Source organism: Methylobacterium sp. WL8 (genome assembly GCF_008040045.1).
Taxonomy (GTDB): domain Bacteria; phylum Pseudomonadota; class Alphaproteobacteria; order Rhizobiales; family Beijerinckiaceae; genus Methylobacterium; species Methylobacterium cerastii.
In genome coordinates this window covers 1-54304 of record NZ_VRVF01000001.1, presented here as the reverse complement: position 1 = coordinate 54304, position 54304 = coordinate 1, and the positions used below count along the sequence as shown (strand labels likewise).

The 54304-nt window shown below is 71.2% G+C and carries 57 protein-coding genes (1 of these 57 cut by a window edge); 27 read left to right on the top strand and 30 right to left on the bottom strand.

Going from position 1 to position 54304, the window contains the following annotated elements; genetic code table 11:
- The 5 genes in view from cobN to cobJ are tightly spaced (each overlapping or abutting the next) and all read left to right on the top strand, a layout consistent with a single transcriptional unit that may run on beyond the window.
- Positions 1-2057: the 3' portion of a cobaltochelatase subunit CobN gene (gene cobN, locus FV234_RS00275; RefSeq protein ID WP_147827774.1), read on the top strand. The gene continues 1324 nt to the left of window position 1, outside the view; the window shows 2057 of its 3381 coding nt (coding positions 1325-3381); its start codon lies off the left edge, out of view; the stop codon is at positions 2055-2057.
- Positions 2054-3388 carry a hypothetical protein gene (locus tag FV234_RS00270; RefSeq protein ID WP_147761377.1) on the top strand — a complete coding sequence of 445 codons (1335 nt, stop codon included), beginning with the start codon at positions 2054-2056 and terminating at the stop codon, positions 3386-3388. The genes cobN and FV234_RS00270 overlap by 4 nt, the downstream gene beginning before the upstream one ends.
- Complete coding sequence (locus tag FV234_RS00265) at positions 3385-4017, top strand: precorrin-8X methylmutase (protein WP_147761378.1); 633 nt, start codon at positions 3385-3387, stop codon at positions 4015-4017. The genes FV234_RS00270 and FV234_RS00265 overlap by 4 nt, the downstream gene beginning before the upstream one ends.
- Complete coding sequence (locus tag FV234_RS00260) at positions 4017-4811, top strand: precorrin-2 C(20)-methyltransferase (protein ID WP_147761379.1); 795 nt, start codon at positions 4017-4019, stop codon at positions 4809-4811. The genes FV234_RS00265 and FV234_RS00260 overlap by 1 nt, the downstream gene beginning before the upstream one ends.
- Positions 4808-5581: a precorrin-3B C(17)-methyltransferase gene (cobJ, locus tag FV234_RS00255; RefSeq protein WP_147761380.1), complete on the top strand. Its 774-nt coding sequence runs from the start codon at positions 4808-4810 to the stop codon at positions 5579-5581. The genes FV234_RS00260 and cobJ overlap by 4 nt, the downstream gene beginning before the upstream one ends.
- Here the strand turns inward: cobJ and FV234_RS00250 are convergent.
- Complete coding sequence (locus FV234_RS00250; protein WP_147761381.1) at positions 5557-6321, bottom strand: cobalt-precorrin-6A reductase; 765 nt, start codon at positions 6319-6321, stop codon at positions 5557-5559. The two genes, cobJ and FV234_RS00250, sit on opposite strands and share 25 nt — an antisense overlap.
- On the opposite strand from FV234_RS00250, the gene cbiE reads away from it, so the two are divergent.
- From cbiE to FV234_RS00230, 4 genes are read left to right on the top strand one after another with little or no spacing between them, the layout of a single operon-like run.
- The gene (gene cbiE / locus FV234_RS00245; RefSeq protein WP_147761382.1) at positions 6320-7564 is read left to right on the top strand and encodes a precorrin-6y C5,15-methyltransferase (decarboxylating) subunit CbiE; all 1245 of its coding nucleotides are present in this window, start codon (positions 6320-6322) and stop codon (positions 7562-7564) included. The genes FV234_RS00250 and cbiE overlap by 2 nt on opposite strands.
- Entirely contained in the window at positions 7543-8013 is a 471-nt protein-coding gene (locus FV234_RS00240; RefSeq protein ID WP_147827773.1) for a cobalamin biosynthesis protein, read from the top strand. Before cbiE ends, FV234_RS00240 begins: the two co-directional genes overlap by 22 nt.
- Complete coding sequence (cobM, locus tag FV234_RS00235) at positions 8010-8804, top strand: precorrin-4 C(11)-methyltransferase (RefSeq protein WP_147761384.1); 795 nt, start codon at positions 8010-8012, stop codon at positions 8802-8804. The genes FV234_RS00240 and cobM overlap by 4 nt, the downstream gene beginning before the upstream one ends.
- The gene (locus tag FV234_RS00230; RefSeq protein WP_147761385.1) at positions 8801-10117 is read left to right on the top strand and encodes a cobyrinate a,c-diamide synthase; all 1317 of its coding nucleotides are present in this window, start codon (positions 8801-8803) and stop codon (positions 10115-10117) included. The genes cobM and FV234_RS00230 overlap by 4 nt, the downstream gene beginning before the upstream one ends.
- A gap of 58 nt (positions 10118-10175) precedes the next feature.
- Here FV234_RS00230 and FV234_RS00225 read toward each other — a convergent pair whose 3' ends face one another.
- Positions 10176-10589, bottom strand: coding sequence for a helix-turn-helix transcriptional regulator (locus FV234_RS00225; RefSeq protein WP_147761386.1), 414 nt, complete (start codon positions 10587-10589; stop codon positions 10176-10178).
- A gap of 407 nt (positions 10590-10996) precedes the next feature.
- On the opposite strand from FV234_RS00225, the gene FV234_RS00220 reads away from it, so the two are divergent.
- Together FV234_RS00220 and FV234_RS00215 are read left to right on the top strand one after the other, a co-directional pair.
- Positions 10997-11335 carry an antibiotic biosynthesis monooxygenase gene (locus tag FV234_RS00220; protein ID WP_147752914.1) on the top strand — a complete coding sequence of 113 codons (339 nt, stop codon included), beginning with the start codon at positions 10997-10999 and terminating at the stop codon, positions 11333-11335.
- 609 nt (positions 11336-11944) lie between these two features.
- Positions 11945-13450: an exopolysaccharide biosynthesis polyprenyl glycosylphosphotransferase gene (locus FV234_RS00215; RefSeq protein WP_147761387.1), complete on the top strand. Its 1506-nt coding sequence runs from the start codon at positions 11945-11947 to the stop codon at positions 13448-13450.
- 219 nt (positions 13451-13669) lie between these two features.
- Here the strand turns inward: FV234_RS00215 and FV234_RS00210 are convergent, their stop codons facing one another.
- Positions 13670-14170 carry a Fur family transcriptional regulator gene (locus FV234_RS00210; protein ID WP_147752916.1) on the bottom strand — a complete coding sequence of 167 codons (501 nt, stop codon included), beginning with the start codon at positions 14168-14170 and terminating at the stop codon, positions 13670-13672.
- A 149-nt stretch (positions 14171-14319) separates the two neighbouring features.
- Here FV234_RS00210 and FV234_RS26885 point away from each other — a divergent pair, with 149 nt between their 5' ends.
- The 3 genes from FV234_RS26885 to FV234_RS00200 are packed head-to-tail and all read left to right on the top strand — an operon-like array spanning position 14320 to position 16186.
- Positions 14320-14454 (top strand): hypothetical protein, encoded by a 135-nt coding sequence (locus FV234_RS26885; protein WP_281406013.1) that lies wholly within the window; start codon positions 14320-14322, stop codon positions 14452-14454.
- Positions 14451-15326: an ABC transporter ATP-binding protein gene (locus FV234_RS00205; RefSeq protein ID WP_147813970.1), complete on the top strand. Its 876-nt coding sequence runs from the start codon at positions 14451-14453 to the stop codon at positions 15324-15326. Before FV234_RS26885 ends, FV234_RS00205 begins: the two co-directional genes overlap by 4 nt.
- Positions 15327-15361: 35 nt before the next feature.
- Positions 15362-16186 (top strand): metal ABC transporter permease, encoded by an 825-nt coding sequence (locus FV234_RS00200; protein ID WP_147761457.1) that lies wholly within the window; start codon positions 15362-15364, stop codon positions 16184-16186.
- A 31-nt stretch (positions 16187-16217) separates the two neighbouring features.
- Here FV234_RS00200 and FV234_RS00195 read toward each other — a convergent pair whose 3' ends face one another.
- Together FV234_RS00195 and FV234_RS26445 are read right to left on the bottom strand one after the other, a co-directional pair.
- Positions 16218-16820: an exopolysaccharide biosynthesis protein gene (locus tag FV234_RS00195; protein WP_147752932.1), complete on the bottom strand. Its 603-nt coding sequence runs from the start codon at positions 16818-16820 to the stop codon at positions 16218-16220.
- Between the two features lie 126 nt (positions 16821-16946).
- Positions 16947-17168 carry a hypothetical protein gene (locus FV234_RS26445; protein WP_187277278.1) on the bottom strand — a complete coding sequence of 74 codons (222 nt, stop codon included), beginning with the start codon at positions 17166-17168 and terminating at the stop codon, positions 16947-16949.
- Between the two features lie 29 nt (positions 17169-17197).
- On the opposite strand from FV234_RS26445, the gene bcsS reads away from it, so the two are divergent.
- The gene (gene bcsS, locus FV234_RS00190; protein WP_238270770.1) at positions 17198-17902 is read left to right on the top strand and encodes a cellulose biosynthesis protein BcsS; all 705 of its coding nucleotides are present in this window, start codon (positions 17198-17200) and stop codon (positions 17900-17902) included.
- Positions 17903-17909: 7 nt separating this feature from the next.
- On the opposite strand, the gene FV234_RS00185 is transcribed toward bcsS, so the two are convergent.
- Together FV234_RS00185 and FV234_RS00180 are read right to left on the bottom strand one after the other, a co-directional pair.
- Positions 17910-19544, bottom strand: coding sequence for a cryptochrome/photolyase family protein (locus FV234_RS00185; protein WP_147827772.1), 1635 nt, complete (start codon positions 19542-19544; stop codon positions 17910-17912).
- A gap of 5 nt (positions 19545-19549) precedes the next feature.
- On the bottom strand, positions 19550-20284 hold the full coding sequence (locus tag FV234_RS00180) for an SDR family oxidoreductase (protein WP_147761391.1): 735 nt from the start codon (positions 20282-20284) through the stop codon (positions 19550-19552).
- 192 nt (positions 20285-20476) lie between these two features.
- Between FV234_RS00180 and FV234_RS00175 the strand changes: the two genes are divergently transcribed.
- Both FV234_RS00175 and FV234_RS00170 read left to right on the top strand, forming a co-directional pair.
- Complete coding sequence (locus FV234_RS00175) at positions 20477-21343, top strand: formyltransferase family protein (protein ID WP_147761392.1); 867 nt, start codon at positions 20477-20479, stop codon at positions 21341-21343.
- A 74-nt stretch (positions 21344-21417) separates the two neighbouring features.
- A complete protein-coding gene (locus tag FV234_RS00170) occupies positions 21418-21558 on the top strand; it encodes a DUF2256 domain-containing protein (RefSeq protein WP_147761458.1) in 141 nt (46 codons plus the stop codon).
- 67 nt (positions 21559-21625) lie between these two features.
- Here FV234_RS00170 and FV234_RS00165 read toward each other — a convergent pair whose 3' ends face one another.
- From FV234_RS00165 to FV234_RS00130, 8 genes are all read right to left on the bottom strand, one after another.
- Positions 21626-22216 (bottom strand): nucleotidyltransferase family protein, encoded by a 591-nt coding sequence (locus FV234_RS00165; protein WP_147761393.1) that lies wholly within the window; start codon positions 22214-22216, stop codon positions 21626-21628.
- On the bottom strand, positions 22209-23234 hold the full coding sequence (locus FV234_RS00160; RefSeq protein WP_147761394.1) for a molybdopterin-binding protein: 1026 nt from the start codon (positions 23232-23234) through the stop codon (positions 22209-22211). The genes FV234_RS00165 and FV234_RS00160 overlap by 8 nt, the downstream gene beginning before the upstream one ends.
- Positions 23231-23932, bottom strand: a complete 702-nt coding sequence (locus tag FV234_RS00155) for an XdhC family protein (RefSeq protein WP_147761395.1) — start codon at positions 23930-23932, stop codon at positions 23231-23233. Before FV234_RS00155 ends, FV234_RS00160 begins: the two co-directional genes overlap by 4 nt.
- Positions 23933-23934: 2 nt before the next feature.
- Positions 23935-24258 carry an XdhC family protein gene (locus FV234_RS00150; RefSeq protein ID WP_147761396.1) on the bottom strand — a complete coding sequence of 108 codons (324 nt, stop codon included), beginning with the start codon at positions 24256-24258 and terminating at the stop codon, positions 23935-23937.
- Positions 24259-24401: 143 nt separating this feature from the next.
- On the bottom strand, positions 24402-25268 hold the full coding sequence (locus FV234_RS00145; RefSeq protein WP_147827771.1) for an NAD(P)-dependent oxidoreductase: 867 nt from the start codon (positions 25266-25268) through the stop codon (positions 24402-24404).
- 68 nt (positions 25269-25336) lie between these two features.
- A complete protein-coding gene (locus tag FV234_RS00140) occupies positions 25337-26722 on the bottom strand; it encodes an ATP-binding protein (protein WP_147761398.1) in 1386 nt (461 codons plus the stop codon).
- 7 nt (positions 26723-26729) lie between these two features.
- The gene (locus FV234_RS00135; RefSeq protein ID WP_147761399.1) at positions 26730-27449 is read right to left on the bottom strand and encodes a response regulator; all 720 of its coding nucleotides are present in this window, start codon (positions 27447-27449) and stop codon (positions 26730-26732) included.
- 195 nt (positions 27450-27644) lie between these two features.
- Complete coding sequence (locus tag FV234_RS00130; RefSeq protein ID WP_147761400.1) at positions 27645-28583, bottom strand: glyoxylate/hydroxypyruvate reductase A; 939 nt, start codon at positions 28581-28583, stop codon at positions 27645-27647.
- Positions 28584-28739: 156 nt separating this feature from the next.
- Between FV234_RS00130 and FV234_RS00125 the strand changes: the two genes are divergently transcribed.
- Together FV234_RS00125 and FV234_RS00120 are read left to right on the top strand one after the other, a co-directional pair.
- Positions 28740-29135: a VOC family protein gene (locus tag FV234_RS00125; protein ID WP_147752930.1), complete on the top strand. Its 396-nt coding sequence runs from the start codon at positions 28740-28742 to the stop codon at positions 29133-29135.
- Between the two features lie 46 nt (positions 29136-29181).
- Positions 29182-29769 carry a histidine phosphatase family protein gene (locus tag FV234_RS00120; protein WP_147761401.1) on the top strand — a complete coding sequence of 196 codons (588 nt, stop codon included), beginning with the start codon at positions 29182-29184 and terminating at the stop codon, positions 29767-29769.
- Positions 29770-29782: 13 nt separating this feature from the next.
- Here the strand turns inward: FV234_RS00120 and FV234_RS00115 are convergent, their stop codons facing one another.
- The 3 genes from FV234_RS00115 to FV234_RS00105 form a co-directional block, all read right to left on the bottom strand.
- A complete protein-coding gene (locus FV234_RS00115) occupies positions 29783-30496 on the bottom strand; it encodes a hypothetical protein (RefSeq protein WP_147761402.1) in 714 nt (237 codons plus the stop codon).
- A gap of 76 nt (positions 30497-30572) precedes the next feature.
- On the bottom strand, positions 30573-31574 hold the full coding sequence (locus FV234_RS00110; protein ID WP_147761403.1) for a nickel transporter: 1002 nt from the start codon (positions 31572-31574) through the stop codon (positions 30573-30575).
- Positions 31565-32233, bottom strand: a complete 669-nt coding sequence (locus FV234_RS00105) for a DUF1007 family protein (protein WP_147752792.1) — start codon at positions 32231-32233, stop codon at positions 31565-31567. The genes FV234_RS00110 and FV234_RS00105 overlap by 10 nt, the downstream gene beginning before the upstream one ends.
- Positions 32234-32539: 306 nt before the next feature.
- Here FV234_RS00105 and FV234_RS00100 point away from each other — a divergent pair, with 306 nt between their 5' ends.
- The 3 genes from FV234_RS00100 (at position 32540) to FV234_RS00090 (ending at position 36771) form a co-directional block, all read left to right on the top strand.
- Entirely contained in the window at positions 32540-34897 is a 2358-nt protein-coding gene (locus tag FV234_RS00100; protein WP_147752791.1) for an Orn/Lys/Arg decarboxylase N-terminal domain-containing protein, read from the top strand.
- Positions 34897-35538, top strand: coding sequence for a GNAT family N-acetyltransferase (locus tag FV234_RS00095; RefSeq protein ID WP_147752790.1), 642 nt, complete (start codon positions 34897-34899; stop codon positions 35536-35538). The genes FV234_RS00100 and FV234_RS00095 overlap by 1 nt, the downstream gene beginning before the upstream one ends.
- A 114-nt stretch (positions 35539-35652) precedes the next feature.
- On the top strand, positions 35653-36771 hold the full coding sequence (locus tag FV234_RS00090; protein ID WP_147761404.1) for an alkene reductase: 1119 nt from the start codon (positions 35653-35655) through the stop codon (positions 36769-36771).
- Positions 36772-36822: 51 nt separating this feature from the next.
- Here FV234_RS00090 and FV234_RS00085 read toward each other — a convergent pair whose 3' ends face one another.
- The 10 genes from FV234_RS00085 to FV234_RS00040 all read right to left on the bottom strand — a co-directional run bounded on the left by FV234_RS00085 (position 36823) and on the right by FV234_RS00040 (position 46194).
- Entirely contained in the window at positions 36823-37551 is a 729-nt protein-coding gene (locus FV234_RS00085) for an amino acid ABC transporter ATP-binding protein (RefSeq protein ID WP_147752796.1), read from the bottom strand.
- Between the two features lie 187 nt (positions 37552-37738).
- The gene (locus FV234_RS00080) at positions 37739-38431 is read right to left on the bottom strand and encodes an ABC transporter permease subunit (protein WP_147752788.1); all 693 of its coding nucleotides are present in this window, start codon (positions 38429-38431) and stop codon (positions 37739-37741) included.
- Positions 38431-39153, bottom strand: a complete 723-nt coding sequence (locus FV234_RS00075; RefSeq protein WP_147752787.1) for an amino acid ABC transporter permease — start codon at positions 39151-39153, stop codon at positions 38431-38433. Before FV234_RS00075 ends, FV234_RS00080 begins: the two co-directional genes overlap by 1 nt.
- Positions 39154-39235: 82 nt before the next feature.
- On the bottom strand, positions 39236-40132 hold the full coding sequence (locus FV234_RS00070; RefSeq protein WP_147752795.1) for an amino acid ABC transporter substrate-binding protein: 897 nt from the start codon (positions 40130-40132) through the stop codon (positions 39236-39238).
- 495 nt (positions 40133-40627) lie between these two features.
- Complete coding sequence (locus FV234_RS00065; RefSeq protein WP_147752786.1) at positions 40628-41749, bottom strand: branched-chain amino acid ABC transporter substrate-binding protein; 1122 nt, start codon at positions 41747-41749, stop codon at positions 40628-40630.
- Between the two features lie 88 nt (positions 41750-41837).
- Positions 41838-42203, bottom strand: coding sequence for a DUF6867 family protein (locus tag FV234_RS00060; protein WP_147752785.1), 366 nt, complete (start codon positions 42201-42203; stop codon positions 41838-41840).
- Positions 42204-42207: 4 nt separating this feature from the next.
- Positions 42208-43014 carry an ABC transporter ATP-binding protein gene (locus FV234_RS00055; RefSeq protein ID WP_147761405.1) on the bottom strand — a complete coding sequence of 269 codons (807 nt, stop codon included), beginning with the start codon at positions 43012-43014 and terminating at the stop codon, positions 42208-42210.
- Positions 43011-43889 carry an ABC transporter ATP-binding protein gene (locus FV234_RS00050; RefSeq protein ID WP_147761406.1) on the bottom strand — a complete coding sequence of 293 codons (879 nt, stop codon included), beginning with the start codon at positions 43887-43889 and terminating at the stop codon, positions 43011-43013. The genes FV234_RS00055 and FV234_RS00050 overlap by 4 nt, the downstream gene beginning before the upstream one ends.
- Positions 43889-45277, bottom strand: coding sequence for a high-affinity branched-chain amino acid ABC transporter permease LivM (livM, locus tag FV234_RS00045; protein ID WP_147761407.1), 1389 nt, complete (start codon positions 45275-45277; stop codon positions 43889-43891). Before livM ends, FV234_RS00050 begins: the two co-directional genes overlap by 1 nt.
- On the bottom strand, positions 45277-46194 hold the full coding sequence (locus FV234_RS00040; protein ID WP_147752781.1) for a branched-chain amino acid ABC transporter permease LivH: 918 nt from the start codon (positions 46192-46194) through the stop codon (positions 45277-45279). Before FV234_RS00040 ends, livM begins: the two co-directional genes overlap by 1 nt.
- A 326-nt stretch (positions 46195-46520) precedes the next feature.
- Here FV234_RS00040 and FV234_RS00035 point away from each other — a divergent pair, with 326 nt between their 5' ends.
- Together FV234_RS00035 and FV234_RS00030 are read left to right on the top strand one after the other, a co-directional pair.
- Positions 46521-47798: a dicarboxylate/amino acid:cation symporter gene (locus FV234_RS00035; RefSeq protein ID WP_147752780.1), complete on the top strand. Its 1278-nt coding sequence runs from the start codon at positions 46521-46523 to the stop codon at positions 47796-47798.
- A 47-nt stretch (positions 47799-47845) separates the two neighbouring features.
- Positions 47846-48772 (top strand): amino acid ABC transporter substrate-binding protein, encoded by a 927-nt coding sequence (locus FV234_RS00030; RefSeq protein WP_147827770.1) that lies wholly within the window; start codon positions 47846-47848, stop codon positions 48770-48772.
- A gap of 316 nt (positions 48773-49088) precedes the next feature.
- Here the strand turns inward: FV234_RS00030 and FV234_RS00025 are convergent, their stop codons facing one another.
- Positions 49089-50108, bottom strand: a complete 1020-nt coding sequence (locus FV234_RS00025; protein WP_147761409.1) for a gamma carbonic anhydrase family protein — start codon at positions 50106-50108, stop codon at positions 49089-49091.
- A gap of 149 nt (positions 50109-50257) precedes the next feature.
- Here FV234_RS00025 and FV234_RS00020 point away from each other — a divergent pair, with 149 nt between their 5' ends.
- Together FV234_RS00020 and FV234_RS00015 are read left to right on the top strand one after the other, a co-directional pair.
- Positions 50258-50791 carry a molybdenum cofactor biosynthesis protein MoaE gene (locus FV234_RS00020; RefSeq protein ID WP_147761459.1) on the top strand — a complete coding sequence of 178 codons (534 nt, stop codon included), beginning with the start codon at positions 50258-50260 and terminating at the stop codon, positions 50789-50791.
- 58 nt (positions 50792-50849) lie between these two features.
- A complete protein-coding gene (locus FV234_RS00015; protein ID WP_147761410.1) occupies positions 50850-52046 on the top strand; it encodes an AI-2E family transporter in 1197 nt (398 codons plus the stop codon).
- Positions 52047-52153: 107 nt separating this feature from the next.
- Here FV234_RS00015 and FV234_RS00010 read toward each other — a convergent pair whose 3' ends face one another.
- On the bottom strand, positions 52154-53389 hold the full coding sequence (locus FV234_RS00010; protein ID WP_147761411.1) for an amidase: 1236 nt from the start codon (positions 53387-53389) through the stop codon (positions 52154-52156).
- Positions 53390-53588: 199 nt separating this feature from the next.
- On the opposite strand from FV234_RS00010, the gene FV234_RS00005 reads away from it, so the two are divergent.
- Positions 53589-54304: extensin family protein (locus tag FV234_RS00005; RefSeq protein WP_147827824.1), on the top strand; the 716-nt coding region annotated here is incomplete at its 3' end.

Sequence of the window (54304 nt, the reverse complement as noted above, 5' to 3'; positions counted from 1 at the left end):
GTTTCGCGGTGTCGCTCGCCGACTACAGGGGTTGGCTTGCGACCCTGCCCGAGACGTCGCGCCAGGTTTTGACCGAACGCTGGGGCGCGCCGGACGCCGACCCCGCCATCCGGGACGGCTCCTTCCGATTCGGGATCGTGAGGTCCGGCCACGACACATCCCCTCCCCCCTCTGCGGGAGAAGGAGAGCTGGGCGCGGCGGGCCGCATCGCGATCTTCCTCCAGCCCGACCGGGGCCGGTCGGACGACCGCAAGGCCGGCTACCACGACCCCGACGAGCCGCCGACGCACGCCTACCTCGCGTTCCACCTCGGGCTGCGCCGCAACTTCGACGCCCTAGTTCACCTCGGCACGCACGGCACCACGGAGTGGCTGCCGGGCAAGGCCGTCGCGCTGTCGCCCGGGTGCTGGCCGGCGCGGGCCGTCGGCGCCCTGCCGGTGGTCTATCCGTTCATCGTCGACGATCCCGGCGAGGCGGCCCCGCTGAAGCGCCGGCTCGGCGGCGTCGCCCTCGGGCACCTGACGCCCGCCGTCGAGGCCGGCGGCCTCGATCCCGAGGCGGCGCGCCTGCGCGAGCTCGTGGAGGAATACAGCTCCGCGAGCGTCCTCGACCCGCGCCGCGCGGCGCTGATCGCGCGCGCCATCCTCGACGACGCCGAGGCGGCCGGCCTGCTGGGGGGCGCCGGCATCGACGCCGACACGCCCATGGCCGACGCACTCGCGGCGCTCGACGCGCATCTGTGCGACCTCGGCGAGACCGCGTTCCGGGACGGGCTCCACGTCTTCGGCCGCGCACCGGACGGCGCGCCGGACGCCGTCGCCGCAAGCGCGCGCGCGGAGCGCGCCGGCCTGCTCGCTGCCCTCGACGGCCGCTTCGTGCCGCCCGGCCCGTCCGGCTCGCCCTCGCGCGGGCGCACCGACGTGATGCCGACGGGCCGCAACCTGACCACCCTCGATCCGCGCGCGCTGCCGACCCGGGCGGCGACCCTGCTCGGCGAGAAGGCGGCGGCCGCGATCGTGCTGCGGCACCTGCAGGACGAGGGCGAATATCCCGCCCGCATCGTCATGGACCTTTGGGCCTCGCCGACCCTGCGCACCGGCGGCGAGGACGTGGCGCACGCGCTTGCACTGATGGGGGTGCGCCCGACCTGGGACCACGCCTCCACCCGCGTCACCGGCTTCGAGGTACTGCCGCTCGCCCTGCTCGACCGCCCGCGCATCGACGTGACCTGCCGTGTCTCGGGCGCGTTCCGCGACACCTTTCCCGACACCCTCGCCCTCCTCGACCGTGCCGCGCGCGCCGTCGCCGAGCGCGACGAGGAGGACGACGAGAACCCCCTCGCCGCCGCCCGCCGCCGCGGCGAGGGGCAGGCCCGGGTCTTCGGCGCGGCGCCCGGCCGCTACGGTGCCGGCGCCGCCGAGACGGCCCTCGACGGAGCCTGGGCCGACCGAAACGACCTCGGGCGCGCCTACCTCGCGGCCAGTAGCCACGCCTACGGCGACGCCGAGGGCGCGGATGCGGGCTTCGCCGCGCGGGTCGCTCAGGCCGACGCCTACTTTCACGCCTTCGACGTGGCCGAGCGCGACCTGCTCGACGGCGACGCCGCCGCCGACGCCATGGGCGGGTTCGCGGCCGCGGCGTCGCTCGCCGGCGGCACGCCGACGCTCTACAGCCTCGACGCCTCGAATCCCGAGGCGCCGAAGGCGCGCACCGCCCGCGAGGACGCCGCCCGCCTCGTCCGCGCCCGCTTGGCGAACCAGCGCTGGATCGCCGGCCAGCTTCGCCACGGCTATCGCGGCGCGCAGGAGCTGGCCCAGGGGCTCGACGCAGTGTTCGTGCTCGCCGCCGCCACCGACGCCGTGACCGACGCCGACTTCGACCGGCTCTACGGCGCCTGGATCGCCGACCTCGACACCTTCGACGCCCTGCGCGCCGCCAACCCGGCGGCGACCCGGGCGATCCTGGAGCGCTTCGACGAGGCCCGCGCCCGCGGGCTCTGGACCAGCCGCCGCAACGCGATGCCGGCCGACGAGCTGATGCCGCAGGCGGCGGAATGAGTGCGTCCCGCCGCGTCCTCCCCGAGGCCTCGAGCCGCCGCGGCTGGTGCCCGAGCCTCGCCCGCCCGATGCCGACCGGCGACGGGCTGCTCGCGCGCATCCATCCGCCGCTCGGCATCCTGACGCGGGCGCAGCTCCGTGCGGTGGCCGACGCCGCCCGCGTCTTCGGCAACGGCCATGTCGACGTCACCGCCCGCGCCAACCTGCAGCTGCGCGGCGTGAGCGAGGCCACCCGCCCCGGTCTCGTCGCGGCGTTGGACGCGGCCGGCCTCGGCGACGTGCGCGCCGACGGCGGCCCGCAGCGCCTCACCCTGACGAGCCCGCTCGCCGGGTTGGCAGGCGAGGCGATCGACGTGGCGGGCATCGCCCGCGCGATCGAGGCGCACGGGATCGCCATCGCCGGCCTACCGCCGAAGACCCTGGTGCTGATCGAGGGCGCCGGCCTCGATCCGGCGGAGATCGCGGCCGACATCCACGTGCGAGCGGTCGGACCCGGCGTGGCGGTTTTGGGCCTCGCCGAAGTGTCCGGCGTCGCGTGGGTCGGAACCTGGGACGCTGAGCGGGTCGCGCCAGCGGTCGCAGCGCTGTTGAGCAGGTTCGCCGCGAGCGGCCATCGCCGCGTCCGCGACCTTTCGGCCGACGCGCGTGCCGAGATGGTGATGGCTTTGTCGGCAAACGGCGCGACGCTCTTCCCCCCCTCATCTGGGGAGGTGAGAGGGAAAGGCGCCTTCTCCGGTGAAGCACCGCCATTCCTCCCGATCGAAGCGCCCTTCGGACGCTGCACCGTGGCGATGCTCGTCCGGCTGGCGCAGGTCGCGGACGACCTGGACGCGGACGACATCCGCGTCTCGCCGACGCGCGGCTTCGTCCTGCCGGTGCGCGGCCCGCGGTCGCAGTGTCGGTGCGATGCGGCGGCCGAACTCGCCGCCGCCGGCTTCGTCACCGCGCCCGACGACCCGCGCCGCGCGGTCGCCACCTGCCCCGGCGCGCCGGCCTGCGCCTCCGGCTCGACGCCGACGGGGGCGGATGCCGCCCGGCTCGCGGAGGCGTTCCGACCGTTCGCCGCGGCGGGGCTGACGGCGCACGTCTCCGGTTGCGCCAAGGGCTGCGCCCACCCGGGCCGCGCCGACCTGACGCTGGTCGCGCGCGCAGGGACCTACGGCGTCGTCCTCGACGGCGCGCCCGGCGATGCGCCGGCTTGGGAACTGACTTTCGACGCGGCGCTGGAGCGCGTATGGAGGGCGAAACCCGGCGCGCTGGCACAGGCGTTCGGCCCCTCTTCCCTCCGTCGGCAGCCAAGCGCCGAACAAACCATCGGGACCACGATATGAGCGCCCGCCACGAGTACCTGCGCGACGGCGGCGCGATCTACGCCCGGTCCTTCGCGATGATCCGCGCCGAGGCCGACCTTTCGCGCTGGTCGGGCACCGCCGAGCGCGTGATCGTGCGGATGATCCACGCCTGCGGCATGACCGACCTGCCGGCCGACGTCGAGATGTCCGAGACCTTCGCCGAGGCCGGCGAGGCGGCCCTGCGCGCCGGTGCGCCGGTCCTCTGCGACGTGCGGATGGTGGCCGACGGCTGCACCCGTGCGCGGATGCGGGCCGAGAACCGCGTGATCTGCACCCTCACCGACCCGCGCGTGCCGGCCATGGCCGCCGAGATGGGCACCACCCGCTCGGCCGCCGCGATGGAGCTGTGGCGCGAGCACCTGCCCGGCAGCGTCGTGGCGGTCGGCAACGCGCCGACCTCGCTGTTCCGCCTGCTCGAGCTCCTCGACGAGGGCGTCGCGCCGCCGGCGGCGGTGATCGGCATCCCCGTCGGCTTCATCGGCGCCGCCGAATCGAAGGAGGCGCTGGCGCGCGACGGGCGCGTGCCGTTCGTCGTGGTGCACGGCCGGCGCGGCGGCAGCGCGATGGCAGCCGCCGCCGTCAACGCGCTCGCCAACGAGATCGAGTGATGGACGCGGGCGAGAACCGCTTCGCGGAGGCGCCGGCCGCGCAGCCGGACCGGCCGGCGGCGGCCGTCACCGGCACGCTGTTCGGCGTCGGCATGGGCCCGGGCGACCCGGACTACCTCACCGTCCGCGCCATGCGGGTGCTGGAGCACGCGCCGGTCCTCGTCCACTTCTGCAAGAAGGGCCGCCGCGGCAACGCCCGCACCATCGCCGACGCGGTGCTGCCGCCCGAGCCCGCCCGCGAGTTCGCCCTCGCCTACCCCTACACCACCGAGTTGCACCCGGATCACCCGGATTACGTCGGGGCGCTCGCCGCCTTCTACGACGACGCGGCGGGACAGTTGGCCGACCACCTCGGCGCCGGGCGCGACGTGGCGATCCTGTCCGAGGGCGACCCATTCTTCTACGGCTCGTTCATGCACCTGTGGCGGCGCCTGAAGGACCGATTCCCGGTGGAGGTCGTGCCCGGCGTCACCGGCATGTCGGGCTGCTGGACCAAGGCCGGCACGCCGATCACCTGGGGCGACGACGTGCTGACGGTGCTGCCGGCGACCCTGCCGGCAGCCGACCTCGCCGCGCGGCTCGCCGGCACCGACGCCGCCGTGATCATGAAGCTCGGGCGCCACCTGCCGAAGGTCCGCGCCGCCCTGCGCGAGGCCGGGCTGCTCGGGCGCGCCGTCTACGTCGAGCGCGGCACCATGGCCGGCGAGCGCGTGGTGCCGCTGGCGGACAAACCTGACGACGTGGCGCCCTACTTCTCGATGGTGCTCGTGCCGGGCGAAGGCCGCAGGCCGTGAGCGCACGTGTCGCGGGAGGCGGAAGCCTCGCGGTCGTCGGCCTCGGGCCGGGCGACGCCGGGCTGCTCACCGCGCGCGCGCAGGCTGCGCTCGATGCGGCCGAGGATTTGATCGGCTACATCCCCTACGTCTCCCGCGTGCCCGATCGGCCGGGGCTGACGCGGCATGCCAGCGACAACCGTGTCGAGGTGGACCGCGCGCGCCATGCGCTGGAACTGGCGGCCTCCGGCCGGCGGGTGGCGGTGGTCTCGGGCGGCGACCCCGGCGTGTTCGCGATGGCGGCGGCGGTGTTCGAGGCGGTGGAGGCCGGCGATCCGGCATGGCGCCACCTCGCGATCACCGTCGAGCCCGGCATCACCGCGATGCTGGCGGCGGCCGCCCGCCTCGGCGCGCCGCTGGGGGGCGACTTCTGCGCGCTCTCGCTGTCGGACAACCTCAAGCCCTGGGACGTGATCACCGCCCGGCTCGAAGCCGTGCTGCGCGCCGACTTCGTGGTCTCGCTCTACAACCCGATCTCGTCGGCTCGGCCCTGGCAGCTGGGCAAGGCCCTCGGCATCGCCGCCGAGATCCGGCGGCCCGACACGCCGGTGGTGTTCGCCCGCGCCGTGACGCGCCCCGACGAGGCGATCCGCGTGATGACGCTGACCGAGGCGCGCACGGCCACCGCCGACATGGCGACGATGGTCGTCATCGGCGCCTCGACCACGCGGCTGATCCCGCGCGGGCCGGGCGAGCGGCCGTTCGTCTACACGCCGCGCAGCGTCGGATGAGGCCGGCCCGCGCCGACGAGCCGCGCCACGGCCCCGGCTGCGTCCGCCACCGTCTCGACCGCCGGCTTCCAGGGCTGGCGCACGATCACCACCGGCAGCCGAAGCTGTCGCGCCGCAGCGATCTTGCCGTAGGTCGCGGCGCCGCCGGCGTTCTTGGTCACCAGCACCGCGATGGCGGCGTCCCGCATCAACGCCGTCTCGGCGGCCTCGTCGAAGGGGCCGCGCGCGCGGATCGCCGTGAGGCGCGGCACGGGGAGCGCGTCGCCGAGCGGCTCGATCGTGCGCACGACGTATTCGTGCTGGGGCGCCGCGGCGAAGGCAGAGACCTCCATCCGGCCCACCGTGAGGAAGACGCGCCGGGGCGCCGCGCCCAGCGCCGCGACACAGTCCGCGACACTCTCGACCTCGTTCCAGAGGTCGCCCGGCGCGCGCGCCCAGGCCGGGCGGCGGATCGCCAGGAGCGGCACGCCGGCCGCCGCCGCGGCGTCAGAGGCGTTCCGGCCGATGCGCGCGGCGAACGGGTGGGTGGCGTCGACCAGCCGATCGACCGCCTCGTCGCGCAGGTAGCGGGCCAGACCCTCGGCGCCGCCGAACCCGCCGACGCGGGTCGGGACCGCCTCGACCGCCGGGTTCGCGGTGCGGCCGGCCAGCGACAGGGTGACGGCGAGGCCGGGATGGGGGAGAAGGCCGCGGACGAGGGCGCTGGCCTCCGTCGTGCCCCCGAGGATGAGGATCCGCATGGCCGCCTTGTCCGATAGGCCCGAACCGGTGTCGAGGCCCGCGCCGTGGCTCGCGATCGTCGGGATCGGCGAGGATGGCCGCGCCGGGCTCTCGCCCGCGGCCGCCGCGGCGCTCGACGGCGCCCGCGTGGTCTATGGCGGCGGCCGCCACCTCGCGCTCGCCGGCCGGCTCGATGCGGAATCGCGCGCCTGGCCGAGTCCGATCTCGGACGCCTATCCCGACATCCTGGCGCGGCGCGGGACGCCGACCTGCCTGCTCGCCACCGGCGACCCGTTCCATTACGGCATCGGCGCCGAGATCGCCCGGATCGTACCGGCCGCCGAGATCCGCGCCTTCCCGCTTCCCTCCGCCTTCAGCCTCGCCTGCGCCCGCCTCGGCTGGCCGCTCGCCGAATGCGCCTGCGTCACGCTGCACGGCCGGGCGCTCGCGCAGGTCGTCCGCCACCTGCAGCCCGGCGCGCGCCTGCTCGTCCTGTCCTGGGACGGGACGACGCCGGCCGCGGTCGCGGCGCTGATGACGGAACGCGGCTTCGGCGCCTCGCGGATCACGGTGTGCGAGGCCATGGGCGGCCCGCGCGAGCGCCTGCGTGAGAGCCCGGCGCGCGGCTTTGACCTCGGCGACATCGACGCCCTGAACACCCTGGCGATCGAGGTGGTCGGCGAGCCCGGCTGTCGCGCGGTCGGCCTCGCCGCCGGGCTCGACGACGGCTGGTTCGAGAACGACGGGCAGCTGACCAAGGCCGAGATCCGCGCCGTGACGCTCGCGGCGCTTCGTCCGCTCGCGGGGCAACTGCTCTGGGACGTCGGCGCCGGCGCCGGCTCGGTCGGTATCGAATGGATGCTGCGCCATCCCGCCATGCGGACGCTGGCGATCGAGGCCCATCCCGCGCGCGCCGAGCGCATCGCCCGCAACGCGCAGACCCTCGGCGTGCCGGGACTGGCCGTCGTCCACGGCCCGGCGCCGGACGCGCTCGCCGGGTTGCCGGCGCCGGACGCGATCTTCGTCGGCGGCGGCCTCTCGGCACCGGGCGTGCTGCCGGCGGCTTTGGCCGCCCTGCGATCCGGCGGCCGGCTCGTGGCCAACGCGGTGACGCTGGAGGGCGAGGCGGTGCTGCTCGCCGCCTTCTCCGCGCAGGGCGGGTCGCTGCGGCGGCTGTCGATCGCCCGCGCCGACCCGGTCGGCGGTCTGCACGGATGGCGGGCGGCGATGCCGGTGACGCAATGGGCCTGGACCAAGCCGTGACGGGACCCCGCCTCGTCGCCGGCATCGGCTTCCGGCACGGCGTCGCCCCCGAAGCGATCGTCGCCCTGATCCGCCGCGCCCTCGACGAGGCCGCGTGCGGGGGCGCCCTCGTCGCCATCGTCACCACCGCCGACCGCGCCGGCGAGCCGGCGATCCAAGAGGCCGCCGCCGCCTTCGGCCTCGTGCCCGCGTCGGTGGAGCCCGAAGCGCTCCTTTCGGTCGATCCGCGCGTGCCGACGCGCTCGGCCCGGATCGAGCAGTCGCGCGGCGTCGGCTCGCTGGCCGAGGCGACCGCCCTGGCGGTGGCTGGCGAGGGCGGACGCCTCGTCCTCGCCCGCATCGACGACGGGCGGGTCACCTGCGCGCTCGCGGCGATGGCGCCGACGGGCGCCGAACACCCGAATCTTGAATCCAAGCGCGCCCGAGCGGCGCAGATCGCGACCGCATGACCGTCCATTTCATTGGCGCCGGACCGGGCGCCCCCGACCTCATCACGTTGCGCGGGCGCGACCGCATCGCGGCTTGCCCGGTCTGCCTCTATGCCGGCTCGCTGGTCGCGCCGGAGATCCTCGGCTGGTGCCCGCCCGGCGCGCGGATCGTCGACACCGCCCCGCTCGACCTCGATGCGATCGTCGCCGAGATCGAGGCGGCGCATGCGCGCGGGGAGGACGTGGCCCGGCTGCATTCCGGCGACCTCTCGATCTGGAGCGCGCTCGCCGAGCAGATGCGCCGCCTCGACCGCATCGGCATCCCCTACACGGTCACGCCGGGCGTTCCGGCGTTTTCCGCCGCGGCCGCGCTCTTGAAGCGCGAGCTGACGGTGCCGGGCGTGGCGCAATCGGTCGTCCTCACCCGCACCTCCGGCCGGGCGAGCGCGATGCCGGAGCGCGAGACGCTGGCCGCCTTCGCCGCCACCGGCGCGACCCTCGCGCTGCACCTCTCGATCCACATCCTGGACAAGGTCGTCGCCGAGCTGATCCCGTTCTACGGCGCGCCCTGCCCGGCCGCCGTGGTGTTCCGCGCCTCCTGGCCGGACGAGCGGGTGATCACGGGCACGCTGGCGACGATCGCCGACCTGGTGGCGGGGTCGGGCATCGAGCGCACGGCGCTCATCCTCGTCGGGCCGGCGCTCGGCGCCGAAGACTTTCGCGAGAGCGCGCTCTACGCCGCCGACTACGACCGCCGGTTCCGGCCCGGCGGCGCGGTCGGGACGGTGGACGCCGAGGATTCGAACGCATGAGCGTGCCCGGCATCCTCGTCGCCGCGCCGCGGTCGAGCTCCGGCAAGACCACCGTGACGCTCGCGCTGATGCGGGCGCTCGCCCGGCGCGGCTTGCGCGTGCGGGGCGTGAAATGCGGGCCGGACTACATCGACCCGGCCTTCCACGCCGCCGCCACCGGCCATCCGAGCGTGAACCTCGACAGCTTCGCCATGGGGCCGGCCCTCCTCGACGCGGTCGCGGGCTTTGCCGTGCGCGATGCCGACATCGTCGTGGCGGAAGGGTCGATGGGCCTGTTCGACGGCGTCCGCGCCGGCGAGGGCCGCACGGGGGCGAACGCCGACATCGCCGCCCGCTACGGCTGGCCGGTGCTGCTGGTGCTCGACGTCTCCGGGGCGGCGCAATCGGCCGCCGCCATCGCGCTCGGCTGCTCTCTCTACGACCGGCGCGTCAAGATCGCCGGGGTGGTGCTGAACAAGGTCGCCAGCGCCCGCCATCGCCGCCTCGTCGAGGCCGGGCTGCAGCGCGTCGGCATCCCGGTGCTCGGCGCGCTGATGCGGGACGCGTCGCTGGTCCTGCCCGAGCGCCATCTCGGGCTCGTCCAGGCGCGCGAGACCGCCGACCTCGACGCCCGCCTCGACCGCCTCGGCGACCTCGCCGTCGAGGGGCTCGACTGCGACGCGATCCTGGCCGCAGCGGGCGGTGCGGTCCCCGTCGGCGCGGGCGCCCTCCCCTGCCCGCCCGGCCAGCGCATCGCGGTCGCCGCAGACGCGGCGTTCAGCTTCCTCTACCCGCATCAGGCGGCGGGCTGGCAGGCGGCAGGCGCCGAAATCGTGCCGTTCTCGCCGCTCGCCGACGAAGCGCCGGACGACGGCTGCGACGTATGCTGGCTACCCGGCGGCTATCCGGAGTTGCATGCCGGCCGCATCGCCGCAGCCACGACCTTCCGCGACGGCTTACGGACCTTCGCCGAGACGCGGCCGGTGCACGGCGAGTGCGGCGGCTACATGGTTCTGGGTGACAGCCTGGAGGACGCCGCCGGCATCCGGCATCCGATGGCGGGGTTGCTGCCGGTCGCGACCTCGTACAAGGCCCGCAAGCTCCATCTCGGATACCGCGTCGCCCACCCGATCGGCGACGGGTTGCTGGGGCCGGCCGGGCTGCGCCTCGTCGGCCACGAGTTCCACTACGCCACCGAACTCACCCCACCGCCGGCGGAGGACGAGGCGTTCTGCCGGGTCGCGGATGCGGAAGGAACCGACCTCGGCTTCGCCGGGCATCGGCGCGGCCGCGTCACCGGCACGTTCTTCCACCTGATCGCGCTGGAGGATTGACGCGGACCGCCGCGCAGGCCGCAGCGGACCGCGCCCCCGTGGTGCCCATCAGATCGCGTTACTCGGCGGCTTCGGCCTCGGCCACGTCGGCTTGCGGCTGACCGAGCTTGGCCACCGTCCGCACGATCGCGAGCACGTCGCGGCGCATCTGGTCGTTCTCGATCAGCGCGTAGGCGCGCAGCAGCTCGATCGCGCCGTGCGCGCTGAGGAAGCCGAACACGTCCTCCTTCGGGGCCGCGCCCTCGTCCTTCTCCTCGAAGAAGGCCGAGACCGGCACGTCGAGCAGCCGGGCGATCTCGCGCAGGCGCCCGGCGCCGACACGGTTCTGGCCCTTTTCGTATTTCTGCACCTGCTGGAAGGTGACGCCCACCGCCGTGCCGAGCGCCGTCTGGCTCAACCCGCGGGCCTTGCGCAGGGCGGTGATGCGGAGCCCGACGAGGCGGTCGACGTCGGTGGTCTGTTTCGGCATCATCGTCGGACACAGTCCTGTTTCGCGGCCACAACTTAGGGCGCACCGCCATCCTCGCGCGGTTCTGCCGCCGCTCGGACGATTGACACCCAGTCACGCAGGCCGCCACCTGCCTCGCGCGCGCCTGACGGTGCCCTGCCGACGCCCGGCGAGGGCGAAGGGCTACCCACCCGAGCGCTTCAACAAAAACAACTAGGACACGAATTAAACGAGAATGCAAGCTTAGATCGTTCCAGCAGGGCGGTTGTCACCGCGTTCGCGCTTACCCGCCTCATGCCCGCGCTAAAACTATAGTAAGTGAGTTCTCGACTTGCGGTCGTTGTCCGGCCGCAACCCTGGGTGGGAACTACGCAGACCGGCAGTCCGACTTCGGAACGATGGCCGGACGCCATCAAATCATGGAGATGTTGATGTTCATTGCGATGAATCGTTTCAAAGTCGTTAAGGACTCCGCTACCGATTTCGAACAGGTCTGGCTCGGGCGCGACAGCCACCTCGGCGAGATGGAGGGCTTCGTCGAGTTCCACCTGCTGCGCGGACCGGAGGCGGACGACCACATCCTCTACGCGTCGCACACGATCTGGCGTTCGAAGGCAGACTTCGAGGCCTGGACCCGCTCCGAGCAGTTCCGCAAGGCGCACGGCCGCGTGCCGACGACGAAGCCGCTCTATCTCGGACATCCGCAGTTCGAGGGCTTCGAGACCATCCAGACCGTCGGCGGAGCCGAGAACGCCGTCGCCGCCGAATGATCGCGCGGCCCCGGCCTCCGCGCACGCGGGCCGGGGCTTCGATGCAGCCAAGTCTTCGATTTAGCCGAGCCTTCGCTTGGACTGTGCCTGGCCGGTGGACGAACTCGCCCGTCGGGGCCGATGCCAAGTCTTCAAGCTCTCGAACACGGCTTTGACGGAGTCGAGCCCGCTCTCACTAGAAGCCTCACCTGCCCTCGGCGTCCGCTCTCATCCCCTTATGCACGCAAGTCTGCGCGCCCCGTCGAAGCCGCCGGGTCGTCACGCGACTTGCGGACCCGCGCGGCCGCTGACTACTGCGAAGTCATGTTTTCCAAATCATCACGACGATATGAAGCGTGAGCGCGAAACGCATTCCCCACCGAATCCGTAGGGTAACGACGATAATCAATTTCCTTTTGCGTTCTTAACTTAGGGAAATGGTCTTCTCGGTAGTTTCCTCACGTTGCGACGCGCCGGTCGGCGTCTTATGGCGAAAGAGTCTAGCGCAATGTCACGGGCGTCGTGATCACGGCCCTACGCTTGCTCCGTCGTCCAAGAGTGCTCGTTGCGACCCACGATGTGCGTCGTTTCGGGACACTGTCCGGTTCAGTTCGGAACATGGCGCGCCAGATGTTTCAAGATCGTCTGCCCGAGACCTTCCAACCGCTGCCGACCTCGGCCGAGCGGCGGCGCACGGTTTGGGCGGCCCTGCTGCCGCGCCGGAGCCGGGACGCGTTCCGCGTCGGCATCTCGGCCTCGGTGGCGGTGATCGACATGCTGTCGATCGTTCTGACCGCGATGGTGATCGAATACGGCTACTTCTACATCCTCAACGGCGAGGTGATGCCGCTGTCGTCGAGCTGGGGCCTGCAGCTCTCGGGACTCCTCGCCTTCGTCATCGTCTCGACCTCGGCCCTGCGCGAGGAATACGCGATCGAGGCGATGCTGGCGCAGAAGGCGTCGCTCCAGCGCAGCGCCGCCCTGTGGCTGGTCGCGTGGGCGGCCGCCCTGGTCGTGGGCTTCATCACCAAGACCACCAACGACGTCTCCCGCGTCGTCGCGTTGACCCTGTTCGTCTGCGGCCTGCCGGCGCTGATGCTGGCGCACGCGGCGATGATCGGCCTCGTGCGCCGCGGCGTGACGCCGGCCTCCAGCTCGGTCAGCCGCGTCCACCTCGTCGGCTTCGAGGACGACATCGCCCGCTTCTACGCCAGCAACGAAGCCGACTCCCTCGGCCTGCGCGTCGTCGGCACGAGCTACCTCCGCCGAATCGACACCCGGGCCGACGCGGCGACCCGCCACGCCCAGATGTCCGAGGACCTCGACCTCGCGGTCTCCGTAGTGCGGTTCCTGCGACCCGACGACGTCTTCATCCTGGTGCCCTGGGCCGACACCGCCGAGGTCGAGCGCTGCATCGACGCGTTCCTTCGGGTGCCGGCGGCCCTGCACCTGCGCCCGGGCTCGGTGCTCGACCGCTTCCCCGACATGCAAGTCTCCCGCGTCGGCCGGCTCTCGGGCATCAACATCGGGCGCCGCCCCCTGAGCATTGCCGAGGTTCTGCTCAAGCGCATCCTCGACGTGACGCTCGCCACCATCGCCCTCTTTGCACTGAGCCCGCTGCTCGCGGCGGTGGCGGTTGCGATCAAGCTCGACAGTCCCGGCCCGGTGTTCTTCCGGCAGAAGCGCTACGGCTTCAACCAGCAGCCCTTCGGCGTGTTCAAGTTCCGCAGCATGAAGGTGGAATCCGACGCGGTGTTCAAGCAGGCCTCGCGCAACGATTCGCGGATCACCCGGGTCGGCGCCTTCCTGCGCCGCTCCAACATCGACGAGTTGCCGCAGATCCTCAACGTGCTGAAGGGCGAGATGTCGCTCGTCGGGCCGCGGCCGCACGCGCTCGCCCACGATCGCAGCTTCGAGCGACGCATCGCGCTCTACGCGCGGCGCCACAACGTCCGCCCGGGCATCACCGGCTGGGCGCAGGTCAACGGCCTGCGCGGCGAGACGCTGACCGATCTCGACATGGAGCGCCGGGTCACCCACGACCTGCACTACATCGACAACTGGTCGATCTGGTTCGACATCCAGATCATGTTCCAGACGGTGTTTTCGCGCCGCGCCTATCGCAACGCGTTCTGAGCGTTTCCAGGGTCTGATTTTCGGCGGCGCTGACTCCTGTCAGGCGGCTGATCCTACCATCCACGTCATTTTGAGGTGCGGACGAGAAGCGGAAGCCTCGAAGGAGCCCTCTAGGGATCGTGCGCGTTCTGCAGACCTCCTTCGAGGCCGGTGACGCGGCACCTCAGGATGAGGTGGTGGGTGGGAAGGGAGCGCATCGTCCGCCGCCGGCCGTCTCCCTCAATGCGCGTCGTCGCCCTGTCGCCCATGGCAGGCGCCGCACTCGCCCTCGACTTCGAGGATGCGGCTCGCGGGGCGGAAGCCTGCCCGCTCCAGGGTGCGGCCGAGCCCGGCTTCGATCTCCGGCGACGTGGTCTCGTCGATGCCGCCGCAGCTTCGGCAGATCAGGAACACCAGCCCCTCCCCGGCGCCGTGCTCGTGCGCGCAGGAGACGAACGCGTTGCGGCTGGCGATGCGGTGGACGAGGCCGTTCTCGGTGAGGAAGTCGAGCGCGCGATAGACCGACACCGCCGCCACCCGGCGCTCGGGCCCGCTGAGGCGCTCGGCGATGTCGTAGGCCCCCATCGGCTTGCCGGTCTCGGCGACGGCCTGGAGCACGTCGTGGCGCAGCTTGGTGAAGTGCAGGCTGCGGTCGCGGCAGAGCTTCTCGGCACGCGCCATGGTCGCGGCGGCGTGGTCGGCCCCGCACGCGCCTCCCTCGTGCCCGGCGTGGTCGTGCATTCCGCTCCTTGCGTCCCAGCCTTGGCGTCCCGACCGCGATTGAACGCTGCCGGTGTTACAGTGTATCACCGGAGATTATAGGCCGCGCACCCGGTCCGGGCAACGGATCGACGCCCGGCCTTCGCGCCCCTCGATCAAGATCGCCTCCCTTGAGACCCAGATCACGCCCGCCGGCTTCCTCGTCCGCGTCGCTGTTCCACAGCGGCTTGGCGTTCCGCCTCGGCCTGGCCGCCGCGCTCGCCGGGCCGCTGTGGCTGGCGATCGCCTGGACGCTCGGCACATGAGTGCGGGCGCGCCGACCCCCGGCGACATCCGCTTGAACTGCCTGACGCTCGGCTACGACCGGCATCCGGCGGTGCATCACCTCGACGGCACCATCCGCCGCGGCGACCTGCTCGCCCTGGTCGGACCCAACGGCGCCGGGAAGTCGACCCTGCTCAAGGGGCTGATCGGCGACATCCCGAGCCTCGACGGGCAGATCCTGCGTGGCATGCCGGCGCGCACCCTCGCCTACCTGCCGCAGGCCGACGAGATCGATCGCAGCTTCCCCTTGAGTGTCCTCGATCTCGCCAGCATGGGCCTGTGGCGGCGCTCCGGCGCTTGGCGCAGCCTGCTCGGCCATCGCGGCGCCGTCCAGCGGGCGCTCGAGGCCGTCGGCCTGTCCGGCTTCGAGGCGCGCCCGATCGGGACGCTCTCTGGGGGGCAGTTCCAGCGGGCGCTGTTCGCCCGCCTGATCCTGCAGGACGCGCAGGTGATCCTCCTCGACGAACCCTTCACCGGGGTCGACGCACGCACCACCGACGACCTGATCGCGCTGATCCGCACCTGGCACGGCGAGGGCCGGACCATCGTCGCGGCCCTGCACGACCTGGCGCAGGTGCGTGCGCATTTCCCAAAAACCCTGCTGCTCGCCCGCGAGCCGGTGGCCTGGGGCGCGACCGCGTCGGTGCTGTCGCCGCAGAACCTCGCCCGCGCCACCCGCCTGTCGGAGGCCTGGGACGAGGATGCCGCGATCTGCGCCCACGACCACGCTCACGCCGCGGCGGGGCTCGACGCACCGGGAGGCGGGCACGACCACGCCCATGCCCACGAGCACGGGCATGGGCATGGACATCACCACTCGGCCTCCACCGAACAGCGCGAGACTGCGGCGTGATCGATCTCGTTGCGCCGTTCGTCGAGTTCGGCTTCATGCGCCGGGCGCTGGTCGGCTGCCTCGCCCTGTCGATCTCGGCGCCGCCGGTCGGCGTGTTCCTGATGCTGCGCCGGATGAGCTTGATGAGCGAGGCGATGAGCCACGCGATCCTGCCCGGCGCCGCGGTCGGGTTCCTCGTGGCCGGCCTGTCGCTGCCGGCGATGACGCTCGGCGGGTTGGTGGCCGGGCTCACTGTCGCGCTGCTCGCCGGCCTCGTCACACGCTCCACCGTGATCCGCGAGGATGCGAGCCTCGCCGCGTTCTACCTGATCTCGCTCGCCGCCGGCGTCCTGCTGGTGTCGCTGCGCGGATCGCAGATCGACCTGCTGCACATCCTGTTCGGCACGGTGCTAGCCCTCGACGACCCGGCGCTGCTGCTGCTCGGCGGCATCGCGACGGCGACCCTGTTCGGCCTCGCCCTGATCTACCGCCCGCTGGTGATGGAATGCGTCGACCCGCTGTTCCTGCGCACGGTGAGTCGCAGCGGCGGCCCGGTGCACTACGCCTTCCTCGGCCTGGTGGTGATGAACCTCGTCGGCGGGTTCCAGGCGCTCGGCACCCTGCTCGCGGTCGGCCTGATGCTGCTTCCGGCGATCGCAGCCCGGTTCTGGGCGCGCGACCTCGGCACGCTGATCCCGGCCTCGATGCTGATCGCGGTGCTGGCGAGCTTTTCCGGCCTCAGCCTGTCCTACCATCTCGACCTGCCGACCGGGCCGGCGATCGTGCTGGCGGCGGGTGCCCTGTATCTCGTGTCGATGCTGGCCGGCCCGCGCGGCGGTCTGCTCTACCGCCTCGTCAAGCCGAGACACCTCGAGGCGTGAACTCAAGCGATACGATTCGGAGCGTTTCGGCTCAGAGGTGGAAGAGACTAATGATCCCTGCGACGATCGCGTAAGCGAAGCCGGCGTTGAGCAGCACGCCGAGGCTTCCGATCCCCAGCCCGACCAGCACCAGGATGCCGTCGCGCTCGACCAGCCCGAGGCCGACGAGGCAGACCGCGAGGCCGAGGGGAATCTGGCCGATCACCGGCGCCGCGACGATCAGGGCGAGCGACAGTGTCAGCAGCGCGATGCCCATGCCGCGCATGCCGAGCGCCGTCTCGAACACGCTGAGCCGCGGCCGCGACCACCGCTCCAGCCGCCGCAACACCGGCACGGCGCGCTTGACCGCGCGCTCCACGTCCTTTCGGGCGACCGAGCGCCCGAGCAGCGCCTTCGGCAGCCAAGGCGAGGATTTGCCGATAGCGATCTGCACCGCGACGAGGAGCAGCAGCAGGCCGCAGACCAGCGGGATCGGCGGCGGCATCGGCAGGCAGTTCGGCAGGCCGAGCAGCACCACCAGCAGCGCGAAGGCACGATCCCGCAAGACCGCGACGATGTCGCCGACGGTCAGGCGGTCCCCCTCCTGGTTGGCGAGAACCGTGAGGACGTCGGACGTTCGGGCACCGGAATACAAAACGTGGCCGCAGGTTGCTGTCCCGGCGCGGGCTCTAGCCGAGTTCCGCACCGCCGCCAAGCGCCGCTTCCCCGCGGCCGTGCGAGCGCGTCGGACGTCGATCGTTGATAGGCTGGCAAACCCGCCTCAAAGAACATTTTCTTTCAAGTTGCTCGGCTTACGCATTTGCCGACTTGAAGTAAATTCGACGCCCATGAGGTTGATAAATCCACAACAGATCATCCCCGAAATGATGCCCGCAACGGAATCGAGAAGACGGCGGGTCACGCGACAATCATCATCGTCGCGTCGAAAGACTGAGATCTTGTTCCTGAATGAGGGGCGCGGCGTTGAGATGCCCGGCTGCATCGACGGGACGGCGGTGGATCGCTACGCGCGTGGCGGGCCTCGTGCTCGCAGTCACAGCGCCGGGATGTTCCACGGCGTGCGCGGGCGAGGTCGACACCCTCCTGTTCGGCAGCCTCGATGCGGGCGCAGCGAACTTCCTATCGGTCGGCGCCAAGGTCGCGCTCGACAGGCTCGATCGCCCGGGCTTCGCCGTGCTGGCGAGCGTCGGCGGGGGACGGCGCAACGAGACGCCCTGCGTCTGCGCATCGACGTCCGGGCCCGTGCGCCTGTCGCGCTACACCGCGCTCGGTGCGACGCTGGTCGGCTATCAATGGTTCTCCGAATGGGGCGTGGTTGCCCTCTACGCCGGCCCCGAAGGCGCCATCGAGGCCCTGATCGACGGCCGTAGCGAGGCGACGCTGCCGGTACAGTGGGGCCTGCGCCTGCACGGCGAGGTCTGGGCGCGCCCGACCGACGAGACCCTGGTCCAGGCCACCTTGGTGCTCGGCTCGGCCCGCGATTCGGCCTGGTCCCGGATCGGCCTCGGCTATCGCGCCTGGGGCGCCTACCTCGGTCCGGAGGCCAGCCTCTACGCCGACCGGTCCGGCTATACGAAGTGGAACGTCGGGCTCCACGCCACCGACTTCGCAATCAGCGCCTACAATTTTCGCGTCTCGGGCGGCGTCCAGATCGAGAGCAACGCACGGCGGCCGAGCCCCTACGTGGCTTTGTCGGTTTGGAGCCCGCTCCGATAGGCCGATATCAGAAGATGCGGAGCTGATCCTTCGAGCGCCTACCGGCCTCATCGGGAATCGCACGTGACGCGGACGGCGCGTCCGCGCTCAAGCCGTCGAGGAACGAGGCCGCATCGGATGCGATCTCGGCCTTGCGCGCCGGCGTCATCTTGGCGAGCGAGCGGTAGGGCATGGCGAGGCGCGGATTGCCCTCGAGCCGGTCGGCGTTGGCCATCAGGAAGTTCCAGTACAGGTAGTTGAACGGGCAGGCGTCCGGTCCGGCCTTCTTCGCCACGTCGTAGCGGCAGGCGCCGCAGTAATCCGACATCCGGTTGATGTAGGCGCCCGACGCCGCGTAGGGCTTCGAGCCCATCACGCCGCCATCCGCCCACAGCACCATGCCGTGGACGTTGGGAAGCTCGACCCACTCGTAGGCGTCGGCGAAGACGACGAGGTACCATTCCTCGACCTGGGCCGGCGCCAGGCCGGCAAGCAGAGCGAAGTTGCCGGTCACCATCAGGCGCTGGATGTGGTGGGCGTAGGCGTGCGCCCGGGTCTCGGACACGACCTGCGCCAGGCAGTTCATCTCGGTCTCGCCCGACCAGTAGAACCACGGCAGGTCGCGTGTCGCATCGAGCGCGTTGGTCTCGGCGTAGGCCGGCATCCGCGCCCAGTAGAGGCCGCGCACGTATTCGCGCCAGCCGAGGATCTGACGGATGAAGCCCTCCGCGCAATGGAGGGGCGCGGCGCCCTCGCGGTAGGCGCGCTCGGCGGCGCGGCACACCTCCTCCGCGGTGAGCAGGCCGGTATTGAGCGGTGGCGAGATCAGCGCGTGGTAGAGGAACGGCGCACCGGCCTTCATCGCATCCTGGTAGTCGCCGAAAGTCGGCAGCCCGTCGGCGATGAAGTGCTTCAGGGCGTCGAGGGCTTCGCCGCGGGTCACCGGCCATCCGAAGCCGTCGAGGTCGCCGAAATGCCCTGCGAAGTGGCGCTCTACGAGGGCGAAGACCTCGCGCGTCGTCGAATCCGGCGCGAAGCGCAGGCGGTTCGGCACCGCGTGGTTCTTCGGTAGCTTCTTGCGGTTGTCGGCGTCGAAGTTCCACTGGCCGCCGACCGGCTCCTTGCCGTCCATCAGCAGCCCGGTGCGGCGGCGCATGCCGCGGTAGAACGTCTCCATGCGCAGCGCCCGCCGGTCGCCGGCCCAGTCGGCGAACTCGCGCCGCGGGCACAGGAAGCGGTTGTCGTCGCGGATCTCCACCGGCACGGCGAGGTCGTCGCGCCAGTCCTGCATCATCGCCCAGACGCGCCACTCGCCGGGCTCCGTCACCACGACCCGCGTGGGGGCGTGCCGGGCCGCCGCGCGTTCGAGTTCGCCGGTGAAGCTGCCCGTGTTGCCGGGATCGTCGAGGCGGACGTAGTCGACGGCAATGCCCTCGGCCTCGAGCTCGACCGCGAAGTGGCGCATCGCCGAGAACAGGAACGCGATCTTCTGCTTGTGGTGGCGGACGTAGGTCGCCTCCGCCATCACCTCGACGATCAGCACCACGTCCCCGTCGTCGAGGTCGACGAGGCTCGACACGCGGCGGTTGAGCTGGTCGCCGAGGACGAAGCGCAGGGTCTTGGCGCGAGGGGACTTTCGCGGGGCCGACTTTTGTGGAGCCAAGCGCCTCAGCCCTTGGTCCGCAACATCGAGCGGCCGCCGTCGGCGCCGATGATCTGCCCGGTGATCCAGCCGGCCTCGGCCGACACGAGGAAGGCGGCGAGCCCCGCGATGTCCTCCGGGGTGCCGAGGCGCTGGAGCGCATGCATCGCCGCGATACCCTGCGCCAGGGTGGCGTTGCCGGTGATCGCGGCCGCGAGCGGCGTCCGGGTCAGCGAGGGCGCCACCACGTTGATGCGCACGTGCGGCGCGAGCTCGGCGGCCAGCGACAGGGCGAGGCCCTCGACCGCGCCCTTCGCCATCGCGACGGAGGCATGCGCCGGAAAGCCCTGCGCCACCGCTACGGTGGAGAACAGCACGACGCCCGCGCCCGCCTCGCCGGCGCCGGCCTTGAGCGCGCCGGCCGCGGCCTGGATCGCTGAGAAGGCGCCGAGGGCATTGATGCGGAAATCCGCCTCGGCATCCGCCCGCGTCAGGCGAGCGAGCGGGCGCAGGTTGATCGTACCGACCGCGTAGACGAGCCCGGCGAGGGCGTCGCCGGCCTCCGCCGTCGCCTGCGCGAAGAAGTCCGGGTCGGTCACGTCGCCGGCCGTCACGGTGGTCTCGCCGAGCTCCGCCGCGGCGGCGTCCAGCCGGCTGCGGTCGCGCGCGGCGAGGTGCAGGCAGAAGCCGCGGTGCCGGAGGGCGTCCGCCGTCGCCCGGCCGATGCCGCCGGTGCCGCCGTAGATCAGAACCCGTCGCATGCTCGCTCCCCCGTCCATGGCACAGAACGTCCATTGGCCCAGAACGTCCCTTGGCGCCGAACGCCCCTTGTCGGTGGAGACGGTTCGGCAAGATGAAGTTAAGGCATCGTGGTGGAGGGGGGAGTCGGCGGCGGTCGGCGCGGCCGTTCCACAAGGTCGCATCCCGTTGGGACAGCCGGAGAATCCAGGCCCATGAAGTTCGCCTTCGCCGGCATCGATTTCCTCGGCGGCGTGTTCGAGGGCCTGATCGAGGCCGGCTGGACACCGATCAAGCTGTTCACCCGCCCCTGCGACGGCCTCTACGATCACAACGACGTGGTGGTGGCGCGCGCCCGCCAGCTGCGGGTGCCGATCCAGCTCTCGCGCCTGCGCGCGTCGGATCTCGATGCGCTGAACGCCGCCCACGGGCGCGACTGGGCGCTCGTCGTCGCCGGCTATCCCTGGCTGATCACCGGGTGGCGCACCCGCGCCGCCTTCGGGCTGAACATTCACCCCTCGCCGCTGCCGACGGGGCGCGGCCCCTACCCGCTGTTCCGGGCGGTGGAGGAGGGCTTCGAGACCTGGGGCGTGACCGCCCATGTGCTCGCCGAGGACGGCTTCGACACCGGCGACATCCTCGCCCAGGACCTGTTCCCGCTCGACACGCTGGAGAACCACGAGACGCTGCTGGCCAAGTGCCAGATGGCGGCGCAGCGCCTCGCCATCGGGCCGCTCGGGCGCGAGTTGCCGGCGCGGTGGCGGCGGCCCGAGCCGCAGGGCGACGGCTCGTACTGGGCACGCGCCAGCGACGTCGACCGCACCCTCGACTTCCGCGCCGACGTCGCCGCGATCCTGCGCCGGGTGCGGGCCTTCGGCACGATCGAGACGCTGGCGCGCCTCGGCGACGCCCGCGTCTACGTCGCCGAGGCCGCGGGTTGGCGCGAGGCGCACAAGCATGCGCCCGGCACGGTCGTCCACCGCCACAGGCGCCACGTGGTGGTCGCGGCCCGCGACGGCTTCATCCAGATCACGCGCTGGTCGCCGGTGGGCGTCGCCGAGGCCGAACAGATCGGACGATGACGGGGATGGCGCGGCGCGGCGGAGACAATAGTGAGGCCGGCCAAAACGGCTCGGGCAAGAACGGCTCGGGCAAGATGGTCCGCAAGGGCGACCTGCCGACGAAGATCTGCGCGCAGTGCGGGCGCCCCTTCACCTGGCGCAAGAAGTGGGAGCGGGTGTGGGACGAGGTTCGCTACTGCTCGGATCGGTGTCGAAGCGAGGCGAAGAAGGCCTGAGCGCTCAAGGCGTCTTTAACCGCGACCGATGGCGATGCGCGCGAAGACCCTTTGCAGCGACAAGAATCTAGAGGCGTGCCAGCATGTCCGGCGTGTCGACGTCGAGGGCCGTTCCGGGCTCGCCCGGAACCTCAAGCACGTCGATGCGGCCCTTCAGCAACGGGCCGGCGCCGTGGTCGCCTGACAGGCCTGCGAGGGCGTCGGCGAGTACCCGCCGGTCGAGCAGGACAGGGTTGCCGCGGCGCCCTTCGACCACCGGCGCGATCGCGGCCGGCGCCGGTCGCGCCGCGCGGTAGGCGGCGACGAGGCGATCGATCTGCCCCGGCGTCACCCGGGGCATGTCGCCGAGCAGGATCACCGCGGCGTCGGTCCCGGGCGGCAACGCGGCGAGCCCGGCCCGCAACGAGGTCGAGAGGCCGTCGGCGAAGGCGGCGTTCTCCACGAACGCCACGTCGAGCCCGTTGAGCGCCGCCCGCACCGCCGCGGCATGGGCGCCGAGCACCACCACGACCGGGCGGGCCTTCGCCGCGAGCGCGGCGTCCGCGGCGTGGCGCACCAGCGGCTTGCCGTCGAGTTGAGCGAGCAGCTTGGGTTCGGCTCCGAACCGCGTCCCGCGCCCGGCGGCGAGCAGGACGGCGCCGACGGCAGCCTCAGGCATCGTCGGCCGCGCTCGGCTCGCCGGACCGGGGCTGGGGCCGCGACACGATCTCCATCAGGAGGCCGCCGACGCCCAGCGCGACGATGTCGGCGCGGGTGACGGGCAGGTCGGCGAGCAGGCGGTGCAGCACCCAGTCGAAGCCGTTCTCCTTGGGCGAGCGGGCGCAGCCGGGCGCACCAATCACCGGCACGTCCCGGCACGCGCCGAGCAGCAGCAGGTTCCCGGGATCGACCGGCATGCCGAAATGGACGACCGCGCCGCCGGTCGCCTCGATGCCGGCCGGGATGACATCGCGCCGGTCGGCGATGGCGGACGCGCCGAACACGATGACGAGGTCGGCGCCTTCCTGGTCGATCGCCGCGGACAGGGCGTCGGCGACCACGGTGGCGGAATGCGGCACTCGGATGTCGGCGACGATCTCCGCACCCGTAGGCGCGAGCCGCGCGGCGAGCGCGGACAGCGTGCCGTCGATCGTCGTCTCCTTGAGGCTCGGCAGCCGCGTCGAGACCACCCCGACCCGGCGCCGACGGTAGGGTGCGACCCGTAGCGCCCCGGGCGACGCGGCGGCGCAGGCGCGCGCCAAGGCGTCTCCCGCCACCGCGTAGGGGATGATCTTGATGGTCGCGACCATCTCGCCGGCGACGAGGGGCTTGAACGGCGGCAGCGTCGCGGCGGTGATCGCCTCGTCGACGCCGTTGACCGCGTCGATGCCCGCGCGATCGACCACCAGCACGCCGGCTTCGTTCGCGAACAGGTTGCAGCGCCCGGTGAACGGCGCCTCGCTGCGCAGGCCGGCGCCGGCGAGGTGCCGCGCCAGCGTTTCAGCGGCCGCGTCCTCGCCGACGTCGCCGGGTTCGAGGGCGACGGCGACGAGGTCGCGCACGCCCTCGGCTTCGAGCCCGGCCACGGTCTCGGCCAGGATCGTCCGGCCCTTGCGCAGGGTCGCGCCGCCGGCCTTGATGGTGTGGGCCGCGATCAGGCCGAGGGCCGCTTCGACCGGAACCGGCCCGAACTTCACGAGGCCGCCTCGCGCGGCGCCCGCCGCAGGGCGGCGACCACCTGGGCCAACACCGAAAGCGCGATCTCGGCCGGGCTCACGGCACCGATGGCAAGCCCGATCGGCGCGCGGATGCGCGCCATCTGCGCCTCGGAGAAGCCGGCCTCGATCAACCGCACCGCCCGCGCCGCGTGGGTTTTCCGCGAGCCCAGGGCCCCGATGTAGAAGCATTCGGCAGACAGCGCCGCCTTGAGCGCCGGATCGTCGATCTTCGGATCGTGGGTGAGCGCGGCGAGCGCGCAGTAGCGGTCGAGCGGCGGCACCGCGCCGCCGAACGCTGCCTCAGGCCAATCCGCGACCAGTTCGACCCCGGGAAAGCGCTCCGGGCTGGCGAATGCGGTGCGCGGGTCGATCACCGTCACCGCGAGGTCGAGGGCGGCGGCCATCGGCACAAGCGCCTGGGTGATGTGCACCGCGCCGACCACGACGAGGCGGACCGGCGGCACCTGCACCGTGAGGAACAGCGTGCGGCCGCCGGCCTCGATCAGGCCGCTGCGGCCGGCGGCGAGGTGACGGCCGAGGGGTTCGGCGAGGGCGTCGCCGGCGATGTCGGCTTCCCGCACCAGGCGCTGCGTGCCGTCCGCGATATCGGTGACGAGGATCGCGGCGCGGCGTCCGGCGCGCTCGGCGTTCAAGCCTTCCAGGATGTCGGCGCGCATGGTCAGTCGATCCGCTCGACGAAGATGCGGATACGACCGCCGCAGGAGAGCCCGACCCGCCACGCGGTCTCGTCGGCGACGCCGAACTCGATCACCCGCGGCTTGCCGTCGGCGATCGCGTCGGCGGCTTCGGTGATCACCGCGCCCTCGACGCAGCCGCCGGAGACCGAGCCGAGGAAGTTGCCGTCTTCGTCGACGACGAGGTGGCTGCCGACCGGGCGCGGAGCCGAGCCCCAGGTCTCGATCACGGTGGCGAGCGCCACCGCGCGGCCGTCGCGGCGCCAGGCCGCGGCGGTGTTGAGGATGTCGGATTCGGTCGAGATCATCGGCGTGCCTCGGCAAGGCCGCGCGTCGGCCCGTGGGTGCGAGAGCCCGATCCGCGGGCCGCACGGTTCAGGTATGGCATCGCGGGCCGGGCGCAAGGCGCCGGCGACGGCGAAGTCGCGCGGAGTGAGGGACGGCGCGAGCCTCAGCGCCCGCTGCGCCGGGTCGCCACGGTGGCCAGCGCCGCGAGGTCCTTGTCGCCGTCGCCATGCGCGATCGCGTCGATCAGGTTGTCGCGCAGCACCCCGGCGAACGGCATCGGCACGTTCGCCGCCTCCGCCGCGCGGAGGACGAGGCCGATATCCTTGGCGCCGAGCCTGAGCCCGAAGCCCGGCGGCTCGTAGCGGCTCGCCGAGATGGAGGCGCCGTAGCCCTTGTAGACCGGCGAGGCGAACAGCGTGCCGGTGAGCATCGTCAGCAGGTCGGCGGCCGGCACGCCGTGCCCCTCGGCGAAGGCGGCGGCCTCGCCCATCGCCTCGATGGCGGAGACCAGCATGAAGTTGCCGGCGAGCTTCACGGCGTTGGCCTGATGCGGCTCGGTGCCGAAACGCCACGTCTTCGTGCCCATCGCGTCGAGGAGCGGACCCGCGCGCTCGATCGCCGCGGCATCGCCTGCTGCGACGATGTTGAGCGCGCCGGCCGCGGCCGCGTCGGGCCGCCCGAACACCGGGGCGCCGACATAGGCGATGCCGGCCCGCGCGTGGATGGCCGCGAGTTCCTGCGCCAGGGCGACCGAGATCGTGCTCATCGACAGGTGCAGCCCCGGCCGGCCGGCGCCGTCGAGCAAGCCGCCCTCGACGATCACGGAGCGCAGGGCGGCGTCGTCCGAGAGCATGGTGATGGCGGCGTCGCCCGCGAACGCTTCGGCCGCGGTTCCTACCGGCGTGGCGCCCACGATCTCCTGCGCGACGCCCGGCGAGCGGTTCCAGACCCGGACCGTGTGCCCGGCCTCGATGAGCTTGGCCGCCATGGCGCGCCCCATGCGCCCGAGCCCGATGAAACCGACGTCCATGCTGTGCTGCCTTTCGATGCCTCTCGGCCTCAACGCCGCTCGCGCGCCTGCGATGCAGGCCGCGTCGCTCATTCCGCTGCGGCGGCGATCCGGGTCTCGATGCGCTCGGGCGCGACGGCGGCTGCCAGCGGCAGCTCGATCGCGGCGGCGAGGCCGCCTTCGGGGCGGTTCGTCAGGGTCAGCCAGCCGTCGTGCGATTCGACGATGGCGAGCACGATCGACAGGCCGAGGCCGAAGCCGCTGGCGTCGTTGAGGTTGCGCGCCCGGTCGCCGCGCACGAACGGCTGCAGCATGGCGTCGCGCTCGGAATCCGGGATGCCGGGGCCGGTGTCGCCGACGACGATGCGGACGCCGCGCGGCGTCTGCTCCATGGCGAGGCGGGCGCCGCCGCCGTACTTCACCGCGTTGTCCACGAGGTTCGTGATCGCGCGCTCGAGCTCGTCCGGCCGGCCGCGCACCAGCACGTGCCGGCTCTGCGTCACCGCGACGTCGGCGCCGACGTCGAGGAAGCCGTCGCAGACGGTCTGCACCACCGAGGCGAGGTCGATGAGCGTCCGCGCGCCCGCCGCGCCGCCCTGCCCGTCGCGGACGAAGGAAAGGGCCGCCTCGACCAGCGCGTTCATCTGGTCGAGGTCGCGCAGCGTCATGGTGCGGGCGTGATCGTCGTCGATGAATTCCGCGCGCAGGCGCAGCCGCGTGATCGGGGTGCGCAGGTCGTGGCTGATCGCGGCCAGCATCTGCGTGCGGTCGTCGATCAGGCGCCGCACCCGGTTGCGCATCCGGTCGAGGGCGCGCGAGACGGCGATGACCTCCTGCGGGCCGGCTTCAGGCAGGGCCGCGTGGTCGTCGCCGGTGCCGAAGGCTTCGGCCGCGCCCGCGAGCCGCGCCAGCGGCGCCGTCAGCGCCCGCGTCGCCCAGACCGAGAGCAGGGCCAGGGTGAGGGCGAGGAAGATCACGGTGAAGATAATCGCGCCCTCGTGCGGCGGGCGCAGCGGGTCGTCCGGTAGGCTCGCCTGCAGCCGCGCGCCGTTCGGCGTCGCGATACCGAGCCGGAGGTAGCCCGCCTTGCGGATCTCGGGCGTGCCGATGTCGACCACGGTGAGCGCCCGGCCGAACCCGTTCCGCAGGCGGCGGACGACCGGACGGTCGGAGCCGTCGTCCGTCGGCGCGGCCTCACTCCAGGGGGCGATCTGGAGGTTCGGCACGCTGCGGGCCGCGTTCGCGAGGAGAGTCGCACGGTCCTGGGGCGCCGCCGAGTCGAGCAGGCGCGCGACGATCGCGAGGCGGCCGGCCGCGACGCCGGGGTGGTCGTCCGGCCGCCACGGCTCGCGCAGAAGCACGAAGGCCGTGGTCGCGACCGCGTGGGCGACGACGATCGCCGCGACGACAAGGAGCGCGATCTGCCCGGCGACGCTGCGCGGCCGCAACCGCGCCCTGATGCCACCGAAGCTCATGTGAACCTCATGACCGGGTCACGTCCGGCGTGAACAGGTAGCCGCCGGAGCGGATCGTGCGGATGATCTCGGGATTGCGCGAATCCCGCTCGATCTTCTGGCGGATGCGGCTGACGAGCACGTCGATGCTGCGCTCGAACGGGCCGGCGCTGCGCCCCTGCGTCAGGTCGAGGAGCTGGTCGCGCGAAAGCACGCGGCCGGGGCGCAGGCACAGGGCGTGGAGCAGGTCGAACTCCGCGCCGGTGATCGAGATGCGCGCGCCCTCCGCGCTCAGCACCTGCCGCAGGGAGACGTCCAGCGTCCAGCCGACGAAGTGCATCCGGCGCACGCCCTCCTCCTCCGCCACCTCGTTGCCGGTGCGGCGCAGGACGGCACGGATGCGCGCGAGCAGCTCGCGCGGGTTGAAGGGTTTCGCGAGGTAGTCGTCGGCGCCGATCTCGAGGCCGACGATACGGTCGATCTCCTCGGCCTTGGCCGTGAGCATCAGGATCGGGATCGCGGAATTCTCTCTCAGGCGGCGGCACAGGCTGAGGCCGTCCTCGCCCGGCAGCATCAGGTCGAGGACGATGAGGTCGACCCGGCCGTCGACGAGCGCGCGGTCCATTTCGGCGCCGTCGCCGGCCAGCGTCACGCGGCAGGCGTTGCCGCGCAGGTAGCGCGCCACCAGGTTCGCGATCTCGCGGTCGTCCTCGACGATCAGGATGTGCGGGTTGGCGGGCGCGTTCATCGGCGGCGGTCGTCTTCGGTCACGTCCCGACGGGACTTCGCCACCCCTTATGGCCCGGGACGGGCGACAATCGAAGACGGGTCCCGGCAGCAAATTTGTAACGGGGTGTTTCCGCCGGTTCCCCTGGCGACGTGCATTTCGCGCGCGCAAGACGACGACGCAGCGACATCGCGCGAGAGCTTGCGCGCGCCGCCCTCAGTACCCGCGGGTTCTGTCGACGCCCGCCGGCACCTGCCCGGTGCTGCGGAAGGCCGCCACCGCGGCTGCGACCACCGCGGCCGCGGACGCCTCGTCCGTCGGCGCCGCGACGTGGGGCAGGACGGTCACGTCCGGACGGGTCCAGGCCGGGTGTTCCGGGGGCGGCGGCTCCTGCGTGAACACGTCGAGCACCGCATGCCCGACCTGCCCCGCGTCGAGGGCCTGCCACAGGTCGGCCTCGACGAGGTGCGCGCCGCGCCCGAAATTGATCACGCCGGCGTCCGGCGCCAGCCGCGCGAAGGCGTCGGCATCGAGGATGCCGCGCGTCTCGGTCGTGAGCGGCAGCAGGTTGACCAGGAACGCCGCGCCGTCCAGCGCCGCCGCGAGGCCGTCGCGGCCCGCATGCATGGCGACGCCCGGCATCGCGGCGCCCGACCGGCTCCAGCCGCGGACGGGGAAGCCGAGCCCGCGCAGCAGCGCCGCCGAGGCGCGACCCATCTCGCCCATGCCGAGGATCGCCACCGGGCGCTGCCCGGCGGCGCGGGCCGGATGCTGGCGCCATTCCCGCCGGCGCTGCTGCGCAGCGTAGACGGGAAGATCGCGGTGCAGGGCGAGCACGGCCGCCGCGACGGTTTCGGCCATCGCGCGGGCCAGGGTCGGATCGACGAGCCGGACGACCGGCACCGGCGGTAGCGTCGCGTCCTGCAACAGGCGCTCGACCCCGGCCCACAGGCTGTGGACCCAGGCTAGGGCCGGCAGGCCGGCGAGCGCCCCCGGCGGCGGGTTGGCGACGATCGCGATGGTGACCGCCGACCGGTCGAAGGCGTCGGCGGCGGTGACGAGGCGCTCGTCCGGCATCGCGCGGGCCAGCGCCTCGCGCCAGGCGGCTTCCTCGTCGGGCGGCTGGCTGGTGGCGAGCAGGATGGGAGCGGTCATGCGGAGCGCCTCGATCGGTCGGCAGGGTCGCCTTGCCTTCTACGGCAAGCGCGCGGGGCTGCCAGCGATGGGGCGCACGGCTTCTGCCCTTTCCATACCGGAGGATCGCGCCACATGTCCGGGAGACCCGAGAACCTTGCCAGCCGCGAGCGAAGAATGGCCAAGCCCGTCCATGCGATGATCCGCGTCCGCGATGAGACGCGCTCCGTCGCCTATTACGAGACGGCCTTCGGGCTCGGGGTGTCCGACCGCTTCGACTTCCCGGATTTCACGTTGGTCTACATGCGCGCGCCGGACTCGCCGTTCGAGATCGAGCTGACGGTGAACAAGGACCGGACCAAGGCCTACGACCTCGGCGACGGCTACGGCCACGTCGCCGTGGTGGTTGAAGACCTAGCAGCCGAGCATGCCCGCTTCACCCGCGAGGGGCTTCCGGCCACCGACGTGAAGACCCTCAAGCACGGCGACGCCGAACTCGGGACGTTCTTCTTCGCCACCGACCCCGACGGCTACAAGATCGAGGTGATCCAGCGCGGCGGCCGCTTCGCCTGACTGTTGTCCTGATCCTTCGCCCGAACCGATGAGACCTTTGACCCGCATGAACGGCCCGACCCGCATCGTCTGCCTCCGACATGGCGAATCGACTTTCAACGCCGCCCACCGCGCCACTGGCCGCGATCCCGACCACCGCGACGCCCGCCTCACCCCGCGCGGCCAGGGGCAGGCGCGCGCGGCGCGGGCGGCGTTGGCCGAGATCCCCTTCGACCTCGTGGTGGTGTCGCCCCTGACACGGGCGATCGAGACCACGGCGCTGGCCTTCGCCGACCATCCGGCCGAGCCGAAGATCCTGGTCGAGGTGCTGCACCGGGAGTGCCAGGAGAGCAGCTGCGACGTCGGCCGGGTCGCCTCGGAGATCGCGGCGGAATTCCCGCATCTCGATGTCGGGCACCTTCCCGAGGTGTGGTGGCACGCCGAGGAGGGCGTCGAGGACGGCCGGCATCCTGTCGAGCCGCGGCACCTGTTCGACCAGCGCGTCGCCGGCTTCCGCGAATGGCTGCGGGCGCGTCCGGAGGCGACCATCGCGGTGGTCGGCCACGGCACGTTCTTCTTCCACCTGACCGGGATCTGGCTCGACAACTGCGAGACCGTGGAGCTCGACCTGGACGCGGCCTCCGCAGCCGCCTGAGGCGCGGCGCCGCTCAGGCGTGGGCGACCGCCCGCGCGGCATCGAGGCGGCCCCGGGCGGCGATGAGGTCCACGTCCGGCGCCTGACGCCCGATCCCCAAGGCGTCGTCGAGGATGTCGACCGCCAGGCTCCAGGCGCCGGGCACGAACGCCGCCGCACCCTCGGCGATCTCGGCGGCGCAGCGCGGGTCGTCGGCGGCGCGGATCGCCGCGGTCGCCGTGCGCGAGACCGCCGCCGCCAGCGCCCCGGCGATCCAGGCCTGACGCCCCGAGGCGGCCTGCGCCCGCGCGCCGCCTTGCCATGCGGCCGAGCGCGCGGCGGCCAGCGCCTCGTCGATGTCGCCCGCGGCGGCGCAAAGGACGGCGAGGTCGACGAGCCCGGCCTTTTCCAGCAGCGGCGGCAGCAGGCGGCGGATGCTCGCCAGCGCCAGGAACACCGTTCGCTCGATCTCGACCGCGGGCAGGTCGGCCGATCCCGACAGGCGCAGGACGAAGGCCATCAGCCGGTGGCGCTCGGCGTCCGGCATCGCGTCGTTGAGGCCGAGCGCATAGGCCGCGAGCGGGCGCGAAAAGCAGGGCGGGCAGTCGTCGCTGGACCGGATCGCGCGATAGGGCAGGCCAGCGGCGACGAGGGCGGCCTCGTTGATGCAGGTGCCGCCGTCGGGCCCCGGAAACGGGTGCGAGCCGGAGAGCAGCCGCCAGTTCAGGATGTGGTCGAACCCTGCCATGCGAAACCTTCGAGCTGCCGGGAATCGTGTCCGGGAGCGAGCGTGGCACGCTGGCGTTGGGTTGGCGAGGGGGCGATCAGCCGCCGACGTCGAGCGCGACGCCCGACAGCATCGCCAGCCCGAGCACCAGCACGAAGGCGCCGGCCAGAAGCTCGAGGGCGCCGAGCGCCAGGATGCCGGCCCGTCCGCGGCCGCCGGCCAGGCGCAGGGCGGCGCCCTTGGCGAAGACGGCGAGGCTCGCGAGCGCACCGGTGGTGAGCGCGGTGCCGAGCGCCATGGCGAACACGGCGAGGATGCCGGCCGCCAGCATCCCCTGCGCGGCGGCGAAGACCAGGATCAGCACCGCCCCGGCGCAGGGGCGCGAGCCGGCGGCGACCACGATGGCAACGCGTTCCCGCCAGGTATCGAGGGATTCGAACGCCCGCGCGTCGGCGAGGCGGGCATGGCCGCAATTCGGGCCGCAGCCGCCCGGCGCGCCGAGGTCGGCGAGCCGCCCGGCCTTGCGCCAGGTCACCGCGAGGCCGATCGCCGCGACGAGGGCGAAGCTCGCGATCTCGATCGCGTTGCCGGCCTGCGTCATGCCGGCGGCGGTGGCGCCGAGGACGAGGCGGCCGGTGCCGACGATCGCGATCGCGACCAAAGCCTGCAGAACCGCGGCGGCGAAGCTGAGGCCGAAGCCGCGGCGCAGGGCTCGCTCGCCGGCGAACAGGTAGCCGGCGATGACGGCCTTGCCGTGCCCAGGGCCGGCGGCGTGGAAGACGCCGTAGGCAAAACCGAGGGTGACCAGCGGCGTCCAGTCGCCGCCGCCCTTGATCGCGGCGAGCGCGGCCTGGAGGCTCCGCGAAAAGCTCGATTGGATCGCCAGGAGCCAGCCGCCGAGCCCGGTCGCCGAGGGCGCGGCCTCGCGGAAGCCGATCCCGAACGGAGACCGCGGCGGTGGCGTCGCGAGGCCGGGCGCCACGAGCCAGACCAGAAGCGCGAGGACCAGGGCCGCGACGCCGATCGCGGCGGCGACCAGCGAAAGCCGCAGCGGCAGGCGCCGGGCCGGCGGGACAGCTAGCGCGGCGCCTACGGACACGCGACCAGCACCCGGTTCGCGAACTGCACGCCGTAGCCCGAGGCCGCCGTCAGCGCCTCGAAGAACGCCTCGCTCATGCCCGGCGATCCGGCCTCCGCCGTCTTCGGCTCGGGCGTCTTGGGCCGCGTCACCGTGGCGGCGCAGCCGGCGGGCGCGCCGACGAGCGTCGCCGCGTCGGGCGCCTCCGACAGGCCGAAGAAGACGAAGTAGGTCGGGTCGTAGACTTCGAGCGCCAGCACGCCGCGCCCCTGCGACGGCGGCGTCTTCAGCGGCAGGCGGAAGCTCAGGGTGAGGCTGTCGCCCTCCATCGCCATCCGCGGCTCGACCGGGTCGGCGAAGGCCTGTTCCTTGCCGCCGACCTTCAGCTTGGTGAAGTAGCCGAATTCGGCGAGGTTGCCGGTGTTCTCGGTGGCGAGGGTCTGCAGCTCGTCCGGCGTGAGCTTGCCGTCCTTGTTCGCGTCCAGCCCCTGCGTGACGAAGGCCGTGTAGGCGGCGTCGAACGTCCAGACGTTGCGCACGGCGACGACCTTGCCGTCGGCGTAGGCGATCTCGGCCTTTGCCGTCACCCAGACGTGCGGATGGGCCGCGGCGGGCAGGGTCGCGAGCGCCAGCAGCGCGGCGGCGAGGGCAGGACGAAGGATCGCGAGATTCGGCTTCATGCGGGTCGGACGCTCGCGGCGCTGAGGTGAAGGATCCGTTAAGCGCATGTCTTGTCGGCATCCGCTGGGGCGAAAGCGAGGCGAACCGCAACGGGGAAGTCCCGCGGGAGGCGACGCCGAATCCGATGTCGGCCGGGCGCCCGGCGGCATCGTCGTCATGGCCTTGGCGACGCGATCGTATTACCCGGGCGAACCAGATGTCGGCCGCCCGCGCCCGCCGGGTCCCGCGCCATTCGGCGCGACCGTCATCCAACCGTCACGACGGCGTCGCAGGCAGGCGCCGACCCGCTACGCCAGAGGCACGCCATGGACTTCCACCGCCGATTCACCGTGCTGATGTGCGCGCCGGCCTTCGATCCGGACGACCTCGAAGGCGTCCGCGTCGCGCAGATCGTCACGGCGGTCGAGGGCCGCGGCTTCGAGGTGATCCGCGCGCGTCGCGTCGAGGACGCGGCGATCGCCGTCCAGACCGACGCCGCGATCGGCTGCATGGTCGTCGACTGGGGCAAGCGCGGCCTCGACGGCAAGGCGGCGTCGCTGATCGACATGATGCGCCGGCGCGGGCTGGAGATGCCGATCGTCATCCTCGTGCGCCGCAAGCGCCTGGAAGACATCCCGGTCGAGTTGCTCGACTTCATCGACGGCTACATCTTCCTCGCCGAGGAGACGCCCGAGTTCATCGCCCGCGGCCTCGTCTCCCGCGTGACGCAGTATGCCGAGACCCTGAAGACGCCGTTCTTCGGCGCGCTCGTCGACTACGCCGAGAAGGGCAACCAGCTCTGGACCTGCCCGGGCCACAACGGCGGCATCTTCTACAACCGCTCGCCGATCGGGCGGATCTTCGTCGAGCATCTCGGCGAGGCGATCTTCCGCGACGACTTGGACAACTCGGTCCTCGACCTCGGCGACCTGCTGACCCACGAGGGTCCGGCGTTGAGGGCGCAGAAGGAGGCCGCCCAGATCTTCGGGGCGGAGAAGACCTACTTCGTCCTCAACGGCACCTCGGCCTCGAACAAGGTGGTGCTGGGCTCGCTGGTGGCCGAGGGCGACCTCGTGCTGTTCGACCGCAACAACCACAAGGCGGCCCACCACGGCGCGCTGATGCTCGCCGGCGGCATCCCGATCTTCCTCGAGACCGACCGCAACGCCTACGGCCTGATCGGCCCGATCTACCACGAGGCCTTGGACGAGCAGGCCATTCGCGAAAAAATCCGCCGCAACCCGCTGGTGGAGGACAAGGAGGCCTGGCGCCGCGAGCGCCCGTTCCGCGTCGCGGTGATCGAGCAGTGCACCTACGACGGCACGATCCTCGACGCGCAGGGCGTCGTCGAGAAGATCGGCCACCTGTGCGACTACATCCTGTTCGACGAGGCCTGGGCCGGCTTCATGAAGTTCCATCCGCTCTTCGTGGGCCGGTTCGCCATGGGGCTGAAGGGGCTCGACGAGACCTCCCCCGGCATCATCGCCACGCAATCGACCCACAAGCAGCTCGCGAGCTTCAGCCAGGCCTCGCAGATCCACACCAAGGACGGTCATATCCGCGGCCAGACCCGACGCGTCGAGCATCGCCGCCTCAACGAGAGCTTCCTCGTCCACGCCTCGACCTCGCCGTTCTACCCGATCTTCGCCTCGCTCGACGTCGGCGCGCAGATGATGAAGGGCCGGTCCGGCATGATCCTGTGGGACGACACGATCCGCCTGGGGATCGAGTGGCGCAAGAAGGTCCGCGCCATCCGCCGCGAGTTCGAGGAGAAGGAGGGCGATCCGAGCCGGCGCTGGTTCTTCGACCCCTTCGTCCCCGACGTGACGCCCGGCCCCGACGGCGTCGACGTGCCGTGGGAGAGCCTGACGACGGACGTGCTCGCCTCGGACCCGAAGCACTGGGAGCTGCGTCCCGGCGCGCGCTGGCACGGCTTCACCCATGTCGGGCCCGAGACCTCGCCCGGCTACGCCATGACCGACCCGAACAAGCTCACGGTGCTGACGCCGGGCTTCGACCGGGCGACTGGGGAATACGCCGCCCACGGCGTGCCGGCGCCGATCGTCGCGCAGTACCTGCGTGAGAACCGGATCGTCGCCGAGAAGAACGACCTCAACTCGCTGCTCTTCCTGCTGACGCCCGGCGTCGAATCGTCCAAGGCCGGCACGCTGATCTCGGGGCTCGTCGCCTTCAAGCGCCTGCACGACGACAACGTGCTGCTGGAGGACGCGATGCCTGAGTTCGTGCGGCGGCGGCCGAACCGCTACCGCGGCATCCGCCTGCGCGACCTCTGCGCCGACTTCCACGCCTTCCACCGCGAGCACGGCACCTCGGCGCTGCAGCGCAAGCAGTTCCAGCCGCAGCACCTGCCCGAGATGGTGATGGCGCCCAAGGCCGCGGCCCAGATGTTGACGCGAAACAACGTCGACTTCGTGCCGATCGCGGAGGCCGAGGGCCGTGTGGCGACGACCTTGCTTCTGGTCTACCCGCCCGGGATCGGCACGGTGCTGCCCGGCGAGCGGATCGATGAGCGGGCCAAGCCGATGCTGGACTACTTCAAGATGTTCGAGCGCTCCGCCAACCTGTTCCCCGGCTTCGAGGCCGAGATCCAGGGCGTCTACCGGCAGGTCGAGCCGGACGGGCAGATCCGCTTCCACACCTACGTCATGCGCGAGGCGCGCTGATGGAGGACGCCGCGGCGCCGGGCGCCCTCGCGACGCCAGAGCCGGCCGCGCCCTGCGCCGACATCGTCATCCGCCCCTCATCGGACGGCGACCTCGCGGCGATGGTGGCAATCTACGAGCACCACATCCGCCGCGGCGTCGGCGACGTCGGCGACTTCGAGGAGGACCGGCTGCTGCCGGACGACCTGCGGCGGCGGCGCAAGACCATGCGCAAGAAGCGCCTGCCCCACCTCGTCGCCGACCGGAACGGGCAAGTCGCGGGCTACGCCTACGCGGTGCCGTTCCGCAAGCGGCCGGCCTACCGCTACACCCTGAAGCACTCGATCTACGTGCATCCCGAGCATCTGCATGCCGGCATCGGCCGGCGCCTGCTGCCGGCGCTGATCGAGGCCTGCGCCGCGGGCGGCTACCGGCAGATGATCGGCTACATCGATTCGGAGAACGCGGCGTCGCTGCGCCTGCACGAGGCTTGCGGATTCGTCCGCGTCGGCCACCTGCCGGCGGTCGGCTACAAGTACGGCCGCTGGAGCGACAGCGTCATGGTGCAATGCGCCCTCGGCTCCGGCTCCGACGACCAGCCCTCGACCTGGCAGAAGCCGGTGGAGGCGCTGGTGGCGGGGCACGACTGGACGGGGAAGTAGCCGCCCAGGGGTTGGTGCGCTGCGGCGAACTCCGCGGCGGGCGGAACGTTGTTCCGGCATCGAGGCGCCGGCGTTGGTGATGGCGCCGCTCGACATTCACCGCCAAGGATTCGCATGTCCCGCTCCGACAGCCCCGTGCTGCAGCCCTTCACCCTCGGCGACCTCACGCTGAAGAACCGGGTCGTCATGGCGCCGCTGACGCGGAGCCGGTCCTCCGTCGCCGGGGTGCCGCCGGACTTCGCGGCCGACTATTACGGCCAGCGCGCCAACGCCGGGCTGATCATCTCGGAGGCGACGAACATCTCGCCGCAGGCCGTGGGCTACGCCTACACCCCGGGCATCTGGTCCGATGCGCAGGTCGAGGCCTGGCGCAGGATCGTCGCGACGGTGCATGCCAACGACGGCCGCATCTTCCTGCAGCTCTGGCATACCGGCCGGATCTCACACCCAGACCTTCAGCCGGACGGCGGCTTGCCGGTCTCGGCGTCCGCGATCAAGCCGAAGGGCACCGCCTTCACCGAGGATGGCATGAAGGCGCACGTGACGCCGCGCGCCCTCGAGACGGACGAGATCCCCGGGATCGTCGGGGATTATCGCCGCGCGGCGGAGAACGCCAAGCGCGCCGGCTTCGACGGCGTCGAGATCCACTCGGCGAACAACTACCTGCTGGAACAGTTCGTCCGCGATTCCACCAACACGCGCACCGACCAATACGGCGGCTCCATCGAGAACCGGTTGCGCTTCCCGCTGGCCGTGGTGAAGGCCGTCACCGAGGTCTGGGGTGGGGGAAACCGCGTCGGCATCCGCCTGTCGCCCGCGACCACCGAGCCCGGCAAGACGCCGTTGGACAGCGACCCGCATGCCACCTTCGGCGCCTATGTCGACGCGCTGTCCGATTTCGGCCTGCTCTACATCCACACGATCGAGGGCGTGACGCAGCAGACGCGCGACGTGCCGGACGGCGTCGACTTCCTCGACCTGCGCAAGCGCTTCTCGGGCGCCTATGTCGGCAACAACCAGTACACCCTGGATCTGGCCGAGAAGGAGCTGGCCGAAGGCCACGCCGACCTGTTCAGCTTCGGCCGGCCCTACATCGCCAACCCCGACCTCGTCGCGCGGCTGGCCTCGGGCGCGCCGCTCGCGGAGGCGCCCAAACCCTACTGGTACGGCGGCGGCGCCAACGGATACTCGGACTGGCCGGGCATGGACGGCCCGGTGCAGATCGAGCGCTGAGCCTCCAAGCCCGGTGCGTGGATGTCGCGCCGGGCTCGCCGAACCAAACGGTCAGTGCTGCAGGATCTTCGACAGGAACTGCTGCGCGCGCTCGCTGCGGGGCTGGCCGAAGAAGTCCTCCTTCCGGGCGTCCTCGACGATCTCGCCGCGATCCATGAAGATCACCCGGTCGGCGACCTTGCGGGCGAAGCCCATCTCGTGGGTCACGACCATCATCGTCATGCCCTCCTTGGCGAGTTCGACCATCACGTCGAGCACCTCGCCGACCATTTCCGGGTCGAGCGCCGAGGTCGGCTCGTCGAACAGCATCACCACCGGGTTCATGGCGAGCGCCCGGGCGATCGCCACGCGCTGCTGCTGGCCGCCGGAAAGCTGGCCGGGATACTTGTCGGCGTGGGCCGACAGCCCGACGCGGGCGAGCAGGTCCATGCCCTTCTTCTTCGCCTCCTCGGCCGGGCGCTTCAGCACCTTGCGCTGGGCGACCGTGAGATTCTCGGTGATCGAAAGGTGCGGGAACAGCTCGAAGTGCTGGAACACCATGCCGACCCGCGAGCGGAGCTTCGGCAGGTCAGTGGCCTTGTCGACGACCTTGGTGTCGTTGACCGTGATCTGGCCCTTCTGGATCGGCTCCAGGGCGTTGACGCACTTGATCAGGGTCGACTTGCCGGAGCCCGACGGTCCGCAGACAACGACGACCTCGCCCTTGGCGACCTGGGTGGTGCAGTTCGTCAGCACCTGGAAGTCGCCGTACCACTTGCTGACGTTGTCGATGGCGATCATCGGCGTGCCGGTGGCGATGCGCGGCGGCGGACTCGTCAGCGGTCCGGACTGCAGGCCGGAGTCGGATGGCGCGACCGAACCGGGGGCGACGGGCGTCGTGGCGGTCGGGGCCGGCATCGGCGTCGAGGTCATGGCGCGGTCCTTCAAACAGCGATCACTTGGAAACGGCGATCACGTGAAACGGCGATCAGCGGATGATGGCGACGCGGCGCTGGAGCCGGCGCACCAGGAACGAGGCCGAGAAGCAGACGGCGAAGTAGACGACCGCCGCGAACAGGTACATCTCGACGAGGCGCCCGTCGCGCTGGGCCACCTTCGAGGCTGCGCCGAGGAAGTCGGTCAGCGACAGCACGTAGACCAGCGAGGTGTCCTGGAAGAGCACGATCGTCTGCGTCAGCAGCAGCGGCAGCATGTTGCGGAAGGCCTGCGGCAGCACGACGGTGATCATCGTCTGGGCGTAGGTCATGCCGAGCGCGTAGGCCGCCCCGGTCTGCCCCTTGGGGATCGACTGGATGCCGGCGCGCATGATCTCGGAAAAGTAGGCCGCCTCGAACAGCGTGAAGGTGATCAGCGCCGACGAGAACGCGCCGACCTGGATCGGCCGCGAGGCGCCGGTGAGGTAGGCGCCGATATACGGCACCAGGAAGTAGAACCAGAAGATCACCAGCACGAGCGGCAGCGAGCGCATCAGCTCGACGTAGACCTTGGCCACGTGTTTGAGACCGGGCACGCCCGAAAGCCGCGCCATGGCGAGCAGGGTGCCGAGCACCACGCCCATGCCGGCGGCGAGCGCCGTCAGGGTCACGGTGAACACCATGCCCGTCCCGAAAAGGTAGGGCAGCGATCCGAAGACGACGCCGAAATCGAAGTTCGAGAACATCAGCGCTGCCCGGGAACCGCCACGCTGCGTTCCAGGAGGGACGCGAGCACGATGACGAAGAGGTTGATGAGGACGTAGAGGATCGTGGCGGCCGTGAAGGCCTCGAACACCTGGAACGAGAATTCCTGCATCGAGCGCGCCCGGGCGGTGAGCTCGAGCAGGCCGATCGTCAGCGCGACGGAGGTGTTCTTGAGGTTGTTCAAAAACTCCGAGGTCATCGGCGGCAGGATGACCCGGTAGGCGTTCGGCAGCAGCACGTAGCGATAGGTCTGGTAGACCGTGAAGCCCATCGCCGTGCCGGCGAGGCCCTGGCCCCGCGGCAGCGACTGGATGCCGGCGCGCACCTGCTCGGCGACGCGCGAGGCGGTGAAGAACCCGAGGCAGACGACGCCGGTGTAGAACGGCGCGTTCGGCAGCTGCTTGAGGGCGTTGCCCCAGGATTGCGGCAGCACCTCCGGCAGCACGAAGTACCAGAGGAACATCTGCACCAGCAGCGGGATGTTGCGGAACAGCTCGACATAGGCCGTGCCGACCGCGTTCGCGGCCTTCGACGGCAGCGTGCGCATCACGCCCACGAGCGATCCGAGGAAGAAGGCGATGACCCAGGATGAGAGCGCGGTCGCGATCGTCCAGACCAGGCCCGAGAGCAGCATGTCGGCATAGGTGCCGGTGCCTTCGGGGGATGGTTCGAAGAAGATGCCCCAGTTCCAGTTGTAGTTCATCGCCCGCGCTTCACCGTTTCTCGTTCGATCGATCCGCGTCGCGGATCCCGAAGGGCGCCCCCCGGGATCCGCTCGGCCCGGCTCAGTAGGCGGCCGGGTCGGCGCTGTCGCTCGGGCTCTTGAACTGCTTCACCATCGCGTCGCTCATCGGGAGCTTCAGGTTGATGTTGCGCGGCGGGATCGGCTTCTCGAACCACTTGGTGTAGAGCGCCTTGCCCTCGGGGCTCTCGTACAGCGCCTTGGTCGCAGCGTCGGCCACGGCCTTGAACGGCGCGTCGTCCTTGCGCAGCATGATGCCGTAGGGCTCGGGCTTCGACAGGGCTTCCGTCGAGATCTCGTAGGCGTCGGGGGTCTTCGAGCCGGCCATCAGCGAGGCGAGCAGCACGTCGTCCATCACGAAGGCCACGGCGCGGCCGGTCTCGACCATCAGGAACGCCTCGGCGTGGTCCTTGGCGGGCAAGATGGTCAGGCCCATGCTCTTGGCCGTGTTGGCCTCGTTGATCTGCTTGATGTTCGTCGTGCCCGAGGTCGAGACCACGGTCTTGCCCTTGAGGTCGTCGATCGTGTGCAGCTTGGCGTCCTTCTTCGAGACGTAGCGGGTCGCCGTCAGGAAGTGGGTGTTGGTGAACGAAGCCTGCTTCTGGCGGTCGGCGTTGTTCGTGGTCGAGCCGCACTCGAGGTCGATCGTGCCGTTGGCGATCAGCGGGATGCGGGTCGCGGAGGTGACCGGGTTGAGCTTCACCTCCATGCCCGGAAGCTTGAGCTCCTTCTTCACCGCCTCGGCGATCTTCAGGCAGATGTCCATCGCGTAGCCGACCGGCTTCTGGTCGCCGTCGAGGTAGGAGAACGGCACCGAGGAATCGCGGTAGCCGATGGTGAGGGCGTTGGTCTCCTTCACCTTCTTCAGCGTGCCGGTCAGTTCCTGGGCCTGGGCGCCGGCTGCGAACAGCGCCGCGCCGAGCGCGAGGCCAGCGACGATCCCGCGGCGGTCGAGGTTGGATTGCGTCAAGACGAAACTCCCGTGACGAGCCGCACGGACAGTGCGGCGTGTGGCGGACGCACAGAGGGCGGCCGGCGCTGGCCGGGCCTCTGCAATGATGGTGCCGGAACGAGGCTCGGCGAAGCGAGCTTGGCCGATGGGCTGGGGACAACTGCGCCGCGCATCGGAACCGAAGCAGTAAACGCACTCATGACCCGGAACCGGGCCGTCTCCGGCCGGGTGCGGTCTGCCCGCACGGATCGAGGCCGTGGCGCGTCGGCGTTCACAGGGTCCACCCGGTTGTCGATCCGAACGTCGGAGCCGGGCGTTTTCGCCCATGCGGGATGCAATGTGCACGATTCCCGGGCGGACGCACCGGGATTTCGCGGCTCGGCGGCGATTATGCCTGGAAAGCCGCCAATCTGTCTCGCGGAACGGAGACGAACGAGCCGCCCCGCAGGGCACGGGACGGCTCGGTCTTCGGAGCGACGAGCGCTACTTGGTGACTTCGTTGCCGGCGTAGTCGATGTTGCCGGCCGCGTTCTTCTTCCACTGGTACATCACGTAGTCGGGCTTCGTGATGTCGCCCTTCTTGTCGTAGGCGATCGGGCCGACGACGGTGTCGACCGGCTTGCCCATGTGCAGCCACTCCGCCAGCTTCTTGCCGTCGGTCGAGCCGGTCTCCTGCATCGCCTTGGCGAGCACCTGGACCGCGGCGTAGGAGTAGAGGGTGTAGCCCTCGGGATCGATGCCCTTGGCCTTGAAGCCGGCGAGCGCGTCCTTGGCGTTGGGGTTCTTGCGCGCGTCCGGCGGGAACGTGGTCAGGGTGCCTTCCGCCGCCGGGCCGGCGATCGCCACCAGCTCCTTGTCGACGAGGCCGTCGCCGCCCATCAGCGGCGCCTTCAAGCCCTGGTCGCTCATCTGGCGCAGGATCAAACCGGCTTCGGTGTAGTAGCCGCCGAAATACACCACGTCGATCTTGTTGGATTTCAGCTTCGAGACGAGGGCCGAATAGTCCTTCTCGCCCGGGTTGATGCCCTCGTAGATCGCGTCCTTGCCGCCGTTGGCCTTCAGCGCCTTCAGTGTCTCGTCGGCCAGGCCCTTGCCGTAGGGGGTCTTGTCGTGGACGAAGGCGATCTTCTTGCCCTTGAAGTTCGTTGCGAGGTAGGCGCCCGCCACCGCGCCCTGCTGGTCGTCGCGGCCGCAGGTGCGGAACACGTTCCAGAGGCCGCGCTCGGTGAACTTCACCGCCGTCGAGGCCGGGGTCACCTGGATGATGCCGGCGTCCTGGTAGACGTCGGAGGCCGGGATCGACACGCCGGAATTGTAGTCGCCGACGACCATCTTCACGCCGTCCGAGGCGAACTTGTTGGCGACCGAGACGCCCTGCTTGGGGTCGGACGCGTCGTCGCCGACGAGGACAGAGAAGGTGGTGCCCTTCACCGCGCCGGACTTGTTCAGGTCCTCGACCGCCTGGGTCGCGCCGTTCTTGAGCTGCGTCCCGATCGCCGCGCTGTTGCCGGTGATCGGCGCGGCGATGCCGAGCTTGATCTCGGCGCCTTGCGCCGCCGCGAGCATGGCACCGAGACCGAGGCCGGCCAGAAGTATCGCTCTCATCGCAAATCCCCTTGGTTGTGATCTGAATTCGGACCGCGGGCCAAGGGCAAGAATCGTGCGCTCGGCACGCGCCTCGCCGCGGTCGCGATCAAGGTTCGCCGGCCGCCGGCGCACGGCTCCGCCAGGTCAGGGGCGAGGTCCGCTCGTAGAGCCAGCGATACTGGGTCGTCATCTGCCGCGTCCGGGTCCAGCGGTAGCCCGCCAGCCCGACGATCATGACGACGACGGCGTCGACCGCATAGTAGTGCAGTGACAGAAGCGTCCCACCGAATAGCGCGAAGTGGATGAAGCGCACCGCCGCCGCCACCGCGAGGAGCGCCGGCACGATCTGCCAGAGCGGCCGCCACGCCTTGGCGAGGCCCCGGGCGGCCATCCACCCGGCCCAGCCGCCCATCGCCACGGTGACGAGGAGGAACAGCGCGATCGATTCTTCCTCGTAGATCACACCCTGCATCGCGTCAGGCCTCCACCGGGGCGCCGTGCCCGCCTTCGAGGTAGGCGGCCTTGATCGCGGGGTCGGCGAGCAGCGCCCGCCCGGTGCCGCTCATGGTGATGCGGCCGTTGACCAGCACGTAGCCGCGATGCGCCAGCTTGAGCGCATGGTAGGCGTTCTGCTCGACGAGGAAGATCGTCATGCCGTCGCGCCGGTTGAGGTCGCGCACCGCATCGAAGATGCCCTTCACCACCAGCGGCGCGAGCCCGAGCGAGGGCTCGTCGAGCAGCAGCAGGCGCGGGCGGCTCATCAGGGCGCGGGCGATGGCCAGCATCTGCTGCTCGCCGCCCGACATGGTGCCGGCGCGCTGGGTCAGGCGCTCCTTCAGCCGCGGGAACAGGGCGCAGACGCGCTCGAGGTCCTGCGCGAAGTACTGCCCGTTGTGGAGCGCGGCACCCATCTGCAGGTTCTCGTGCACGCTCATGCGCGGGAAGACCCGGCGGCCCTCCGGCGACTGCGCGATCGCGAGGCGGGCGATCTCGTGGGTCGGCAGGCGGGTGATTTCGCGCCCGTCGTAGGTGATCGTGCCCTCGCGGGCCTGCGGCGCCCCGAAGATCGTCATCATCAGGGTCGACTTGCCGGCGCCGTTGGCGCCGATCAGCGTGACGATCTCGCCCTCGGTGACGTCGAGGTCGACGCCGCGCAGAGCCGCGACGCTGCCGTAATAGGTCGAGACCCCGCGCACCGAGAGCAGGGTCTTGCGGACCCCGGCCTTCTCGGCGGCGAGCGCCCGGGTCTCCTCGACGAGGACGTTGATGCCGGCGACGCTCAAGCCTCGACCTCCAGATGGGTCACGGTGAGGCCGACCTCGGCCTCGACGGCCTCGACCTCCTCGTCCTCGACGCCGAGATAGGCGGCGATCACCCGCGGGTCGGCGCGGACTTCGCCGGGCGTGCCGTCGGCGATCTTCACGCCGTAATCGAGCACCACGACGTGGTCGGAGATCTCCATCACCACCGACATGTCGTGCTCGATCAGCAGCACCGAGGTGTCGTGCGCGTCGCGGATGTGGCGCAGCAGCGCGTTGAGCTCGCCCGATTCGCGCGGGTTCAGGCCGGCGGCGGGCTCGTCGAGGCAGAGCAGAACCGGCTCGGTGCACATCGCCCGGGCGATCTCCAGGCGGCGCTGGGCGCCGTAGGGCAGGTCGCCGGCCGGGTCGTCGGCCCGGTCGATCAGGTCGATGCGGCCGAGCCAGTCCTTGGCCCGCTCGATCGCCGCGGCCTCCGCCCGGCGGTAGACCGGGAGGCCGAGGAGTCCGAGCACGGTCATGCCGGACGCCCGCATCAGCGGGGCGTGCTGGGCGACGAGAAGGTTCTCCAGCACCGTCATGCCCTGGAACAGGCGGATGTTCTGGAAGGTGCGCGCCACCCGGCCGATCCGGTTGACGGCATGGTTCGGCAGACGTTCGAGCAGGTGCTTCGATCCGTCGGCGTGGGCCAGCGTCAGCTTGCCCTCGGTCGGCTTGTAGAAGCCGGTGATGCAGTTGAAGACCGTGGTCTTGCCGGCGCCGTTCGGGCCGATCAGCGCGGTGATGTCGCCGCGCCGGGCCTTGAAGGACAGGTCGCCGACGGCGACGAGCCCGCCGAAGCGCATGGTGAGGTGGTCGACGGTGAGCACCGCCTCGGCGTCGGGGGAAGGCCGCGTCATCAACCGTGGCCCTCGCTGACGTGGGCGCCCGAGATCGCGCGGCGCTCGCCGAGCGCCACCGAGGGCGTTCGCTCCGAGATCAGCCCGCGCGGGCGCCAGACCATCATCGCCACCATGGCGAGGCCGAACAGCAGCAGGCGGTACTCGTTCGGATCGAAGCCTTGGCCGAACACCGCCTTCAGGAACCCGAGGTTGCGCAGCATCTCGGGGCCGCCGACCATGGCCACCGCCGCGATCGCGACGCCGACCTGGCTGCCCATGCCGCCGAGCACCACGATCGCCAGGATGATCGCGCTCTCGAGGAAGTTGAAGCTCTCGGGGCTGATGAAGCCCTGGCGCACGGCGAAGAACGAGCCGGCGAACCCGCCGAAGGCCGCCCCGAGGGCGAAGGCCGTGAGCTTCGTCGTGGTGGTGTTGATGCCGAGGGAGCGGCAGGCGATCTCGTCCTCGCGCAACGCCTCCCAGGCGCGGCCGATCGGCAGCCGTCGCAGCCGCAGCGTCACGACGTTGGTGATCAGGGCGAGCGCCAGGATCAGGTAGTACAGGAACACGACCCGGTGCATCGAGTCGAAGGTCAGCCCGAAGCGGGCCGCGAACCCGTCCTCGCCCGCGGTGAAGGGGATGCCGAAGAAGGTCGCGCGCGGGATCGACGAGATGCCGGCGCCGCCGCCGGTGACGTCGACCCAGTTGATCAGCACGAGGCGGATGATCTCGCCGAAGGCCAGCGTGACGATGGCGAGGTAGTCGCCGCGCAACCGCAGCACGGGAAAGCCGAGCAGCATGCCCCACAGGGCGGCGAACAGGCCGGCGAGCGGAAGGCAGACCCAGAACGACAGGCCGAAGGTTGTGGACAGGAGTGCGTAGGAATAGGCGCCGACCGCGTAGAACGCGACGTAGCCGAGGTCGAGCAGGCCCGCGAGGCCGACGACGATGTTGAGGCCCCAGCCGAGCATCACGTAGGTGAGGATCAGGATGCCGAGGTCGATCCAGTAGCGCCCCTCCCCGAGGCTGCCGCTGGCGAGCGCCGCGACGACGGGGAGCGTCAGCGCGATGCCGATGAACAGCCACAGTGCCAGCATCGAGACGCGCTGCCCGGCATTCGGGGTGGCGCCGACCGCCTCCGTTGCCTGCGAACGCGCCGGGGTGAGCGCCCGGCGGGCGTCGCGGCGCATCAGGATCAGGCGCTGCGCGAGGCGGGCCAGGAAGATCGCGGCGCAGAGCGCGAGGACGAGGCCCCAGCGCGGCGTCAGCTCGAGGCCGCCGGTCGGGCCGGCATCGGTCCGGAAGGCGACCACCGGCACGCACAGCGCGAAGGTGCCGAGCGCGTAGAAGGCGGCGTCCTTGAGGATGCCGGGGAGGCCGACGGCCCCGCGTGTGGCGGCGGCCATCAAACCTTCTCGACCTCGGCGCGGCCGAGGATCCCCGACGGCATGAAGATGAGCACCACGGCGAGGATCGAGAAGGCGGCGACGTCCTTGTACTCGATCGAGAAGTAGGCCGACCAGAACGTCTCGATCAGGCCGATGATCAGGCCGCCGAGCACCGCGCCCGGCAGCGAGCCGATGCCGCCCAGAACCGCCGCGGTGAACGCCTTCACCCCCGGCACGAAACCGTCCGAGAACGAGACCACGCCGTAATACATCAGGTACAGGACGCCGGCGACGGCGGCGAGCGCGGCGCCGAGCACGAAGGTGAGCGAGATCGTGCGGTCGACGTCGATGCCGAGCAGCGCGGCCATCTTGCGGTCCTGCTCGCAGGCGCGCTGCGCCCGGCCGAAGGGCGTGCGCTGGACGAGGTACCAGAAGCCGGTGAGCAGCACCGCGGTCACCGCCATGATCAGGCACTGCTTGTAGGACAGGAACACCTGGAAGCCGTCGGTCTCGAACAGGGTGATCCCGCCCGACAGCATCGGCGGAAGCGGCTTGTTGCGCGCGCCCTGCGCCACCTGGACGAAGTTCGAGAGGAAGATCGAGACGCCGATCGCCGAGATCAGCGGCGCCAGCCGGAAGGAGCCGCGCAGGGGACGATAGGCCACCCGCTCGATCGCCCAGCCCCAGAGCGCGGTGAGCACCATCGAGACCACGAGCACGATCAGGAAGGCCAGCGCGATCGACGAGACGCCGAGCCAGGTGGTGAGGATCAGGAAGCCGATCAAGGCGATGAAGCTTGAGACCATGAAGACGTCGCCGTGGGCGAAGTTGACCATGCCGATGATGCCGAACACCATCGTGTATCCGATCGCGATCAGGCCGTAGATCGACCCGAGCGTCAGCCCGTTGATCAACTGCTGTACGAAGACATCCATCGTGTGCCCGTCTCTCCGTCTGCGCGCCGTGCCTTGAGGGCAAGTCCCGCATTCATGGCAAGTCCCGTATTCATGGCAAGTCCCGTACCGCACCTGTGGCTCGGCGGCCACAAGGCGCGGCGACTGCAGTTTCAGCGGGACCGCGGCCAAGCATAGCCCGCGGCGCGACGAGAATGCCACGCCGGATCATCCGATCCCGGCAAAAAACAAAAGGTCTGAAACGACGGGATTAAAGCTGCGCAGCCGCTTGCGCATGGCGCGCTTCCTGCTTCACATTCTCTTAACGGACAGTCGTGCGCCGGCTCGCATTCGCCCAGGAGTTCCCGATGACAGGTTCGCGGCTGACGACCATGATCTTCGTGGGCATGCTACTGGGCATCGCGGTCGGCTATCTCTGTAGCATCACCTGGCCCGATCCGCAGACCTCCAAGGAGATCGCCGGCTACATCGCGCTGATCAGCGACATCTTCCTGCGGCTGATCAAGATGATCATCGCGCCACTGGTGTTCTCGACGCTCGTCGTCGGCATCGCGCATCTCGGGGATACGGCCTCGGTCGGTCGCGTCGGCGGCAAGGCGCTGCTGTGGTTCGTCGGCGCCTCGTTCTGCTCGCTGATGCTGGGCCTCGTCCTCGTCAACATCATGCAGCCCGGCCACAACCTGAACCTGCCGCTGCCCGACGTCGGCGCCGGCACCGGTCTGAAGGCCGCCTCGCTGTCGCTGAAGGAGTTCGTCACCCACCTCGTGCCCAAGAGCGCGGTCGAGGCGATGGCCAACAACGAAATCCTGCAGATCGTCGTGTTCTCGATCTTCTTCGGCGTGGCGCTCGCGGCGCTCGGCGAGAAGGGCCACTTCCTGGCCAAGGGCATCGAGGGCGTGGCCGACGTGATGCTCAAGGTCACCGGCTACGTGATGCTGTTCGCGCCCGTCGCGGTGTTCGCGGCGATCGCGGCGACGATCACCACGCAGGGCATCGGCGTGCTCGTCACCTACGGCAAGTTCCTGGTCGAGTTCTACATCGGCCTCGGCGTGCTCTGGGGCCTGCTGATGGGCGTCGGCTTCCTGATGCTCGGGGGAGCCGGGATCAAACGGCTGTTCAACCTGATCAAGGAGCCGTTCGTGCTCGCCTTCTCGACCGCATCGAGCGAGGCGGCCTACCCGAAGATGCTCACGAACCTCGAGCAGTTCGGCGTGCCCAACCGCATCACCTCGTTCGTGCTGCCGATGGGCTACTCGTTCAACCTCGACGGCTCGATGATGTACTGCACCTTCGCCGTGATGTTCATCGCGCAGGCGTACAACATCCCGCTCACCTGGGGGCAGCAGCTCACGATGCTGTTCCTGCTGATGGTGACATCGAAGGGCATGGCCGGCGTGCCGCGCGCCTCGCTCGTCGTGATCTCGGCGACGCTGACGCAGTTCAACATCCCGGAGGCCGGGCTGCTGCTGATCATCGGCATCGACCAGTTCCTCGACATGGGCCGCTCGGCGACCAACGTGCTCGGCAACAGCATCGCCACCGTCGCCGTCGCGAAATGGGAGGGCCAGCTGACCACGAGCGACCAGCGGCTCGACCATGTCGGCGCCGTGGCCGCCGCCGAGTAGGCCTCCGTCCCGACCGGGCTTTGCCTGCCGTATCCAGGAGTATCGCGATGGCGTCAGGCAAGGTGATCGCGGCGTTGGCGGCGGGGCTGATAGCGGTCGGGCTCATCGCGACGCCCGGGCCGGCGGGGGCGGTCGACGTGCTCACCGGCTCGCTCAAGACCATCGCCGCCAAGGGCGAGGTGGTGATCGGCTACCGCACCAGCTCGGTCCCGTTCTCCTTCGTCGAGGGCAAGCGGGCCGACGGCAGCCCGCGCCCGATCGGCTACGCGATCGACCTCTGCGGCGAGATCGTCGACGAGATCGGCCGCGAGACCGGGCGCACCGACCTGAAGGTCCGCTACGAGCCGGTGACCTCCGAGACGCGGTTCGCGGCGGTGTCCGAGGGAAGGGTCGACCTCGAATGCGGCTCGACCACCGCCAACGCCGAACGCCGCCGCACGGCGGCGTTCTCGCCGGTGACGTTCATCAGCGCGACGAAGCTTCTGGTGCCGCGGGCCTCGGCGATCGCGTCCTATCGCGAGCTGGGCGGCAAGAAGGTCGTCGTCACGGCCGGCACCACCAACGAGCGCGCCGTGCGCGATATCCTGGCCAAGCTCAAGCTGCAGGCCGAGATCCTGACCGGAAAGGACCACGCGGAATCCTACGCCATGGTCAAGGACGGCCGGGCCGACGCCTTCGCCACCGACGACATCCTGCTCTACGGCCTGATCGCCAACGACGGGACCGACGGCGCCAAGTACACGGTGCTGCCGGACAAGCTCTCGTTCGAGCCCTACGGCATCATGTTCCGCAAGGACGACCCGGAGATGGCCGGCGCGGTCGCCGCCACCTTCAGCCGCCTCGCCGAGAGCCGCGAGCTGCGCTGGACCTACGAGCGCTGGTTCCTCAAGCGCCTGCCGAACGGCGAGCGCCTCAACGTGCCGATGTCGAACGACCTCCACACCAGCTTCCAGCTGATCGGGCTGGAGGATTGAGGTAGGGCGTTCGCGGATTGACGCAGGCTTGATCTGAAGGAAGAGACGCCCCCTCTCCCCGCGGGCGGGGAGAGGCCTGCAGGCACCGCGTCGCGCCTGCAGGAAGCGGAGGCGGAGCCGACGCGGCGGTGAGGGGAAGGTGCCGGATGAGGCTTCCCCGTCGAAGCCCCCTCACCCTCGGCTGCGGCCTCGCTTCGCCGACGACGAGGTCGGCAAAGCCCTCTCCCCGCAGGCGGGGCGAGGGGATGCGCGCACCTTGGACAGCACCGAAGCCGGGCAATCGGTGGCCGCGGCGGGGTTCGTGCGCGCCCCGCGCTTACCCCCGGCCGGCTTCGGCCTTCCGGTATTCCCGTCCGTGCTCGCAATAGCCCTCGACGATCCGGACCATCATCGCGCGCTTCTCGGCGTCCAGCGGGGCGAGGATGCGGGCCGGGCGGCCGCCCCAGAGGTAGCCGCCTTCGAGGAGCTGGCCGGGATCGGTGGTACTCCCTGCCGCCAGCATGACGTCGTCGGCGATGACCGTGCCTGGGGCGACCGAGGCGCCGATGCCGATCAGCGAGCGGGCGCCGATGCGGCTGTCGCCGATGCGGACGTTGTGGCCGATGGTGGTGTCGCGGCCGATGACGACGCCCTCCCCGCGGGTGCGGATCACGGTGTTGTCCTGGATGTTGGTGTCGGCGCCGACGAGGATCGGCCCGACCTCGGCGTGGAGGTCGCAGGAGAACAGCACGCTCGATCCGGCACCGAGGCTGACGCGTCCGCGGACGCGGGCCGTGCTGGCGACGTAGACCGTGTCCTCCACCTCCGGCGGATCGCCGGCCGCGACGGGCGCCGGGTCGCCCGCGGCCTCGCGCAGGCGCTCGGCGCGCTCGTCGATCTCGGCCCGGTCGATCGGGCGCTGCGGCTTGGCCGGGCTGCCGGCGTAGACGAAGCCGCCGGCGAGCTGCGCCCGCGGAAACACCGTCGCGCCGGCCTCGATCACCGCGCCGTCGCCGATGCTGGCCCCGTCGAGGATCACGACGTCGTCCTCGATCACCACGTCGGAGCCGACCGTGCAGGCGTGCACCACGCTGTTGCGCCCCACCGTGACCCTGTCGCCGACGGTGGTGCCGTGGGTGAAGGTGGCGATGTGGACGGTGGAGCGGTGCCCGAGCCAGAACCGGTCGCCGAGGGTGACCGGCTGCCCGTCCGCGCGGATCACGCCGTCGTCGCCGATCCAGGCCTGGCTGCCGAGGCGCACGGCGCCGATGGCGGTGCTGCCGCGCCCGCACCAGACCGGGCGGCTGATGAATTCCGGCAGGACGCCGTCATAGGGAAGGATCAGTTCGGGCGTCACGTCTTCGTCCTTCGGGGCCGATCGGCCCACGCCTTCTGGCGGCGAGCCGATATGCCATATAGGCGCAGGCGATGGCCGAGTCAGGCGCAAGCGTGTTTCGTCGTCGCGCCACCGTCACCGTCACCCCGCTGCGCCGCGCCGAGAACCCGATGTCGCCCGCTCCTCCGCCCTCCGCCGCACCAAGCGCCGCGCCCCTGCCCACCGTCGCGATCCAGGCCGCGCCGTTCGACGTGGCCGCCGAGATCGCCGCGCTGAACGGGCGGCTCGCCGGCCGCGCCGGCGCGGTCGTCACCTTCACGGGGCTGTGCCGCGACGAGGGCGGACGGCTCGAGGCGCTCGAGCTGGAGCATTATCCCGGCATGGCCGAGGCCGAGATCGGGCGGGTGGCTGCGGCGGCCGAGGCGCGCTGGCCGCTGCAGGCGGTCCGGGTGATCCACCGCTACGGCCTCGTGGCGCCGGGCGACGGCATCGTGCTGGTGATCACCGCGTCGAGCCACCGCGTCGCGGCCTTCGAGGCGGCGAGCTTCCTGATGGACTATCTGAAGACCCGGGCCCCGTTCTGGAAGCGCGAGCACCTGATCGACGGGACGAAGGGCGGCTGGGTCGAGGCGGCGGAGGCGGACGACGCGGCCGCCGCGCGCTGGGCCGCGATCCTCGGTGACGCCGCGACGACCGAGGGTTGACCGCGACGCCGCACAAGCGCTCGTGAGCGCCGACCTCGCATCAGTTACGAAAGACGACATGGCCGAGCCCAAGACCGAAGCGTTCGCCGGCCCCGTGGGCCCGTGGCGGGGAACCCTGCCGCTCGCCGCATCCGGCATCGCCGTGGTGTCGTTCGTGGCGTTCCTGGCGCTGGCCTGGATGTCGGTGGGCACCCTGTTCCTGGTCTTCGCCGGGGTGCTGCTCGGGGTGTTCCTCGACGGGCTCACCCGCGGCCTCGGCCACCTCCTGCCCCTGCCCCGCGGCCTGAGGCTGACGATCGCCAGCCTCGCGGTGGCGGCCGCGGCCATCGGCCTGATCGGGTTCGGCGGCGCCACGGTGGTGCAGCAGGGCCGCGACCTCGGCCAGACGATCAAGGGCCAGGCGGGCACCGTCACCGGGTGGTTGTCCTCCTACGGGATCGACCTGCCGATGCTCGAACCGGGCGGCGGCTCGGACGACAAGGGGCAGAACGGCACGGGCCAGAACGGCCCCGGTAAGGACGAGAAGCCCGCGCCGAAGGACGACGACAAGAAGTCCGGCGGGCTCGCCGGCCTCGCTTCCGGTGCGATCAAGAGCCCCAGCTCGCTGCTGTCGGATGCCGGCAATGTCCTCGGCCCGGCGGCCACGGTGCTCGTCGGGTTGTTCAGCGCGCTCGGCAACGTGCTGGTGATCGTGTTCCTCGGCCTGTCCTTCGCCGCCGACCCGGGCAGCTACCGCGACGGGGTGCTGCGCTTCATCCCGCCGAAGAAGCGCGGGCGCTGGGCCAAGGTGCTCGACGGCGCCGGAGAGACCCTGCGGCACTGGCTGTTCGGCCAGCTGATCACGATGGCGGTGATCTTCGTCTGCATCTGGGCCGGCCTCAGCTTCCTCGGTATCGGCGGCTCCTTGATCCTCGGGCTGCAGGCGGGCCTGCTGGCCTTCGTGCCGACGGTCGGGCCCCTGCTCGCCGGCGTGATCATCCTTCTGGCGAGCCTCGCCTCGGGGACGAACGCGCTGCTCGGCGCGCTCGGCGTCTACCTGGCGGTGCAGTGCCTGGAGAGCTACGGGCTCACCCCGTTCATCCAGAAGCGCGCCCTCGACATCCCGCCGGCCACGATCTTCGCCGGGCAGCTCGTGCTCGGCGTGATCTTCGGCCTGTGGGGCATCGCGCTGGCCCTGCCGATGATGGCGGTGATCAAGGTGCTGCTGGAGCAGCTCTACGTCGAGGACACGCTCGGCGAGGACGCCACGGTCTGAGGCGCTAAAGCATTTTCAAGCGAGGTGGATGCCGGCTCGCGCGAAGAAAATGCGACCACACAGCAGGTTAGAGCATTTTCAGTGATCCAGAGATCACGGAAAATGCTCTAGCGTTCCAGGGCGCCCTCGATCATCGCGGCGACGGCGAGCGCGCGCCCGTCGCCGCCGAACCGCGCGATGACCTGCACGCCGACCGGCAGGCCGTCGCCCGGCACCGGCACGTTCACGCAGGGCACGCCCATCAGCGTCCACAGGCGGTTGAAGCGGGCGTCACCGGTGGAGGCCAGCGTCCGCGGGGCGAAGCCGGGGGCCGAATAGGTCAGGATCGCGTCGAAGTCCGAGAACAGCGTCTTGAGGAGGCGCCGCGCCCGGTGCGCCTTGCGGCGCGCGTCGTCGTAGGCGGCGGCGTCCAGCCCCTGCGCGGCGTCGAGCTGCGGCCCGAGCCGCGGGCTCAAGGCGTCGCGATGGTGGGCGTATTCCCAGGCAAGCGCCTGGCGCGCCTCGAAATCCTGGATCGTCCCGTGGCTCTCGAACGCGGCCGCGAATTCCGGCGGCAACGCGAAGTCGCGCACCAGCGCGCCCGCGCGCTCGGCGGCCTGCCGCGCCCGGTCGAGCGCGCTTTTCGCCTCCGGCGCGGGAGCCTCGGCGAAGTCCTGCGTCACGACCATCACCCGCGGCGTGCCGGGCGGGGTGCCGCCCAGGTCGATTGCCGGGCGGGCGGCGATCAGGGCCAGCGCGTGGGCGACGTCGCCGACGCCGGCGCCGAACAGGCCGAGCGTGTCGAGCGCCCACGAGAACGTCTTGACGCCGACCGTGGGCAGCAGCCGGAACGAGGGCTTGATCGCGGCGCAGCCGCAGAAGCTTGCCGGGCGGATCACCGAGCCGCCGGTCTGCGTGCCGAGCGCCAGCGGCAGCATCCCGGCCCCGACCGCGGCGGCCGAGCCCGCCGAGGAGCCACCGGGCGTGTGGCCGGGATCGTGCGGATTCGTGGTCTCGGTGGGGTCGACGCTGGCGAAGGGCGAGGTCGTGGTCTTGGCCAGCACCACCGCGCCGAGGGCCTTCAGGCGCATCACGATCGGGGCGTCGGTCTTCGGCTGCCAGCCCTCGTAGATCGGCGAGCCCATCTGCGTCGGCATCGCGGCGGTGTCGATGATGTCCTTCACGCCCACCGCGATCCCGGCGAGCGGTCCGGCATCGGTGACGGCGGGGGCGGGATCGGTGACCACCGTGGCGCGCACCACAGGATCGCGCGCGAGGATCGCCTCCTGCGACAGCCGGATCGCGCCCTCGGGCGTGAGGGTGCCGGCTTCGATGCGGCGGCGCAGGTCGACCAACGAGAGCATCACGCGTCCTTGACTTGAGCGACTTGGACTTATCGGTTCGGGGGCGGCGCCGGCGACAGCGGCGCGCAAGCCCGTGCAGGTTTCATGCGCGATGGCACGAACGCGACCGCCATTTGCAGGCCCTACCATGCGAAGGCCCGCGTCGCGACGGCGGCAGCGTTAGCACCGCATTTACGCGATCGTGAGCATTCTCCGCACCATGTGGCGTAGCGTACTCGCGTTCTCCGCCCTTGCGCTGTTCGGCGCGGGGCTCACCGGCTGTGCGATCAACAAGTTTGAGCGCCGCGACGCCTGGCGCGACCAGGCGGAACAGGTGTGCCTGGCCAAGAAGCTGGTCGAGCCGACCGAGTTCGTCGTGCCGGCCAAGGAGATCGACGGACCCGGCCCCTGCGGCATGACCCAGCCGTTCCGGGTAACGCGGCTGGGCGGCGGCGCCGTGATCCTGAAGCAGAAGATGACGCTCGGCTGCCCGGCGCTGGCCGAGGCCGAGGCCTGGCTCGCCGACACAATCCAGCCGGCCGCCGCCCTGTATTTCGGGCAGCCGGTCGCCGAGATCAACGCCGGCTCCTACGCCTGCCGCGGGAGGAACAACCAGGTCGGCGCCAAGCTCTCCGAGCACTCCTTCGGCAACGCGATCGACGTGATGTCGTTCAAGCTCGCCGACGGCTACGTCATCACCGTCAAGGGCGGTTGGCGCGGCACCGAAGCCGAGCAGGGTTTCCTGCGCGAGGTTTTCCTCGGCGCGTGCCAGCGCTTCACCACCGTGCTGGCGCCGGGCTCCAACGTGTTCCACTACGACCACATCCACGTGGACCTCGCCCGCCACGACCCGCGCGGGCTGAAGCGGATCTGCCAGCCGCTGATCAAGTTCACGCCGCAGCTCGGCTCCGACAACCCGCGGCCGATGTCCCGCCC

What these genes read in the sequence shown, in the direction of transcription:
- FV234_RS00270 (WP_147761377.1), top strand. Translation starts at nt 2,054, where the DNA reads ATGAGTGCGTCCCGCCGCGTCCTCCCCGAGGCCTCGAGCCGCCGCGGC.
- FV234_RS00265 (WP_147761378.1), top strand. Translation starts at nt 3,385, where the DNA reads ATGAGCGCCCGCCACGAGTACCTGCGCGACGGCGGCGCGATCTACGCC.
- FV234_RS00260 (WP_147761379.1), top strand. Translation starts at nt 4,017, where the DNA reads ATGGACGCGGGCGAGAACCGCTTCGCGGAGGCGCCGGCCGCGCAGCCG.
- cbiE (WP_147761382.1), top strand. Translation starts at nt 6,320, where the DNA reads ATGGCCGCCTTGTCCGATAGGCCCGAACCGGTGTCGAGGCCCGCGCCG.
- FV234_RS00250 (WP_147761381.1), bottom strand. Translation starts at nt 6,321, where the DNA reads ATGCGGATCCTCATCCTCGGGGGCACGACGGAGGCCAGCGCCCTCGTC.
- FV234_RS00240 (WP_147827773.1), top strand. Translation starts at nt 7,543, where the DNA reads ATGGGCCTGGACCAAGCCGTGACGGGACCCCGCCTCGTCGCCGGCATC.
- cobM (WP_147761384.1), top strand. Translation starts at nt 8,010, where the DNA reads ATGACCGTCCATTTCATTGGCGCCGGACCGGGCGCCCCCGACCTCATC.
- FV234_RS00230 (WP_147761385.1), top strand. Translation starts at nt 8,801, where the DNA reads ATGAGCGTGCCCGGCATCCTCGTCGCCGCGCCGCGGTCGAGCTCCGGC.
- FV234_RS00225 (WP_147761386.1), bottom strand. Translation starts at nt 10,589, where the DNA reads ATGATGCCGAAACAGACCACCGACGTCGACCGCCTCGTCGGGCTCCGC.
- FV234_RS00220 (WP_147752914.1), top strand. Translation starts at nt 10,997, where the DNA reads ATGTTCATTGCGATGAATCGTTTCAAAGTCGTTAAGGACTCCGCTACC.
- FV234_RS00215 (WP_147761387.1), top strand. Translation starts at nt 11,945, where the DNA reads ATGTTTCAAGATCGTCTGCCCGAGACCTTCCAACCGCTGCCGACCTCG.
- FV234_RS00210 (WP_147752916.1), bottom strand. Translation starts at nt 14,170, where the DNA reads ATGCACGACCACGCCGGGCACGAGGGAGGCGCGTGCGGGGCCGACCAC.
- FV234_RS00205 (WP_147813970.1), top strand. Translation starts at nt 14,451, where the DNA reads ATGAGTGCGGGCGCGCCGACCCCCGGCGACATCCGCTTGAACTGCCTG.
- FV234_RS00200 (WP_147761457.1), top strand. Translation starts at nt 15,362, where the DNA reads ATGCGCCGGGCGCTGGTCGGCTGCCTCGCCCTGTCGATCTCGGCGCCG.
- FV234_RS26445 (WP_187277278.1), bottom strand. Translation starts at nt 17,168, where the DNA reads ATGCAGCCGGGCATCTCAACGCCGCGCCCCTCATTCAGGAACAAGATC.
- FV234_RS00180 (WP_147761391.1), bottom strand. Translation starts at nt 20,284, where the DNA reads ATGCGACGGGTTCTGATCTACGGCGGCACCGGCGGCATCGGCCGGGCG.
- FV234_RS00175 (WP_147761392.1), top strand. Translation starts at nt 20,477, where the DNA reads ATGAAGTTCGCCTTCGCCGGCATCGATTTCCTCGGCGGCGTGTTCGAG.
- FV234_RS00170 (WP_147761458.1), top strand. Translation starts at nt 21,418, where the DNA reads ATGGTCCGCAAGGGCGACCTGCCGACGAAGATCTGCGCGCAGTGCGGG.
- FV234_RS00165 (WP_147761393.1), bottom strand. Translation starts at nt 22,216, where the DNA reads ATGCCTGAGGCTGCCGTCGGCGCCGTCCTGCTCGCCGCCGGGCGCGGG.
- FV234_RS00155 (WP_147761395.1), bottom strand. Translation starts at nt 23,932, where the DNA reads ATGCGCGCCGACATCCTGGAAGGCTTGAACGCCGAGCGCGCCGGACGC.
- FV234_RS00150 (WP_147761396.1), bottom strand. Translation starts at nt 24,258, where the DNA reads ATGATCTCGACCGAATCCGACATCCTCAACACCGCCGCGGCCTGGCGC.
- FV234_RS00145 (WP_147827771.1), bottom strand. Translation starts at nt 25,268, where the DNA reads ATGGACGTCGGTTTCATCGGGCTCGGGCGCATGGGGCGCGCCATGGCG.
- FV234_RS00140 (WP_147761398.1), bottom strand. Translation starts at nt 26,722, where the DNA reads ATGAGCTTCGGTGGCATCAGGGCGCGGTTGCGGCCGCGCAGCGTCGCC.
- FV234_RS00135 (WP_147761399.1), bottom strand. Translation starts at nt 27,449, where the DNA reads ATGAACGCGCCCGCCAACCCGCACATCCTGATCGTCGAGGACGACCGC.
- FV234_RS00130 (WP_147761400.1), bottom strand. Translation starts at nt 28,583, where the DNA reads ATGACCGCTCCCATCCTGCTCGCCACCAGCCAGCCGCCCGACGAGGAA.
- FV234_RS00125 (WP_147752930.1), top strand. Translation starts at nt 28,740, where the DNA reads ATGGCCAAGCCCGTCCATGCGATGATCCGCGTCCGCGATGAGACGCGC.
- FV234_RS00120 (WP_147761401.1), top strand. Translation starts at nt 29,182, where the DNA reads ATGAACGGCCCGACCCGCATCGTCTGCCTCCGACATGGCGAATCGACT.
- FV234_RS00115 (WP_147761402.1), bottom strand. Translation starts at nt 30,496, where the DNA reads ATGGCAGGGTTCGACCACATCCTGAACTGGCGGCTGCTCTCCGGCTCG.
- FV234_RS00105 (WP_147752792.1), bottom strand. Translation starts at nt 32,233, where the DNA reads ATGAAGCCGAATCTCGCGATCCTTCGTCCTGCCCTCGCCGCCGCGCTG.
- FV234_RS00100 (WP_147752791.1), top strand. Translation starts at nt 32,540, where the DNA reads ATGGACTTCCACCGCCGATTCACCGTGCTGATGTGCGCGCCGGCCTTC.
- FV234_RS00095 (WP_147752790.1), top strand. Translation starts at nt 34,897, where the DNA reads ATGGAGGACGCCGCGGCGCCGGGCGCCCTCGCGACGCCAGAGCCGGCC.
- FV234_RS00090 (WP_147761404.1), top strand. Translation starts at nt 35,653, where the DNA reads ATGTCCCGCTCCGACAGCCCCGTGCTGCAGCCCTTCACCCTCGGCGAC.
- FV234_RS00085 (WP_147752796.1), bottom strand. Translation starts at nt 37,551, where the DNA reads ATGATCGCCATCGACAACGTCAGCAAGTGGTACGGCGACTTCCAGGTG.
- FV234_RS00080 (WP_147752788.1), bottom strand. Translation starts at nt 38,431, where the DNA reads ATGTTCTCGAACTTCGATTTCGGCGTCGTCTTCGGATCGCTGCCCTAC.
- FV234_RS00075 (WP_147752787.1), bottom strand. Translation starts at nt 39,153, where the DNA reads ATGAACTACAACTGGAACTGGGGCATCTTCTTCGAACCATCCCCCGAA.
- FV234_RS00065 (WP_147752786.1), bottom strand. Translation starts at nt 41,749, where the DNA reads ATGAGAGCGATACTTCTGGCCGGCCTCGGTCTCGGTGCCATGCTCGCG.
- FV234_RS00060 (WP_147752785.1), bottom strand. Translation starts at nt 42,203, where the DNA reads ATGCAGGGTGTGATCTACGAGGAAGAATCGATCGCGCTGTTCCTCCTC.
- FV234_RS00050 (WP_147761406.1), bottom strand. Translation starts at nt 43,889, where the DNA reads ATGACGCGGCCTTCCCCCGACGCCGAGGCGGTGCTCACCGTCGACCAC.
- livM (WP_147761407.1), bottom strand. Translation starts at nt 45,277, where the DNA reads ATGGCCGCCGCCACACGCGGGGCCGTCGGCCTCCCCGGCATCCTCAAG.
- FV234_RS00040 (WP_147752781.1), bottom strand. Translation starts at nt 46,194, where the DNA reads ATGGATGTCTTCGTACAGCAGTTGATCAACGGGCTGACGCTCGGGTCG.
- FV234_RS00035 (WP_147752780.1), top strand. Translation starts at nt 46,521, where the DNA reads ATGACAGGTTCGCGGCTGACGACCATGATCTTCGTGGGCATGCTACTG.
- FV234_RS00030 (WP_147827770.1), top strand. Translation starts at nt 47,846, where the DNA reads ATGGCGTCAGGCAAGGTGATCGCGGCGTTGGCGGCGGGGCTGATAGCG.
- FV234_RS00020 (WP_147761459.1), top strand. Translation starts at nt 50,258, where the DNA reads ATGTCGCCCGCTCCTCCGCCCTCCGCCGCACCAAGCGCCGCGCCCCTG.
- FV234_RS00015 (WP_147761410.1), top strand. Translation starts at nt 50,850, where the DNA reads ATGGCCGAGCCCAAGACCGAAGCGTTCGCCGGCCCCGTGGGCCCGTGG.
- FV234_RS00010 (WP_147761411.1), bottom strand. Translation starts at nt 53,389, where the DNA reads ATGCTCTCGTTGGTCGACCTGCGCCGCCGCATCGAAGCCGGCACCCTC.